This window comes from Kribbella sp. NPDC004875 (genome assembly GCF_042873375.1).
Classification (GTDB): Bacteria; Actinomycetota; Actinomycetes; order Propionibacteriales; family Kribbellaceae; genus Kribbella.
The window spans coordinates 1-57,671 of the sequence record NZ_JBIALI010000002.1 but is presented as its reverse complement, the minus strand read 5'-3'; the positions used below and the strand labels follow the sequence as shown (position 1 = coordinate 57,671).

Here is a 57,671-nt window from a genome sequence, read left to right as displayed (position 1 = left end):
AGCCGTGGTTGGAGGTGACGACCTCCTGGTCCGGGATCGGCAGGTTCACGCCGCCACGGGCCAGCTCGCGCTGCTCACGAAGCTTGCCGACCTCACGCAGGAGCTGCAGGGACTCCGACGCCCTCCCCGCGTCCAGGTCCTGCTGTACGCCGGCGTAGTTGAGCTTGGCCCGCGACTTCACCAGCGCACGCTCGCAGGTGACGTCCGTTCCTTCGCCGGTCGAGTCGACGGTGATTGTCCACAGCAACGCGGGACTGACCTGGTCGGGCAACAACGAGGCCGCGCCCTCGGAGAGCTCCGGCGGGTGCAGCGGGGTCCGCTTGTCCGGCGCGTACAGGGTCTCGCCGCGGCGCCGGGCCTCGGCGTCGATCGGGTCGCCGGGCTGCACGAACGCGGCGACGTCGGCGATCGCGTAGTACACCGTGAAGCCGGCGCCGGACCGCTCGATGTGCAGCGCCTGGTCGAGGTCCATCGAGTCCGGCGGGTCGATCGTGACGAACTCGATGTCGGTCCGGTCCAGCTCCGGCAGCCGGGCATTCGCCGCCGCGGCCACCGCCGCGGCGGTCACCTCGGGCGGGAACTCCGCCGGTACCTCCTGCTCCCGGCGAATGTCCTGCAACGACGCCCGGAACACCTCCGGCACAGCTTCGGCGAAGTAGACCCTCTGCAGCGGCATGGGGTCAGAATAGTGTCCCGGCTCAGGACACCAGGTCAGGCTGCACGTTGAACGACCGCAAGGACGCGAGACCGTCGGCGTACCAGTGGATGTCGGTCAGGGTGGCGGGGCGCAGTTCCATCCGGAAGATCGACGACATCGGGGCCTGCAGCACCGATCGGACCATCAGCTTGATCGGTGTCACGTGGGTGACCACGACAACGGTTTTGCCCGGATGCCGGGTCAACAGACCGTCGCGTGCCGAGCGGGCCCGCCGCGCGCAGGCGTCGAACGATTCGCCGCCGGGCGGCGCGACCGTCGTCGACTCCAGCCAGGCGTTCAGGGCGTCCGGCCACTTCTCCTGGATCTCGGCGAACGTGTGCCCGTCCCAGTCGCCGAACGAGCACTCCACCCAGCCGTTGTCGACCGCGACGTCCAGGCCGAGCCGCGCAGCCACCACGTCCGCGGTCTCGCGCGCCCGCCGCATCGGCGACGTCACCACCGCGTCGATCCCGCCGAGCCGAGCCAGGTACGCCGCCGCGGCCGCCGCCTGGGCCCGACCGTTCTCGCTGAGCGCGGGGTCGTCACCACCGGAACCGGAGAACCGCTTCTCCGCCGTGTGCGGGGTCTCGCCGTGGCGCAGGAAGATCAGGTGCGTCGGCGGCTCACCCGGCGTACCCCAACCACGCATCGCCTTCTGCTGATCGGACGGCTCGGTCGCGACCGGAGCCGCCGCAGGTGCGGCCGACGGCTGCAGCGGGATCGGCACGCCGTCCAGCGCGTTGTTCGCCAGGGCATCCGCGGCGGCGTTCTGCGCTCGCGGCACCCACGTCCACTCGGTCCCGAACGGCGCCAGTCCCTGCGCCTTGATCGCCAGCGGCTGCAGGTCCGGGTGCTTGATCTTCCACCGGCCGGCCATCTGCTCGATGACCAGCTTCGAGTCCATCCGTACTTCGATCGACGCGTCCGGCGCGTACTCCCTGGCGAGCTCGAGGCCCGCGATCAGACCGGAGTACTCGGCCACGTTGTTGGTCGCGATCCCCAGCGTCTTGCCCTGCTGCGCGATCACCTTCCCGCTGACCGGGTCACGGACCAGCGCGCCGTACGCCGCCGGTCCCGGGTTACCGCGCGATCCACCGTCAGCCTCGACGATGACGTGCGAATAGGTCATGCCATGCTCTCCGACGTCCGCACGAGAATGCGGCCACACTCCTCACACCGCAGTACGGCGTCCGCCGGGGCGGCCTTGATCGCGGTGAGGTCGGACGGGGCGAGCTCCATCCGGCACCCCATGCAGCGCTTGCCGACCAGCGCCGCGGCGCCGATCCCGCCGTTGTGCTCACGGAGCCGCTGGTACTGCGCGATCAGCGCTTCCGGCAGCTCGGCGGCCACCGCGGCGCGCTTCGCCCTGATCTCGGCGCGCTGCTCGTCGAGCTCCTTGAGCGCGGCGTCCCGTGAGGTCTCGAGCTCGGTCTGCCGGCCGGCGAAGGTCTCGGCGCGACCACGCAGATCGGCCTGCACCACCTCGGCGGCCTCGAGCTTCTCCATCACCTCGAGCTCGGCGTCCTCCAGGTCCGAGATCCGCCGGTCCAGCGAACCGATCTCGTGCTGCAGGTTCTCCAGGTCGCGCGGCGAGGTGACCTGGCCCGAGTCGAGTCGCTGCTGATTGCGGGCCCGGCGCTGCCGGACCTGCTCGACGTCACTGTCGGCCTTCTTCTGCTCACGCTGCAGGTCGCTGACCTCGGTGTCGGCGGTGACCAGCTCCCGGTCGACCACGGACTTCTCGGCGGCCAGGTCCTTGAGGGCCTGGTGCTCGGGCAGCGCCGCGCGCTTGTGCGCGACCACATCGAGCTGCAGGTCGAGATCCTGCAGGTCCAGCAACCGGCGTTGGACGGCGGGCTCGGCGTTCAGAGTCGGCTCCTTAGATTCCTTGGATCGTGGTCGGCGCGCTCAGATCCGCAGGGTCCATGCGTCCGTGCAGAGCGTTGAGATGTGAGTGTCCACGGTACTGCCTCGCTGCGCCAGTCCGTTGCGCAGGAGGCGGTCCGCGTCCGCGAGCCAGGGCCACTCACTGGCCCAGTGCGCGACGTCGACCAGCGCGGGATCGCCGTACGCGCGGGCCTCGGTGGCGGGGTGGTGCCGCAGGTCCGCGGTCAGGTACGCGTCGACGCCGGCCGCACGGACGCGGTCGAACTCCGAGTCACCCGCTCCCCCGACGACGGCGACCCTCTCGATCGTCCGCTCCAGGTCACCCGAGACCCGGACACCGTGCTCGGTCCGCGGCAGGCTCTCCGCGACCAACCGGGCGAAGTCGGCCAACGGCAACGGCTCCGCGAGTACGCCGACCCGCCCGCCACCACGCTCACTCGGGAGCTGCGCCAGCTCGTAGACGTCGTACGCGGGCTCCTCGTAGGAGTGCGCGGCCGTCAGCGCCTCGATGACCGCGCGGCGTTTGCGGCGCGGCAGGATCATCTCGATCCGGTTCTCGGGGACGACCTCGATGTCGCCGACCGTCCCGATCGTCGGGTTCGCGCCGTCGAGCGGGCGGAAGGTGCCCTCGCCGGCGCCACTCCACGCGGCACGCTCGTAGCCGCCGATCCGGCCGGCGCCGGCCTTCGCCAGCGCGTCGAGCATCGCCTGCGTCTCCGCGACCGGGACGAACACGACGACCTTGTCCATCGGCTCGTCCGGCATCGCCTTCAACGGGCGGGTGTCCCGCAGTCCGATGGCGGCGGCGAGTGCGTCACTCACGCCGGGATTGGCGTTGTCGGCGTTCGTGTGACAGACGTGCAGCGCGACGTTGTGACGGATCAGGTCGTGGACGACCCGGCCCTTCGGTGTGGTCGCGGCGACGCTGTTCACGCCACGCAGCAACAACGGGTGATGCGTGACGAGCAGATCGAAACCGCCGTCGATCGCTTCGTCGATCACTTCGCGCATCGGGTCCACCGCGAACAGCACGCGCCGTACCTCCTGCTCCGGGTCGCCGGTCACCAGACCGACCGCGTCCCAGGACTCCGCCCACGCAGGGTCGTAGAGCCGATCGAGTACTGCGAGCACGTCCGCGAGCGTCGTCACGGAACCATCCTGGCATTGCCGGGAACGAATCGCTCATCACCGATCATGACGAGGCAGCGCCTGTCATGTCAGAGCCGACGCTCCAGCAGCGGCAGCCAGTCGTCACCCGCATGTCGGCCCGCCTTCCACACGATTGGCAGAGTGTTGTTCGGGCAGTTGTGGTCGGTCGCAACCAGCAGGCCGAGATCGCCGAATCCTCTAGGGCTCTTCGGCGACAGCGATCGTCCAATCGCGTCGAACACATCAACTGCGGTCTCTCGATCCTCGTCGGACTCGAAGATTTCAGAACCCTCGTCAAACGCCTTCAGACGGCTGTCGATGTCGACGGCTATCACGTTTTCCACCTGCAGATCATCCGAATCCCAAAGCTGCCGAGTGGCGGAGAGTCCCGCAGCGACAATGACATGCAGATTCTCGCGCCACGGACCGGTTAGCGAGGTAAACTTCGCGGCCGCCTCAGTCGCGACATTCCGCAATTGAGTTCCGGTGCCAGCAAGATCATCAGCAATCAGCAATATGCTCGGAGCCGAGATGCTCTTTGTAGCGCTGAGAAACCCATCCACGGTGACCACATTTGTCTTCTTGATCCGCAGCAGCTTCGTCAACGTGGTTGCGATAGCATGGCTGCTCGCACCACCGATACCGTGCTGTAGTAAGTACGCGTTCTTGGCGTAGCCACCCGAGTCGCTCTGTCGATTTGACCAGGCGGCCGTGTCCATGATTCCGGCTTTCAACGCCGGCAGTACCTCCTGGGTCATTCGGGTAGCCGAGAAGTAGCCCTCAGTCAGCAACCGTTCAGCGACTCGAAAAGCTAGGTAGCGCGCCTCGACCGGGAACTGGTCGAGCCAGGCCCCGAGCCGAACCTCTGACACAGGCTCGGCGCAGAAGATCAAATTCTGCGTCAAGCGGATCAACTCGATATTGGAGAAGGTTCGGGCGTGGGCGCCGACCTCGTTCTCAACCGCGAGTTGCCGATCCAACTCTCGTGCCCCTGCTGATCGCAGCCAGGCCGAAGCCAATGGAATCGAAAGCCGGAGATCCTGGTCCTCGGCGAGCACCACTCCCCGATCGGCCAACGACTTCGCACAGGCCAACAGATCAGCCTTCGAAGCCCCCGCGAAAAGTCCCCCCGCGATCGCGATGGCATCATCTGCTGCGACGAACGCGAACGCTTGTCCACTGGCCTGCGCAATCCCACGTAGCACAGCGCCCATCATGAGTGTTGCGCGTGCCCTGCTGTCCATACCGACGGTGGAGTCCGCCCAAAGGTGCATGAAATGCGGCGCAGACGCCGAGTCCGCGACCCGTTGCATTGCATCGTCGACCTCGCCCGACCCAACGTACGTTCGATCCAACTCTCTCATGCGTTGCCAGATCTCCTGGCCGAGCAAGGTCAGGTAGTACGGGTTGCCGCCAGCTAGGAAATGTGCTCGACTGAATGCCGACTCCTGCCATTCCAGACGCGACTCGGTCGGTCGCTCGAGCAGCTCCCGCGTCGCCTCCACCGTCTGGAAGTTCGACACCACGTACGGTGTCACCTGATTGAGCTTATGCGCTTGTGCCCCGATGATCGCCGGTAATACCTCGCTACCGATGAACATGAGACTGAGCCAGGGTTCGTCGATAATCGAACGCAGGAAGAGGAACAGTGCATCGGCCTCGGTGCCTTCATACAGACTACGTGGTAACTCGTCGAAGTCATCGAGCGCAACAAGAACCTGCTGGTCACTGGATGTGAGCACATTTGCGACTTGGCGAATCCACCGGCCTGACTTTCGAGTGAAGTTGGAATCCTCCGAGGTGACCGGAGGCTCTGGTATCAAGAGGTGCTTCCCAACGTCGAGCACAGCGTCGTAGATGGATTCGATCAAAGCAGTGACGAGCTCCGCGGCCTCTGGCCTGCCGGTCAGTACCTGGCCGAGCGGCAGATACTGGACTGCCCAGCCATCAGCTCGCATGCGGGACATTAGCGTTTTCGCCAATGACGTCTTCCCGACCCGCTTCAACCCCGTTACGGCAGCGCTGCCGCCACCCGCCACAAGCCGCTCTAAAGCGTCCAGGTCGTCAGCCCTACCAACCAGGCGGTCCGGCGCAGAGATTGTCCCTAGCTTGAACGCGTTTACGTCGTCGATCTGCCAGCTGGCGGCACGCTGGTCCTCGGCTCTCAGCATCACAGTCGCGGAGAAGACCTGCTCAAGTGGATCGCGCCAGGCGACCTCGCAGGAGAACTCGATGATCGAGGAGGACTCGGACCCGTTCGTCGCCACGTATTGCAGGACGCGCTCTGCCCCGGGCTCGATACGCTCTACCAACTGCACGGCGGTATCCATTGCGAGCACGGCCGAACTCAGAGTTACCTCGATCAATTCAGCGGTGGCGTTGCCATCATTCCGAAGGGCCACGTCGATGGTAAATGGCGCCCGGACCCCACTGCTCAGCGGGAGGCGACTGCTGAGCAGCTCAACTGTGATGTTGGGCCGAGATCCAGAGCTGAGCTCTTCATGGCGCTCGACACACTGCTCCAGCATCGCCTGAAATGCTGGCCCTAGAGTGTCCTGGAGCAGCAGACTCTCACTCTTTGCAACCTGCTCGATCAGGTTGGACAGGTCAGTGAAGAGAACTTTTGAATCACTAGCCAGCGTTGACTCCTTAGCCAAGAAGGCGCCAACCCGAGCCGATCCCTCAATGGCGGACTCAATGATCTTCTGCTCATCTTCGTCGAGAAAAATCTCGATCTTCCGCAACGGTCGATGCAACCGACGGTGGACAAGCGAGTCAGGTTTTGCCGCATCCGTCAGGTCCTGCATTCGGTATCGGAATTCCGACGCGAGGGCTTCGACCATCTGATGCGTTTGCCTCATCTGTTCGACGACGGATCCGAAATGCGTCGACCACGCATCACGCAGCCGCACCTTGGTGTCGTTGTCGTAGACAGACAGGGCTTCGCCACCTGCGACGATGGCCAACCGCGCCGCGTGCACCGCCCAGTTCGCCTGCATCTGTGGGGTCGCGGCGACGTAGTCACGCAGTACGTTGTCAGTCAGCCAATCGGCGAGGGCTTCATCGCTCGGCACACTCCTACTCGCAGCCTCGGCTGCAGAGAGGAGCGCACGACGTCGGTTGAGGAGCAGGCCGCCGTCGTTCTCTGCTAGCAGCCAGATCAGGCGCAGCCAGTTCCATGTCCGATCGCCATCGGGCGAGGTCGTTGGGCGCCAACTGCGCCCCGCCGATGCATACACATCCCATACTTCGTCGCGCGCTTCGGCGTACTTCCCGTCCTCGAAGAGAGCCCAGGCGATCCCAAGATCGCACTCCGAGTCATCGGGCTCACCAAGGTCCGGCCAGTTCCGACTGCCACTCGCATAGCCTGCCTGTTCTTGCGCAGGCAAAGCTAACCAAGGCGGACCAGGAGCCACGGCAGTCCGCCGGCGTGGTTCAGCTGTCGGCCGCGATGCAGGTACCTCCGGAGCCCGATGAATCGCTTCGGGTCGCGTGAGGCTGGCAGAGAGGATTCCTATGCGTAGGTTGAAGTCCTCGTACTCCATGCCAAACTGTCGCCGCCAACCACCTGCCTCTCCAGGGATATCAGGCAGACGATCGAGGATCGACTCGACCTCCTCGCGTTGCCGCCGATGCGTCGGCGCAACACTTAACGCCTCGATTGCCCCGGATGCGAGTACAACCCGGTCGCTGGCGGACAGCCCCTGCAGACCAAGGCTCGCACGCAAGTGAGAACCGAATCGAAACATAAAGTCGGTGAGCGCTGCGCGCGATCCCGTGACAAAAGCGCGCTGCAGCACCCGCTCGGTAAGCAGGAAACCGATCAGCGGTCGCTCGTTCCGACTCGCCGCGCCGACCGCGCGAACCAATTCACTTTCGCCAACCGATTCATACCGGCCGGAAACAGATCCGAGAACTGATCTGAGGACTCTCGCGCGGCCATCCAAAAGGTCCCGCGCAGCATCATGTGCAGGCTGCGTCACCGCGGAAGCTTAGCAATTCAAGGCGCGATATATCCGACACCCGGAATATCCGGAAATCGCGCTCACGGATTGCGACGGGGGCAACCGCCCGGTGCCCCCGTCACAACCGTGTCCGCCGGCTCAGGTGTCACGGCATGGTGGTGCGACCGCCCCGCCGCATCCACCACAACACCCGCTCCGGCGGAATCGCCCCGGCCACAGGGGGAGGGCCGTCTCGGGACGGCTTGACCGGAGCGAGTCTGGAGGGCCTAGATCACTAGATCAGCCAGGCCGTCGTGTCGCTCGGGAGCTTGTCGCCCTCGAGCGGGCCGCTGGACAGCACGACCGCGGCGTCGGGCAGCTCCACCGGAGCCGCGCCGAAGTTCGTCACGCACTGCCAGCCGCCGGAGCGGACGAAGTGCAGAACCTCGTCGTTGGTGTCGATCCACGTCAACGCGCTGCCGGTACGCAGCCCCCGCCGTACGGCGAGCGCCTTGCGGTACAGGCTCAGCGTCGACTCCGCGTCGTCCTGCTGCGCCTCGACCGAGTACGCGCCGAACCACTTCGGCTGCAGCAGGTGCGAACCGCCCGTACCGAAGCCGAAGGACAGCCCGCCGACGGTCCACGGCAGCGGCACCCGGCAGCCGTCGCGACCCTTCTCGGCACCCTTCGACCGGAAGTACGCCGGGTCCTGCAGGTTGGCGGCCGGCAGCTCGCCGACCTCCTGCAGACCGAGCTCCTCCCCCTGGTAGAGGTACGCCGAACCGGGCAGCGCGAGCATCAGCAGCGTCGCGGCGCGGGCCCGGCGCAGACCGAGCGCGACGTCGACGGTCGGCTCGGTGCCGTTGCTGAGCAACCAGTCCTTGCCGTCCTGCCAGCCGCCCTTCGGGTTCTTCGGCAGCCCGTACCGCGTCGCGTGCCGGACCACGTCGTGGTTCGAGAACACCCACGTCGACGACGAGCCGTTCTCCGCCGCGAGCGCGAGATTCTCCTCGATCACCTTGCGGAACTTCTCGTACTCGAAGTCGGCCTGCAGCAGGTCGAAGTTGAACGCCTGCCCGAGCCCATCGGCACTCGCGTACCGGGCGCGGCGCGCGGCCGGCACGAACGCCTCGGCGACCGCCGACCGCGGCGGGTCGTAGGTGTTCAGCAGCTTGCGCCAGTCCTGGTAGATCTCGTGCACGCCGTCCTGGTCCCAGAGCGGGTGCTTGCCGTTCGACTCGGACTGCCGCGGCAGCGTGGTCTTCGACGGGAACGGCTCGGTCAGGTCCTTCACGAGCGCGTGCGCGACGTCGACGCGGAAGCCGTCGACACCCCGGTCGGACCAGAACTTCAGCGTCTCCAGGAAGTCCTCACGGACCTCCGGGTGCTGCCAGTTCAGGTCGGGCTGCTCGGCCGCGAACAGGTGCAGGTACCACTGGCCGTCGTCGGTCTGCGCCCAGGCGGACCCACCGAACACCGAGTCCCAGTCCGACGGCGGCTGGTCGGGAGCGCCGTCCGGGCCGTCGCGGAAGATGTACCGGTCCCGGGCCGGGTGCCCCTTCGCGGCCTCCAGTGCCTCGACGAACCACTCGTGCCGGTTCGAGGTGTGGTTCGGGACGATGTCGACGATCAGCTTGATGCCCTCGGTGTGCAACGCGTCGACCAGCTGGTCGAAGTCCTCGAGGGTGCCGAGCCGGGGATCGACGTTCCGGTAGTCGTCGACGTCGTACCCGCCGTCGGCCAGCGCGGACGGGTAGAACGGGCTCAGCCAGACCGCGTCGATGCCCAGCGCCACCAGGTACGGGACTCGACTGATGATGCCGGCCAGGTCGCCGACACCGTCGCCGTTGGCATCGGCGAAGCTGCGCGGATAGATCTGGTAGACGACGGCCTGCCGCCACCAGTCGGGATCGGTCGTCTGCGGGGTCGTCACGATCGCCTCACTGTGAGTCTGTTGGTACCCGAAGTTTATATATAGGCTCTAAATTTAGAATCTGCATGTATTCTGCGGTGGGTACGACGACGAGGTCAAGGGGCTTTCATGGCGAAACCACCGACTACCCCGCCCACGGCCACGCCGACGATGCTGCGCCGGGTGAACGCGGGCAAGGTACTCGGCGTGCTCAACCGCGCACGGGTGATGACAGGAACCGGCCTGATCGAGGCCACCGGCCTCACCCGGGCGACCGTGCACGCGGTCTGCAACGACCTGATCTCGATGGGCTGGGTGATCGAGCTCGACCCCGGCCGGACGTCGGTCGGCCGGCCGTCGCGGCGGTTCGAGTTCAACGGCCGTGCGGGGTACGTGCTCGGCATCGACATCGGCGCGGCGAAGACGACGGTGCTGGTCTCCGACCTGCGCGGCGAGACGGTCGCCAAGGCCGGCCGGCCGGCGGTGGACGTGAAGACACCCGGCGACCGGACCCGGATCGTGCACGAGACGGTGGTCGAGGCCTTGGCGTCCGCGGGGGTGTCGGACGCCCAGATCCTCGCCGCCGGTGCCGGAGTCGCCGCCCCGGTCGACCGGGAGGGGAACATCCTGGTCGACGACGAGTTCTGGCGGCGCTTCGACCCGGGCCTCTCGCAGCGGCTCACCGACCTGCACGGCTGGCCGGTGCTGCTGGAGAACGACGCCAACCTGGCCGCTCTCGGCGAACACTGGCGGGGCGAGGCGCGCAACGTCGACGACCTCGTCGTACTGCTGGCCGGTGAGCGGTTCGGGTCGGGCCTGATGGACTCCGGCCGGCTGCTGCACGGCAGTCGCGGCGGTGCAGGCGAGATGGTGTTCCTGAAACTCGTCGAGGGCGTCGGCGACACCCACGGCATCGCCCGGATCGCGCGCGAGAACGGTACGGCGGCGGTCGCGGACCCGGCCGTGCAGACGTCGTTGCGGAAGGTCGCGACCAACGGTGCGGTGACCGCCGAGCAGGTGTTCAGCGCGGCCGCCGCGGGAGACGAAGTCGCCCACGACATCCTTCAGGACATCGCCGGCCGGACCGCCCGGGTGGTCGCGACGCTCGGCATCCTGTTCAACCCCGAACTGGTGGTGCTCGGCGGCGCCGTCGCCGAGGGTGCCCGGGCGCTCCTCCCCGACCTCGAGAAGGAGCTGGCCGGCTACACCACGACTCCGCCACGCGTCGCCGTCTCGTCACTCGGCGACGCGATCGTCTCGGTCGGGGCGGTGCGGCACGCGCTCAACTACGTCGAACAACACGCCCTCGACCTCGAACTCGGCTGCCGCCCCGACTGAGGCGCGGATCCGCCACTACCTCTCGCGAGTCAGCTCTCTGGCGATCGTCTCCAGCACAATCATGTTGCGGCCCGAGGTTGTGGCGGACGGGACGCCTTCAGGGACGAGCGCCCGGTCCTCGGGGATCCCGGTGCAGAGCACGAACACGTCGCCGGGATGACCCTGCACGAGGTGGGCGAGAGCGTCCCGCATCCATGGCGTCCGGATCGCATCCTGGATCGCGATGACGAGGGCGCGCCCCTGGGCAGCCTGCGCGGCCTCGGCGATCGCGTCGTCGCGTGATTCATCGGACTTGGCGAGATGGTGCTCGCCCCGCAGAACCACACCGTCCGCCCCGGGCGCGACGCGGGTGAAGATCTCCGGGAGGCCGGAGAAATACGGGTTCCAGGCCGGGTGCAGCCCCTGCGTCAGGTCGATCACGTACGGCGTGGCGCCGAGCGCGGGGAACGACTGCCGCGCCACCACGCGGGCGGCAACCTCACGGATCGGGGCGCCGTCGAGACCCGGCTGACGGCTGCGCGTCCTGAGACTCGCCGCGAGGGCACGGACCCGGGTGGCTGCGTCGGCGACGCGTTCAGCGGGAAGCGTCCCGGTACGGACCGCATCGGCCACGCGGGCGGTCAGCGCCTGCGGGTCCGCCGTACCGACCGCGATCATCGCGAGGTCAGCGCCGGCGCCGATCGACGCGACGGCGGCGTCCTCGATCGAGCGGTGCCTGGTGATCGCCTGCATCTCGAGCGCGTCGGTGGTGATCACCCCACCGAAGCCGAGCTCCTCGCGGAGCAGTCCGGTCAGCACCCGATGCGACAGGGTGGCCGGTTGGTCGTCGTACGCCGAGAACACGATGTGCGCGCTCATCACGACGTCCGCGCCGGCCGCGATAGTCGCCCGGAACGGGGCCAGTTCGACGTCGCTGACCTCCTCGACCGAGCGGTCCACCCGCGGCAGGTCGGTGTGTGAATCGACCGCGACGTCGCCGTGGCCCGGGAAGTGCTTCGGGCAGGCCGCGATCCCGGCGTCGTGGACGCCCTGCACGAACGCGACGCCGTGGCGCGAGACGACGTCCGCCGTCCGGCCGAAGGACCGGGTGGAGATGATCGGGTTACCGGGGTTGCTGTTCACGTCGACCGACGGGGCGAGCATCAGGTCGATGCCGAGCGCACCCAGCGTGGCGGCCGCGTCGCGGGCCGCGGCCCGGGTCAACTCGGGGTCGTCCAGGTCGCCGAGCAGCCGCGGCGAGGCGAGCGGCCACGGGTTGGCCGGCGCCAGGTGGCTGAACTCACCGCCCTCGTGGTCGATCGCGACGATCAGGTCCGGCCGCTCGGCCCGCAGGGTCGCGGTCAGTGCCTCGACCTGGTCGGCGTCCGCGACGTTCCGGGTGAACAGGATGACAGCCCCGAGGCCGCCGGCGACGGCCCGCCGCAGCTCGTCCGGTGCGGTCGTCCCGGTGAAGCCGACCACCAAGGAGCCGGCCGCGTCACGATCCAGTTGATCACTCATCCCCCAACCCTCTCGCGACCCCGGGTTCGTGCGCCAGCCGTGACGGCCATCACGGACAGCTAATAATTAGCCGCCTCGAGAGGCCCTGAGGGGCATCGTTGTCAAGGGCTGTCATGGCAGTTAACTGCCGTCTTCCTGCGGGTTTGCCCGGATTACTTTGGATGACCCCTGTCTGTTCTGGCCGACTACGGATAACGTTGTCTCCCAACCTTGACCGCCCTGACGGGGGGACGATGAGCGACGACACAACGCCGGCGCGGGAAACCGTGCTCGGAATCGACATCGGCGGCACGAAGATGGCCGCCGCTCTGGTGTCTGCCGACGGCACGATTCTCACCGGTGACCGGATCCGCACCCCACCCGGCGGCGCCGACCAGGTGTTCGCCGCGCTCGGTGAGCTGATCACCCGCGTCCGTGGCGACGCCACTCCGCTCGCCGTCGGCATCGGCTCCGCCGGGCCGCTCGACCAGCAGCACGGTCTGGTCTCCCCGGTGAACATCGTCGGCTGGCGCAACTTCCCGCTGGTCGACCGGGTCCGGGAACACACTGGCGGCGTACCGGTGGCGCTCGGGCTCGACGGACACTGTTTCGCGCTCGGCGAGTTCTGGAGCGGCGCCGGGCGGGACGCGAAGACCCTCCTCGGGATCGTGGTCTCGACCGGTGTCGGTGGCGGCCTGGTGGTCGACGGCAAGCCGCTGATCGGGCAGTCCGGCAACGCCGCGCACATCGGCCACGTCGTGATCGACCAGGACGGCGAAGCGTGCGCCTGCGGGTCGTACGGCTGCGTCGAGGCGTACGCGAGCGGCCCGCGGATGGTCGCCCGCGCGCAGCGCAACGGCTGGCGGACGGACGAGGCCGTGGACGCCGAAGTACTGGCGGCCGATGCCACGGCTGGGGACGAGCTCGCGCTGGCGGCGTTCGACGACGGCGCACAGGCGCTGGCCGCCGGGATCGTGGCCACCGCGGTCACCGTCGACCTGACCACCGTCGTGATCGGCGGCGGTGTCGCGAAGGCCGGGCCGGTGCTGTTCGACCCGGTGCAGGCGTGGGTCAAGCGGCTGGCGCAGCTGCCGTTCGTGACCGAACTGACCGTGGAACCGGCGCAGCTGGACAACGCCGGACTGCTCGGCGCCGCGCACCAGGCCTGGGCCGCGCTCGGCTGATCCGCCAGAACCTTCTCGCCGGCCCGCTCAGATTTCTGGGCGGGCCTTCCAGATGTTGTGGCAGGGAAAGGGTTCTCTCGCGCATCTTTGCGCAATTTTTACGAATCTTGGCGATCTGTGTAACGACGGTCCCGTTCTGCGCGATGCAACGGATGGATGGGGTGGGGGCACCGTCATCCCCGACCGGTCGAGGGGGGCTCGGAGCGGTCGGCAGCGGTTGATCGGTGGGGGCTCCGGATCAACCAGCACACGTGAGCGGCGGGCGAGGGCACTCTCCCGCCGCAACCGTGTGGCCAACAGGTCCACACCAAGCAGGGACACCAGGCAGGGACACCAAGCACGGAACCAGAACACACCCGGCGCCGTCCGATCGACCTGACATCGTTCGATCCCATGGAGGGATGGGATCGAGCGGGTTCCGCATCGTGGACGGCGGACGGTGGTCGCGGGGGCTGTTACCGGTCGATCCCGCCCACGGTGCAGATCGGATCATCTGGGCCCAGACCTTGCCCAGAGCTTGCCCAGCCGGTCACGGCCTGAGCCACTCCGGCTCAGGCAGCCGGGCACGGTCGAGCCGGCCGTTGTCGTCCAGCGGCAGTTCCTCGATCGGGATCAGGTCCGCCGGCACCAGGTAGATCGGCAGCTCCTTGCCCAGGTCGAGCATCAGCCGCGCCAGTACGGCGGGATCGCTGTCCTCCAGAACGACGTACCCGATCAGGCAGGTGTCACCGGCCGGGTCCGAGCAGGCCACCACGACCGCGTCGACGACGCCGGGCTGATCCGCGAGCACATGCTCGGTCTCGCCGGGCTCGACCCGGTGACCGCGAATCTTCACCTGGTCGTCCGCGCGGCCGAGGTACTCCAAGGTGCCGTCGGTGCGCCAGCGACCGAGGTCCCGGCTGCGGTACAGCCGCGCGCCCGGGTGGCCCGGGTCCGCGACGAACGCGTGCTCGGTCTCGTCCGGCCGACCGAGGTACCCCTGCGCGACTGCGGCACCGCCGAGATGGATCTCGCCGACCGCACCGACCGGAACCGGCCGCAGCGCGGCGTCCAGCAGCCGTACGACGACGCCCTCGATCGGCCGCCCGATCGACGGCCGGTCCTCGGCCGGGTCGACCTCGTGGATCGTGGTCACGATCGACGCCTCGGCCGGCCCGTACTCGTTGAACAGCCGGCACTGCGGGTGCGCGTCCAGGAACTCCCGCACCTTGTGCGTCAGCACCATCGCCTCGCCACCCGCGACGATCTCCCGCAGCGCCGGCAGCTCGGGCAGCCGCCGCATCGTGGCCAGCAGCGCGGTCAGCGGACTGAACGCCATGAACAACCGCTGGACATCGTGATCGCGCAGCGCCGCGACGACCGCATCCGGGTCGTACCGGTCGTCCTCGCCGATCAGCACCAGCGCGGCACCGGACGCCAGCGTCGTGAACATCTCCTGGACATGGACGTCGAAACCGAACGAGGTCCACTGCAGCGTCCGCAGCGACGACCGGGTCCGCAGGTAGTGCCGGACCAGGTTCACCGGGCCGCGGTGCGGGACCACGACGCCCTTCGGGTTGCCGGTCGAACCGGAGGTGTAGATGCAGTACGCGATGTCGTCCGCCGCGGCCCGCACCGGCGGCGCCTGCCGCGCCCGCGCGTCACCGTCGACTGCCGCCACCGGCACCAGCCGCAGACCGAGCCGATCCGCGAGCGCCGCGTCGTCACCGACCAGCGCCACCGCCGCCGCGTCCTGCACCATGAACGCCCAGCGCGACTCCGGTACGCCGGGATCCAGCGGAAGGTACGCCGCACCGGACTTCAGCACCGCGAGTACGGCGACGACCATCTCGGTGCCCCGGGCGACACGTACGGCGACCAGCTGGCCCGGCCGCACGCCCAGATCGACCAGCTGCCAGGCGACAGCGTTCGAGCGGCGGTCCAGCTCGGCGTACGTCAGCTCGCGCTCACCCTGGATCAGCGCGACCGCGTCCGGCGTACGGGCGACCTGCTGCTCGAACAGGGTGTGCAGTCCGCTGAGTTCACCGGCGACGACCGCGTCCCGGCGTACCCGGCCGACCGGCCCCGTCGACGCGGCATCGGCTTCGAGGTCGCGGAGTGCTTCCAGGTCGGACTCGATCGGGAGGACGAGCTCGGGCAGCCGGAGGTTCGGACGAGTGGTTGCTCTGCGCAACACTTCGGCCAGGTAGTCGAGCAGGCGCTCGATCGTGCGCTGCTCGAACAGGGCGGGGCGGTAGTCCGCCGTACAGGTGATGCCGGCGCCGTGGTGGGTCAGCCGGAAGCGCAGGTCGACCGTCGCGGGCAGCTCGTCGTCGCCGTCCTCGAAGTCCACCAGGATCTGGAACAGCGGGTCCCGCTGGAGGACCGCCAGATCGGTACCGGCGTGCTCGAACGCGGCGGTCGTCAGATCGCGGATCCGCTGCGTGAGCTCGCCGAGGTCGGGCTCACCCGAGAGGTCGATCCGCAACGGGAGTGGGCGACGCGGGTCGGTCGAGGTGTCACCCTTCGGCCGGGTCAGCGCCGAACCGATCGTCACGTCGTCCTGCGCCGCGAACCGGCCCAGCACGGTCGCCACCGCGGCCAGCATCGTCATCACGGGGCTGAGCTTCCGCTCCCGGCTGTACGCGAACACCGCGTCCCCGAGCTCTTCGTCCAGCTCCCGCTTCACCGACGCAACGTCGTCATCCCCCGCCCCCCGAACCCGATCCATGGGAAGCACCAACGGCTCACCCCCAGCCAGCACCCCCTCCCAGTACGCCAACCCTCGCCGCCGAGCCGCATCCCCCAGCCCAGCCTCACCACCAGCCGAGTCCACGTCGCCACCGACGACGTCCGCCTCACCACCCACCGGCTCCACGTCATCACCCGCGCGCGAACCGGCCGGATCCACGTCACCCGAGCCCGCGTCAGCCCCCTTCGCGTCGCCACCAGCCAGGTCGACCTCGCCATCTACTGGCTCCACATCCTCGCCAGCGACGTCCGCACCGTCCGCCTGCGCAGCCTCCACCCCGGCCGGATCCGCACCCGAGCTCAAGTCGGCCGCGTTCGCGCCGCCCACGCCATCGTCGAGAGCGTCCGCATTGGCTACATCCGTGCGCGGCGAGCCTGCGGCGTCGTCCGCTAAGTCTGCTTCGTCGCCGGCAGGGTTCGCGTCGTCTCCGGTGGGGGCGTCGAGCGGTTGCTCGGTGGGCTCGGTGAGCAGGGCGAGTTGTTCGCGCATGAGCTTGGTGACGCCGTCGACCAGTTGGCCGGCGACCCGGAGCTGCTGCGACATCAGCGCCGCCATCCCACTCCCCGGCAGCTCAGCCTCGCTGGTCGCCGCAGCAGCCTCGTCAACCTTCGCGGCGAGCTCGGCAAGCCCGGTGCCCAGAACAGCCAGCGCAGCCCGCGCATCCGGCTCCCGCGGCTCCTCAGCCGCCAGGTCCCCAGCCACAAGCTCGTCGGCCGCTTGTCCCGCGGACGCCGGCCCCGCGGATCCCCGCTCCTCGGACGCCCGCTCCTCAGACGCCTGCTCCTCAGACGCGGGCTCCTTGGACGCCTGCTCCGCGGACGCCTGCTCCTCAGACGCGCGCTCCTTGGACGCCTGCGTCTTGGACACCTGCTCGACCGGCACCTGCTTGACGGGCACCTGCTCGACGGCGGCCTCGGCCTCGGCGACCCCGTCCGCTGCGGCGTCTGTCCGCTGCTCGGGTTCGGCTGTTTGGACGGCGAGGGCCGTCGCGAGCTTGTGGGGTGTCGTGAAGCTGAGGAACAGGTCGTCCGGGGTCAGCTCCACCTCGAAGCGGCTGTTCAGTTCGTCGATGACCGGCGCCATCGACGCCGGCGTCGCCCCCAACTCGGCAAATGTGTGATCCACCGTCAGGTCGTACGGGTCGAGGTTGTGCACCTCGCACGTCATATCCAGTACGACGTCCAGCGACTCCCGATACCGCTCCGCCGACATCGCGTCACCCGACAACGACCCAGCCTGCGCCAGATAGTCAGCGTCGATCTGATGCGTCTCCGCCGGCAGCGCGAACGGCGACCGCTCGCCCTCCTCCACGGCATCGTCAACCGGCTCGGCCGCGACCGTATCCGGCGGATCCAGCGGAATCCGTTTCACCGCCGCGTTCGACGGTGGCTCGAACACCAGACTCTGCGCCCGCGCCGCCCGCTCGAACGGGTTCGGCTGCGACCGCTGCGCCGGCTCCGCGAGCATCGCCGTACCCGGCCCCGTGTGCACCGTCACGGACGGATCCACCGGGTGGTGCACCCGACGGAACGGGTACGTCGGCAACGGGACCCGGCCGCCGTCCGCATAGACCTTCGCCCACGCGATCTCGGTACCCTGCTCGTACAGCTCGGCGAGACCGTTCATCGTCGCGAGCACCGGGTCCTGGCCGAGGCGCTGCGCCGGGATCCACGTGCTGTTCGGCGCGATCCGGCGACCGGCGGGGCTCAGTACGGCGTCCGGCCCGAGCTCGAGGAACCGCCTGCACCCAGCAGCGGTGACTGCCTCGACAGCATCACCGAACAGCACCGGCTGCCGCAGCTGTCCAACGAGGTAGTCGCTGTCCAGGACCGTCCCGGACTCGAGCAGATCACCCGACCAGCTCGACACCATCGGGGTCCGCAGCGGCTTCAGCGTGATCTCGCGAACGATCTCCGCGAAGTCCGACAGTATTGGGTCGACCAACGAACTGTGGAACGCGCGGTCGACGTCCAGCCGTTGCCACGCGACCTCCAGCTGGTCCAGTTGCGCGGCGAGCTGGCCCACGATCACTTCGGACCCGGTCAGCACGAACGACTGCGGACCGTTGCCAGCAGCAACCTCCACGCCGGCTGTCCGGGCGATCTCGCGAACGCGGTCGGCATCGGCACGGACGGCAACCATCGCGCCCGGTACCGTCCCGCGCTGCATCAGCTCCCCGCGCTTCGCGGTCAGCCGTACGCCGTCCGCGAGCGAGAGCGCACCGGCGACACACAAAGCGGCGTACTCGCCGACGCTGTGACCGACAACCAGCGCGGGCTGCACGCCGAAGGACTGCCACAGCCGGGCAAGCGCGAGCTCGAACGCGAACAGCGCCGGTTGCGCCGTCTCGGTCGGCCAAACGCCTTCCGTCCCACCGGCCGGGGTGAGCAGGAGCTCGAGCAGGCTACCGCCCGTCTCCTCGTGGTACACGCGGTCGCACTCGTCGAGCACCGAGCGGAACACGGGGAAGCGAGCAGCGAGTCCAGCGGCCATCCCACGGCGCGCGGCGCCCTGCCCGGTGAACGCGTACCCGAGCGGCCCCGGCCCGCCACGCGGTACTTCGGTCGCCTGGGCGGTGCCGAGCGCGTCGACGAGTTCGGACTCCGTCGCACCGGCGACCGCGATCCGGTGCCGATGCGCGGGCCGCCCGAGGGCCGCCGTACCGGCGAGGTCGATGAGACGGTGGCCGGTGCCGTGGCCGAGGTCGGTGCGGTACAGCTCGACCAGGTCCGCGAGCGCGTCCGGGTCGGGCGCCGACAGCGGGAGTACGACGGGCCCGTCGTCACCGCGACGGATCTGCCGCGGCGCCTCCTCGAGGATCACGTGCGCGATGGTGCCGCCCGCGTCGAGGGCGCTGACGCCGGCGCGGAGCGACGTACCCGCCTCCCAGTCGCGTACCTCGGTGTTGATGACGAACGGGCTGCCGTCGAGGGCGAGCGCCGGATTCGGCTCGGTGTAGTTGATCGTGGGGACCAGCATCCGGTGCTGCAGCATCAGGATCGTCTTGATCAGGCCGGCCATCCCGGCGGCGCTGTCCAGGTGGCCGATGTTCGACTTCACCGAGCCGAGCGCGCAGAAACCGACCTTGTCGGTGTGCTTGCGAAGCGCGGCCGTCAGCGCCTTCACCTCGGCGGCGTCGGCGGCCGCGCTGCCGATCCCGTTCGCCTCGATGTAGCTGAGCGAGTCCGCGTCGAAGCCGGCCCGCTCGAGCGCGCGCCCGATCAGGTCGGCCTGGTGGGCGGCGGGGGCGTCGGCGTTGCTGACCGCGGTACCGCGGATCACGGCGTACACCGTGTCGCCGTCGGCCATGGCCTGGTCGAGGCGCTTCAGCAGCACCGCGGCGACGCCGTTCCCGCCCACGGTGCCGTCGGCGTCCGCGGCGAACGCCCGGACGTGCCCGGTCGGCGACAGGATCGAACCCGGCGACGGGTGATAACTCGTTGCCTGCGGCACCTGTACGGCGGCGGCGCCGGCCAGCGCGAGATCCGCATCACCCGATCGCAACGCCTGACACGCCAGGTGCACCGCGACCAGCGACGACGACCACGCCGACTGCACGCCGATCGCCGGGCCGGTCAGTCCCAGCCGGTACGCGACCCGGGTCGCGAGCGAGTCCCGCGACTGGTGCTGGCGGTTGTAGAGATTCATGCCCGAGCCCGCGAAGACGCCGACCCGGCTCGTCGTACCGGCGTAGCCGCCGTGCTCCAACGCCTGGTGACACACCTCGAGGAACAACCGCTGCGCCGGCTCCATCAGCTCGGCCTCGCGGTCACTCAACCCGAAGAACTTCGCATCGAACGACTCGACGTGGTCCAGCACCCCACTGACGGACACGACCCCGTCACCCGCCTCCGGCACCCCACGCCGGACGCTCTCCACTCCCCCGACCAGGTTGTCCCAGAACGCCTCCAGCGTCTCCGCCCCAGGGAACCGCCCAGCCACCCCCACGACAGCCACCGGCTCCACCACAACCCCAGCCCGCCGCGCAGCCCCCTTCTCCCCACGCCCAGGCCCAACCACCCGCCCCCCGCTGGCGACCCGGCCCGGATTAGCAACCTGCCCAGCCTTCACCCCGTGCCCAGCAGCCCGGCCAACCCCGGCAACCTGCTCCGCGCCCGCAGACTCCCCGCCCTGCCCGCCGGCCGCCGCATCCTCGGCCGCAGCGACCACAGCCGCGCCACCGACAACCGCCAACCCACCGGCAGCCGTCTCCGCGACAGACTCCTCGCCGGACTCATCAGCGCTGCCCTCGACGAGCGCCGACCCATCGCCGTCCCCAAACACATCGACAACCGAGGCGGCCAGAACAACCTCAGCCCGAGCCCGCCGCTCCACCACCGAGCCGGCCGCGTCCCCACCCGCACCAGCACCCGCCGCGCCCACAACCTCCGCAGACGCCGCGTTCTCATCCTCCGCAGACTCCGCGTCGTCAGCCTCCGCGTCGTCAGCCTCCGTGCCGTCAGCCGGTACGACACTCTCCTCAACGTGCTGGGTCTCAGCCAGCTCAGCTACGTCGTCCACGCCACCCGCAGACCCCGCGCCATCCTCGACGACCTGTGCCGACTCGACTTCAGCGGTCTCCGACGAGTCGCCATCCGACAGCACGGGTACGTCGCCCACGCCGGCAGACCCTGCGCCATCCCGCACGCCCAGCGCCGACTCAGCTTCAGCAGTCCCCGCCAGCTCGACCTCGTCCCCCGGTAGGTCGTCCTGTCCAGACGCCGACGACTTCACCGGTATCGAGATCGCCGGAAGCTCAGCCGTCTCGAAGTCGCTCCCGGCACCGTCCCCGCACGCATCCTCAGCACCGTCCGTGCCCGCGTCCCCGGCACCGTCCGCGCCCGCGTCCTCAGCACCGTCCGTGCCCGCGTCCCCGGCACTGTCCGCGCCCACGTCCTCCGCACCGCCCGCGCTCAGGGCCTTAATGCCTGCGCCCTCGTCGCCAGATGCGACCTCATCGGACGTGACATCACCTGAGGCTGCATCGCCGGCGGCCTTCTCAACGGCCGCCGCGTCCTCGGCGGACTCGCCCGCCGTCTCGGCGTCCCTGCCGTCGGGCGTCTCTTCGTCGATGTCGTCGGTCGACCCGGGAGACCCAGCGTCTCCGGGTACGTCGTCAGCGGAGACCGCGTCATCGCCGGTCTCAGTCTCGCTGTCAGTCTCCTCTGAGCCCGACGTCTGCGCAGACGCCGAGTCCTCGGCGGCAGCGTCAGATGCCGCGGCGTCACGGTCGTCGGCTTGCCCAGACGAGCCTTCGGCGCAAGCCGCGTCGTCCGAGCCCTCGGAGCCGTCCGCGACGGGCTCATCGGACGCTGCGGACTTCGAAGCGATGTCCTCGGCAACGATCGACGCCGCAGCGGTGCCATCCCCAGCTGCCTCTGCAGCGGCATCGGCATCCGTGTCACTGACACCGATGGCCGTGTCAGCTTCCGCCTCGTCCGTCGCGTCTGCAGGTACGTCGGCGGTTGTGTCGGCGGTGGCATCGTCGGCGGTGTCTGCCGCCGCATCAGCCCGCGTGCCCGTCGTGGCATCAGTCCCAGCAGCACGCACGTCGGTGCCGTCGGCGGCCGTGTCCGCGCTGGCGTCCTCGGTCGCGTCTGCAGCGACATCAGCCTGCGTATCCGCGGTGTCGGCGCCCCCAGTGGCATGCGCGTCGGTGACGTCAGCGCTCGTCTCGGCAACTGCCTCAGCCGCAGCATCGGGCGGCGTACCCGCGGTCGCGTCCGCGGTCTCATCAGCAGGTACGTCGGTGCTCGCCGCTGCGACCGCGCCGGCTGCCACATCCGAATCCGTGTCCGCGGTCGCGCCTACGGTCCCATCGGCGCGTCCGTCCGTGCTTGCCTCGGCAACTGCCTCAGCCGAGGCATCGGCCGGCGTACCGGCGGTCGCGTCGGCGGTCCCCTCAGCAGGTACCTCGGTGGCGTCGGCGCTCGCCGCTACCACCGCGCCGACTGCCATATCCGAATCCGTGTCCGCGGTCGCGTCGGCGATCCCCTCAGCACGTACCTCGGTGGCGTCGGCGCTCGCCGCTGCCACCGCGCCGGCTGCCACATCCGAATCCGTGTCCGCGGACGCGTGGGTGGGCCCATCGGCGCCTTCGTCGGTGGCAGCGGTGCGTGCCTCGTCGGTCTTTGCGTCTGGCTTCGCGTCTGCGGTGGCGTTGGTTGCGTCCGCAGTTGTGTTCGCGCTGGCGTCGGCGGTCGTGTCCGTGGTCGCGTCGGCTGTTGGCTCGGCGGCCGTGGCGGCTGCAGTTGCGGTGGTGGGATCGGCGGTCAGGTCCGCTGTGGGGTCGGCGGGTGCGGCGGGGGTTGCTTTGGCGGTGGTTGAGGCCTGGTCGTTCTCAAGCTCCGCGTTGGTTGACGGAGCGGAGTACTGCTCGTCTGGCTGGGTGGTGGCGGTTGGCTGGGGCGACTCGGGGTGTGCCGGTACGCGTCGCAGTTCGACGGTGTCTGCATCGTCGACTCGCTGCGCAGACTGGTCGGGAGTTTGCGGGGACGGCTTGGGTACGTCGGCTGTTGCTGTCGGCGCTGCGTCGTTCTCCGCCTCCGCTGATTGGTTGGAGGTATCCGTCGTGGGCGCCGGTTGGTGGGCGGGCGCCAACGTGATGGGGGTTGCGGAGGCGGGAGGCCTTGAGGTCAGTTCGTGGCCCGGAGACGGGGTCGCGGCGGTTGGAGCCGTTGGCGTCTCAGGTGCTGTGTAGTCAGGCGCCACCGCAGAGTCAGGGTCGATCGCGGAGTCAGGCGCGGCCGTTGCGGCCACGGGTGCAGGCGCTGAGGGCGGCGTCGGGGCGGACGGCCGCGTGAGCTCAGGCCGCGACGTGGGCTCGGACGGCGGTGCGAGTTGGGGAGGGGGTGTGAGGTCGGAAAGCGCCGCCGACTCGGCGCTCTGTGCGAGCTCGGAGCGTTCTGTTGGCTCGGATGACGGAGCGGGCTCAGACACCGCCGATGCAGACTCCGGGGCAACCGCCGGGGCGGACTCGGAAGCAGCCGAGGCGGACTCGGGAGCAGGTGGTGCGGGGTCCGACGTAGCTGGTGTCGGCTCGGCGTGGGACGGCGCAAGCTCCGGGGCGGACGGCGTGGACTCGGAAGCAGCCGAGGCGGGCTCGGAGGCGGCCGGGGCGGACGGCGTGGACTCGGAAGCAGCCGAGGCGGGCTCGGAGGTGGCCGGGGTGGGGGCCACCGGGTCTGAGGCGTCCTCGGTGACAGCCGAGGTGAGCTTGGCTGCTGCCGGGGTGGGCTTCGGCGAGGTCGAGGCGGGGTCCGAGGTGGCCGGGGTCGGGTCCGGAGAGGCGGGGGTGGTGCGGAGGGTCGGGCGTTGGGGAGGTGTGGGGATGGATTGCTGGAGTTCGCGTTTCCAGGCGAGGCGGACTACCGGGAGTTCGGTGGTGCGTTCGGAGGCGTCCTCGTCGGCGTACGGAGTGGTTTCGGGGGTGGTGGACGGGCCCTGGCCGGTGGGGCCGGAGCTGGAGGTGGCGCCGGCGGGTTCCACGTGGGGGGCGGTCTGGGGTTGCAGGGTGCCGTCGATCCAGCGCTGTTTCAGGAGCGGGCGCAGGATCTTGCCGCCGGGCGTGGTCGGGAAGTCGCGGCGCGGTACGCCGATGACCTCGGCGGGCAGGCCGAGGCGGGTCTGGATCAGGCTGCGGATGGCCTGGTCCATGCCGGGGACGGAGTCCGGGGTGAGGGCGTAGAAGACGACCAGGCGGTCGGTGCCGGTGGCCTCGTCGGCGACGCCGCAGGCGGCGACCAGGCCGTGTTCGGCGCCGACCACGGTGACGGCGACGGACTCGATGTCGTGGGCGTAGTGAAGCTTGCCGGACAGGATGATGCGTTCGCTGTCCCGGCCGGTGATGACGACCTGGCCGCCGGTGATGAAACCCTGGTCGCCGGTCGCGAGCCACTTGCGGGCCGGCCAGTTCCCGACCGGGAACGCGGCGCGGTCGGCGTCGAGATTGCCTAGGTACCCGGGTGTGACGCGCGCGGACGCGACCTGCAGCTGACCGATCCGGCCCTCGGGCAGTACTGCGCCATTCGGTGCCACGATGCGCACCGTCGTACCCGGAGCTGGTGCACCGACCGACACCAGGCTGAGCACGCCAGGCACCTCGGTACGCGGCTTGCCGGGGCGCGCGACCGCGACCTTGCCGGAGGACGGGCGCTGGTCGACCCACTCGACGACCCCGGTCGGTGGGATCCGGACGCGGTGCACGTTCGGCGTCAGGCCGGGCCGGGCGAACGTGATCCCGGTGACCGTCTCGGTCATCCCCCACGCGGCGACGAACGTCTCCGGCACCACGCCGAACCGGTTCGTGACCCGCAGGAACTCGGACATCACCGGGACCGTGATCTGCTCGCCGCCGCTGACCAGGCTGCGCAGCGCGGACAGGTCCCAGTGCCGGTCCGGCTCGCCCGCGATCGCCTGGGTGGTGAGCCGGTACCCGAAGTTCGGCGACCACGAGTGGTTGACGCGGTGCTGGTCCATCAGGTCCAGCCAGCGCAGCGGGTTCGCCAGCACCCAGTCGGTGTTCACGTGGATGTTCGTGCACCCCGTGAACACGGGCAGCAGGTGGTACAGCAGGAACGCGCCGCTGCGATCCAGCGGCAACCAGTTCAACGTCGTCTGACCGGGCCGCACCGGCAGCATCGCCGGCGTACCGGCGGCGAACTCGACCAGCCCGCGGTGCGTCAGCTGCACCATCTTCGGCGCGCCCGTGGTCCCGGACGACAGCATGAGTACGGCGACATCGTCCGCGGCCGGTCGATGGAAGTCGGACGTCGGCTCGTGACCCGCCATCGCGTCCGGGTCGAGCACCGGCAGGCCGAGGTCGTTCGGCAGGTCGGACGGCCGCCCGATCAGCACCGTCCAGCCGAGCAGGTCGGTGATCTTGCGGAGCCGCTCGCGGCCCTCCTCGGTCCGGTCGCCGGCTGGGTGCGGCGCGACGAGCAGCGGGCGGATGCCACCGAGCGTGCAGGCCCAGAACGCCGCGAAGAATCCGACCGGCTCCGTGCAGTGCACGACCGCGGGATCGCCGGCCCGTACGCCGTTCGCCCGCAACCCGGCGAGGATCCGCGCGGCGAGTTCGAGCAGCGTCGGGAAGTCGAGCTTGGTCTCGCGCCCGTCGGCCCCGATCTCGACGACGCCCGCGCTGCCGTAGTCACGCGCCGCCCGCAGCAGCGCGCTCGGCAGATCGCGGGGGTAACCGGCGGGAATCATCAACGCCGGCCCGGTCGAGATCGCCGGCCGGTCCGCACCACTTCTCACGCCGATGCCACCACCAGCAGGGACTCAGGCAGTAGGGACTCAGGTGTGGGTACGACGGGACGCGGGAAGACGCCGGCCGGTTGGCGACCCACGGACACGTGCCTCCCCAACTGGACGGAGCGGGTTCTGGGCAGACCCGCCTCACTTCACACCGACAGCAGCCCCGTTTTCCACCTGCCGGAACCATGCCGCGACCGGGAGCTCCCGGAGCGTCATCGCGCCGACCGACAGCCGTGAACCCTACCAGCCGCGACCCGCCCTGGAGGAGTCCGTTCTCACCAGCCGAAGGTTAAGAATTCCGGCAGGAACCCTGGCACCACCGACATGCTTCCAACGAGTGACGGCCGGTTCCGATACGCGCCGTACGAAAGCCGTGCACCGCCGCCCGATCAGGGGCCGAGAGGCGGCGTACGAGCGGACCACCGTCACGCCGCGTCAGCGCCGTGGCGGTCCCGTGTCAGGACTCCCGACGAGAGTTGCCGACGTCAGCAAGACCACCCGAACGAGGAGTACGCAAGATGTCGGACCAGTCGATCGAGTCCCCCGGCCGCCGCACCGTCGAGCAGGACCGGCCCGAGCTGCAGAAGGCCGTGCAGGAGTTCGTCGACGCCGGTTTCGGCGGTCTCGAACTGCGGTTGCACGACGAGCACGGCGAGTGGGTCGGTACCGCCGGGATCCGCGAGATCGGGCAGACCGAGCAGCCGCCGGTCGACGGCCGGTTCCGGGTCGGCAGCGTGACCAAGACGTTCGTCTCGACGATCGCCCTGCAACTGGTGGCCGAAGGCAAGCTCGAGCTGGACGGCCCGGTGGCCGGCCACCTGCCCCGGTTCGACCTGGACCCGCGGATCACGCTGCGGATGCTGCTGAACCACACCAGCGGCCTGTTCAACTACACCGGTGAGTACTACCCGGACGGCACCGTCGTCATGGGTCTCCCGGCGACCGGCAAGGACTGGGCGGACAACCGCCTGAAGGGGTACGCGCCGGACGAGCTGGTCGAGTTCGCGCTCGGCAAGCCGGCCAGGTTCGAGCCGGGTGCGGAGTGGAGCTACTCGAACACCAACTACACCGTCGCCGCGCTGGTGGTCGAGGCCGTCACCGACCACTCGCTGTCCGAGGAGCTGCGGAACCGGATCGTCGAGCCGCTCGGCCTGACGGGCACCATCGAGCCCGGTGACCGGACCGACATCCCCGGCCCGCACTCGCACGGCTACTTCCGCTACCAGGACGGCGAGGAGTGGAAGGTCGTCGACGTCACCGAGCAGAACCCGTCGCTGCTGTTCGCGGCCGGCAGCATGATCTCCACCACCCGCGACCTGCACCTGTTCGCGTCGGCACTCCAGGGCGGCAAGCTGATCCCCGCCGACCTCCTGGCCGAGATGCGTAAGCCGGAGCCGATGAGCGGCCCGCTCAACTACGGCCTGGGCCTGTTCACGCAGGACGTCGGCGGCCAGACCCTGTACCACCACAACGGCAGCGCCCCCGGCGGGTACGGCGCCCTGATGTACAGCACCCCCGACGGCTCGAAAACCCTGACCGCCGCCATCACCATGGCCGACGCCGACGTCAACCTCCTGGAAATCTTCCCACCGGCCCTGGACCGCCTGGTCCACACGGTCTTCAACGCGTAAGCGACGAGGGGATCGAACCGTTCCTGGACATCAGTCGGGATCGTCCCGATCGATGGGCGGCCCCGAACGGTGTTGGGTCGCCTGGGTGCCCACTTTCGTGCCCACGGCCGGCGGTAGGAATCGTGTTCCTGGTCCGGGTCCGGGACGGCGGGTCTCCTCGTGCCCCGAGGTACCTGATCCGGCCTGGACGGTCCGATGCCGAACAGCATCCATCTGGTGCTGTCCGGGCGGTGCCGCCCGTCGCCGGAGCTGGTATCCGAGGGCGCGTCTCCCGATCGCGATGGCGGCTGCCTCGTGCCGGGTCGTCTTGCGGGTTGTGGTGCTGGTGGGTCTTTGCCAGTGCTGCGCACCCCACCGGCTGGTGTAGGCGGGATCGACGGCGATGACGGCGATACCGGCCTCGGTCGTCATGGCGAGCAGCCGCGCTCGGAGTTTGCTGGTGGGCAGCCCCGATATCAACTGCCGGAACCGCCGGCGGCGGCCGTGCTGTTCGCGGGTCTTCGAGTCGGTGAAGTCGAGATCCTCCACGGCGATGACGTGCACCCCGGACGACACCGCCCAGCGCAGCAGGCGGGCGAGTGCGTGGCGTACCTGAGCGTCTCGCCGACTGGCAGCGCCCGCGAGGTCGTACGCAAACGTCCGTGGGCGCCCGACGGGGTTGCCGGAGTTGTCGAGCCTCCAGGCCGCGAGGTGATCGGCATTCATGTCCACCCCGATCACCTCACCGGACCGAAGTACGTCGAGTGAGGCCACGGCCGGGACCGTGCGCTTCCAGGAAGCATCGAGGTACCAGCGGTTCTTGCCGGGGTGATGGTGGATTCGGTAGGCGATGGGCCGATGCGCCACGACGCGACCTCGCCACTCGTCGCCGCGGTGTGGAAATGTCACCCGCCCGGTGAGGATGTACCTGCCGTACGGCGCGTTCGCCAGGTGTGTCAACGGTCCCGGGAGCCGAAGGCTGATCTGTCCGTCGGCGGTGACCCGAATGGTTTCGTTCCCGCCACGCTTCCCCGACTCGCCGTCCGCGGAGAGGAACCACCGGTTGGCGGCCCATTCCGCTCGCCACCGCGCCTCGGTCCATCCGGCGGCAGGGAGGTTTGTGCCGCTTCTTCAACAGGCTCTTGCCGCCGCGCACGACGGAGACATGCCCGGTCACCCGGTCGGCATCCACGGCTGCGAGGCGAACTTCCAGTGCAGCGAGCCGACGGGACTTCGCGTGCCATTCCTTGCGGGACCGGTATCCGCCCGGCCGACCCTTGCCGCCAGGCTCTGCGATCGGCTGGGCGAGCCGGTGCCGGATCATCCCAATACCGGCGGCGAGAGACTGGGCATTGCTCTGCTGCGCACGTCTGGCGAGGCTCCATTGAGCGTTCGTCGCCTTCGTGATCGATCCCGCCCACCGCGACGACGACGATGCGGTCAGGTCGCGTTTCCGATCGGACCATCGGGCGCTGTCGTGGTCGAACCCGTCCTGAACCCGGCGCGCCAGATCTCCCGCGGCAAGTCTTCCCAGGTGCTCACCCACAGCGCGAACCACCAACTCGTCGCCGTCGGTCAGCCCTTTGATCCGGTCGCGGATGCTGATCCCGGTCGCCGGGGCGACGGCAAATGGGCGCTGGATGGCTCGGGGCATGCTCCCGATCGTTCCGGGCGGCACCGACATTCCTGAATTGACGTTCTGGGTGCCGGCGAGGACGTCGTACGGCGGGTGCTCGGGAACGAGGCGCGGCGGTGGCGCGAGGCCCGGAGGTGATACGGTCGTGCCTCGCACGAACGTCTAACCCCGACCCGGCGGTCGGGGTTCGTCGGCTGTCGATCGGGGCTGTTAGCTCAGTTGGTTAGAGCACCTCGTTTACACCGAGGGGGTCGGGGGTTCGAGTCCCTCACAGCCCACCGTAAGGAAGAAAGCCGGATCCCTGTGGATCCGGCTTTCTTCGTGACGGCTCAGCCCAAACTCGCCAAGGCGGCTGCGTAGTCGTCGGGGTTGCGGGCCTCGGCGACGGGGTTGACCACCGACCAGCGGATGGTGCTGGTGTGGTCGATGACGAAGGTGCCGCGGAGGGCGCAGCCGCGGTCGGGGTCGAAGACGCCGTACGACGACGCGATCTCACCATGTGGCCAGAAATCGGTCAGCAGGGGGAAATCGAGTCGCTGCGCGTCGGCGTACGCCCTGAGCGTGAACATCGGGTCGCACGAGATCGCCAGGAACTCGGCCCGCGCCAGCAGGTCGGGCCGGTCCCGGAGCGCGGCCAGTTCACTCGTGCAGACCTGGCTGAACGCATACGGATAGAAAACCAGTACGACGTCCCGGTGGCCGGCGTAGTCGCTCAACCGGACCTGTTCGCCGTACTGGTTCCGTGTGCTGAAGTCGGGTGCCCGGCTGCCCGCAGCCGGGACCGTCACCCGCGGCGACCGGACTTCGGAACCACCAACTTGGTGGCCGACCAGTCGTCGGTGACGCTCAGTGTGCTGGTGGTGGCCAGCCCCGCGACCGGAGCGGCCTCGGTGATGTCGCTGGTCTCCACATAGCCGTCGCGGCCGACCTTCGGGGTCAGCAGCCACACCACGCCCCCGGCCTTCAGGTCGGTCAGGATGTCGAAGAACGCGTCGACCAGGTCGCCGTCGTCCTCACGGAACCAGAGCAGGACTGCGTCCACGACCTCGTCGGTGTCCTCACCGGCGAAGTCCTCTCCGGTGATGGCCCGGATCGCATCACGCAGGTCGTCGTCGCAGTCGTCGTCGTACCCGATCTCCTGCACGACCCAGCCGGCCTCCAGGCCCATCCGGGACGCCATGTTCGGCACTCCGCTCTTGCCGTCCGCGTGATCCGCGGTCGCGCTCACGTGTCCTCCTCCGTGGTCCCCGCTTGCCCGGGGGTAGGTGTCAAAGCCACTCAACTAGCGATAGTCCATCGTGACGTACCGCGTCGCGCAAGTATGCACCAGGGTTCCGTGACGTGTCCGGTATGCGCGTGCCGGGTACCGGGCGTGTCCGCTGGCATCACGCCTGGCGAGCCGGAATGGGGCCTTCGGGGAAGGCGAAGTAGAACGCATTCCGAACAGGTGACAGGATTGCGGTGAAGAGAATCCAGAGAGAACGGCAGGACACCGTGGCTTCCGGACACGAACCACCAGCCATCATCACCGAGGGGATGCCCACCCAGCTCCCCGACATCGACCCTGACGAGACGCGTGAATGGGTCGAATCGCTCGACGCCGTCCTGGACGAACGGGGCAAGGCGCGAGCGCGCTACCTGATGCTCAAGCTGATCGAGCGAGCCCGGGAGCGACAGGTCGGAGTGCCCGCACTGCGGAGCACCGACTACATCAACTCGATCCCACCCGAGCGGGAGCCCTGGTTCCCCGGCGACGAGCACATCGAGCGCCGGATCCGGGCCTTCATCCGGTGGAACGCCGCGGTGATGGTGAGCAAGGCGAACCGCAAGGGCCTGGAGGTCGGCGGCCACATCGCCACCTACCAGTCGGCCGCCAGCCTGTACGAGGTCGGTTTCAACCACTTCTTCCGGGGCAAGGACCACCCGGGCGGCGGTGACCAGATCTTCATCCAGGGCCATGCCTCCCCCGGTATGTACGCGCGCGCCTTCCTCGAGGGCCGGCTGAGCGCGGACGCGCTGGACGGGTTCCGCCAGGAGGTGTCGCGCGGGCCGCACAACGGCCTGTCGTCGTACCCGCACCCGCGGCTGATGCCGGACTTCTGGGAGTTCCCGACGGTCTCGATGGGGCTCGCCGCGCTGAACTCGATCTACCAGGCGCGCTTCAACCGGTACCTGCACAACCGCGGCATCAAGGACACCAGCCAGCAGCACGTCTGGGCGTTCCTCGGTGACGGCGAGATGGGCGAGCCGGAGTCGCTCGGCGCGATCGGCCTGGCCGCGCGCGAGGAGCTCGACAACCTCACCTTTGTGATCAACTGCAACCTGCAGCAGCTGGACGGACCGGTCCGCGGCAACGGCAAGGTCATCCAGGAACTGGAGGCCTACTTCCGCGGCGCCGGCTGGAACGTCATCAAGGTGATCTGGGGCCGTGAGTGGGACAGCCTGCTGGCCCAGGACCACGACGGCGCGCTGGTGAACAAGATGAACACCACCCCGGACGGCCAGTTCCAGACGTACTCCGTGGAGTCCGGTGAGTACATCCGGAACAACTTCTTCGGCGGCGACGCGCGCCTGCGCCAGATGGTCAGCGGCCTGTCCGACGAGGACCTGCGCAAGCTGCCGCGCGGCGGTCACGACTACCGCAAGGTGTACGCCGCGTTCAAGAGCGCGACCGAGCACGTCGGGCAGCCGACCGTGATCCTCGCCCAGACCATCAAGGGCTGGACGATCGAGGCGCTGGAGGGCCGGAACGCGACCCACCAGATGAAGAAGCTGACCTCGGACGACCTGAAGGCGTTCCGCGACCGGCTGTACCTGCCGATCGAGGACAAGGATCTCGAGGACGCGTACAACCCGCCGTACTTCCACCCCGGCACCGACTCGCCGGAGTACCAGTACATGATGGAGCGGCGTAAGCAGCTCGGCGGTTCGCTGCCGCAGCGCCGGGTCGCGCCGAAGACCTCGCTGAAGCTGCCGGGCGACGCCGTCTACCAGCCGCTGAGCAAGGGCAGCCACCAGCCGGTGGCGACCACGATGGCGCTGGTCCGGCTGTTCCGGGACCTGATGAAGGACCCGGAGATCGGCGACCGGATCGTCCCGATCGCCCCCGACGAGTACCGCACGTTCGGTATGGACTCGATGTTCCCGACGGCGAAGATCTACTCGCCGCACGGGCAGCAGTACGAGGCCGTCGACCGCAACCTGCTGCTCTCCTACAAGGAGTCCGAGCAGGGTCAGCTGCTGCACGAGGGCATCAGCGAAGCCGGCGCGATGGGCTCGATGATCGCCGCCGGTACGTCGTACGCGACGCACGGCGAGCCGATGATCCCGTTCTACATCTTCTACTCGATGTTCGGCTTCCAGCGGACCGGTGACTCGCTCTGGGCGTTCGGCGACCAGCTCGGCCGCGGCTTCCTGGTCGGCGCGACCGCCGGGCGTACGACGCTGACGGGTGAGGGACTGCAGCACGCGGACGGTCACTCGCCGCTGCTCGCCTCCACGAACCCGGCGGCGGTGCACTACGACCCGGGCTTCGCCTACGAGGTCGCGTACATCGTCAAGGACGGCCTGCGCCGGATGTACGGCTACGGTCTGGACGACGCCAAGCCGTTCGGCGAGGACGTCTTCTACTACCTGACGGTCTACAACGAGCCGGTGGCGCAGCCTGCCGAGCCGGAGAACCTCGACGTCGCGGGTCTGCTGAAGGGCATGTACCGCTTCAACGAGGGGCAGACCGCGGACGGCGACGAGGCGCCGCGGGTGCAGCTGCTCGGCTCCGGTGTCGCACTGCCGTGGGTGCTGAAGGCCCAGCAGATCCTCGCCGAGGAGTACTCCGTGGCCGCGGACATCTGGTCCGTGACCTCGTGGAACGAGCTGCGCCGGGACGCCGTCGCGGCCGAGGAGCACAACCTGCTGCGCCCGGAGGAGCCGGAGCAGGTGCCGTTCGTCACCGAGCAACTGAAGGACACCAAGGGTCCGGTCGTTGCCGTCAGCGACTTCATGCGCGCGGTGCAGGACCAGATCTCCCGCTGGGTGCCGAACGACTACACCTCGCTCGGGACCGACGGCTGGGGCCTGGCCGACACCCGGGCGGCGGCACGGCGGCACTTCCACGTCGACGCCGAGTCGATCGTGGTCGCGACGCTGGAGATCCTCGCCAAGCGCGGTGACGTGAAGCCGGAGGTCGCCGCCGAGGCGGCCCGCAAGTACCGCATCGACGACCCGACCGCGGTCGCCGGCGTGAAGCAGGAGGGCGCCGGCGCCTGACCCCGCCACGCCTGCCCGACGGGCCGCTCACCACCCCGGTGAGCGGCCCGTCGCCGTTCTACGCTCGAACTCATCGGGCCCCGTCGGCTGGTGGTCAGGGTGGCGACGTGGGTCTTGGGGGGCGCGCCCGTAGGTACTGGATCGAGCTCTGAATCAGCCGCCGCCGAACCATTGCAGGAGGCACGCCAACCTTTTAAGCTTCGGATACCAGAAACTAATTCCGGTATTCTGAAGGAGCGAAGATGCGGGTGGCGCTCGCCGGACTCGGGGACATCGGCCTCGGCGCGCATCTGCCGGCCCTGCTCCGGCATCCGGACGTCGAGGTCGTGCAGCTGTGCGATCCCGATCCACGCCGCCGGGCAGCCGCCGCCGAACAGCTGAAGGCGAGACCGGTCGAGATCGGTGCGGAAGTCGACATCGATGCTGTCGACGGTGTCGTCCTCGCCACCCCACCCTGGGTCACTCCCGAGCTGACCGTTCGCTACGCCCGCGCCGGTCTCTTCGTCCTCGCCGAGAAGCCGGTGGCCACCTCGACCGAGGCAGCCCGGATCTACGAGCAGCTGACCGACGACCAGCGCCACCGCGTGCAGGTCGGCCTGACCTACCGCCACGACCCCGCGATCCAGCAACTCAAGACCTGGATCGACAACGGCACCCTCGGTACGCCGGTCCTCGCCCGCGCACACATCTACGACGAACCGCGCGACGCCACGAACCCCGAACACACCGCCCGAATCACCGCGACGCTCGCCCACGGCACCCCCGTAGTCCACGAAGGCGCCCACGTCTTCGACTGGCTCAGCCACCTCCTCGGCGGTCAACCCGCCAGTTGTGACGACGCGTGGTCGCACCAGACCCGCCCAGATCTCCCGGCCCCCAACGTGACCGGCGCCCGTCTCAGCTACCCCGGCGGTCACCAAGCCCTCGTCGAGTTCGGCTGGCTCACCACCGCACTCTCCCGCTGCGAGCTGACGTTCCTGGGCGACCGAGGGCTCGCGACGCTGGACGGCTTCACGTTCGACCTCCAGCTGACGACCGCCGACGGCCGCCGCGACATCACCTTCCCGGGCGATCGCACGACCCGCTGCTTCGACCGCCAGCTGCAACGCTTCACCGACCTGTACGACGGCACGCGCAAAGCCGGCGAACCCTCGCTCGACGACGGGATCGCCGCCCTGCGCACCGCCGAACTCGTCGCCGGGAGGGCCCGATGACCTTCGTCCGCTGGCCGCACGCGACCCGCACCCAGCTCGCCGAACTGTTGCCCGAAGCAATCGTCATCGTCCCGGTCGGCGCCACCGAACAACACGGCCCGCACCTGGCCACCGGCACCGACTGGATGCTCGCGCAATCCGTCACCGAACAGGCCGTCGCGCTGGTCCACGACCGGTCGCCTCGTCCGCTCGTCCTCGCGCCCACCGTCCCGTACGGCGCCTCGGATCACCACCTCCCGTTCGGCGGCACGCTGTCGCTCTCCCCCGAGACCTTGCTCGCCGTACTGCTCGACCTAGCTCGCTCACTGCACGCCGGCGGCGGACGCAGGCTGCTCTTCGTCAACGGCCACGGCGGCAACATCGGCGTCTGTCACGCAGCGGCCGCCGCTGCGTCGACGCGATACGACGTGAACGTCGCGCATCTCGATTACTGGCGGCTCGCGCGCGAGTGCGACGTACCCGTGCCTGGCCATGCGGGGGCGTTCGAGACCGCGTTGATGCTGGCGCTGGACGCGGCGTTCGTTGCCGAGCGCAAGAACCCCAGGCCCGATCCGCCGAGCGGGCCCGAGGTCGACGACGTCGCGCTGCACACGGCGGCGAGCTGGCAGCGGATCGACGGGTACACGGACCGCCCGGAGCTGGCCGATGCGGCGACCGGCCGGAAGTGGTTCGACCAGGTGGCGGCCGCGCTCGGCGACCGTCTTCTCGAACTGGCGGAGGTGCTGTGATCGACTTCCATACCCACACCCCGGCGTGGGAGACCGCGACCTGGCTGGGAGGGACGCCCTTCGGTGCGGACGAGTTCGTCGGGTTCATGGACTCGGCCGGGATCGAGCACGCGGTCGTGCTGAGTCACGACGGGCTGTTCGATCCGACGCCGGAGTCGAACGACCGGCTGGCCGAGTTCGTCCGCGCGTACCCCGACCGGATGACCGGCTTCGGCACGGTCGCCGTACGGCGGAAGACCGCGGTGGACGAGGCCGAGCGGATGGTCGGTGAGCTCGGACTGCGCGGGCTGAAGCTGCACCCGTGGCTGCAGGGCTTCAGCATGCACGAGCTGTCACTGGACCCGATCTGCGAGGTCATCACGTCGGTCGGTGGCGTCCTGCTCAGCCACGACGGTACGCCGCCGTACTCGACGGCCGGCCAGATCGCGGCCCTCGCCCGCCGGCATCCGAAGCTGCGCGTGGTGCTCGGTCACGGCGGCCTGCACGACCTGTGGCGTGAGGCGCTGGTGATGACGCAGGAGACCCCGAACCTCTACCTGTGCATCTGCGGTACGCCGCCGTACGCCGCGCGCCGGATCCTGCAGGAAGCGCCGCCGGACAAGGTGATCTTCGGGACCGACGCCGGCCTGTCGGACAAGGCCAGCCAGGACTACGCGGTCGCCCGGGTCAAGGAGATCGACGGCTGGGGCATCACCGACGCACAGCGGCACGCGATGCTCGTCGACAATCCGCGCCGCCTCCTGGAGCCCGCGTGACGGCCACCATCGCAACGATCCAGACCGCGCGGGTCAGCCTGCGTGCCGCCCCGGATCTCCTGGTCAGAGGCGCCCGCGGCCCGCACGACCGCTCCGACTTCCTGCTCGTCCGCATTGTCACCAGCGATGGCGTCGAAGGGTACGGCGAGGTCAGCGCGACCCCGATCTGGTCCGGCGAGGACGGAACGTCCGCCGAACACTTCATCCGCACCGCCATCGCGCCGGCGCTGCTCGACCGGCCGTTGACTCCGGTGGGTGCCGCGGAAGACCTGATGGACAAGGTGCTGCGCGGCAACCCGTTCACGAAAGCCGGCGTCTCGATCGCGCTCTGGGACGCGTTCGCCCGCACCCTGGACGTCCCACTCGCCGTCGCGTTGGGCGGCCCGTATCGCACCGAGATCCCGATCAAACTCTCGCTCTCCGGCGATGACGACGAACTGGAACGCGCCTACGCCGCGGCGACCAGCGCCGGCTTCGGCGCGTTCAAGGTGAAGGTCGGCCTCGGCCTGGACGGCGACCTCCATCGGGTACGGCGAGCTCGCGATCTCGCCGGCGCCGCGTTCCTGGGCACCGACGCGAACGGTGGGTGGTCCCGCGCTGACGCACACCGGGCGATCCCGGAGCTGAAGGCGCTCGGCGTGCAGTTCGTGGAGCAACCGCTCGAGCCCCGTGACCTCCGCGGTGCCCGTGAGCTCAGAGGCTTGGGACTACCGGTGATCGCGGACGAATCGGTCTTCGACGCCCGCGACCTGCTCGACGTCGTCGAGGCACAAGCAGCCGATGTCGTGAGTGTCTATGTGGGCAAGAGCGCCGGGCCGGGACGTGCGGTGCGGATGGGACAGCTCGCGGCAGCGCACGGGATCGACGTACTGCTCGGGTCGAACGGGGAGTTGGGCCTGGGCGCCGCGGCACAGTTGCACGTCGCGGCGGCGCTGCCCCGACTGTCGACGTACCCGAGCGACATCATCGGCGCGCATTACTACACCGAGGACGTGCTCGCGAAGCCGCTCGACAGTGACGGACGGCGGGTACGGCTGACCGACGAGCCCGGTCTGGGAGTGACCTTGCGAGACGACCTGTTGCGGGAGTTCCGATGATCGTCGATGTTCACGCGCACACCCCGACGCACCGCGACGCGGTGCCCGCGGACGAGCGGCGGGTGTACCCGAACTGGCGCAACGACCGGCCGGTCGTGACCACGAACTCGTGGGCCGACTACGACGAGGCGATGGCCGCGGCCGACGTCACCATCGTGTTCAACATCGCCGTCGACGACCCGCTGACGCTGACAGGCCTGCCGTATCCGCCGGAGCGCTGCAACGACGCAACCGCCGAGTTCGTGCGTGGCAACCCGGCCAAGCGGATCGGGTTCATGTCGGTCAACCCGACGCTCCCGGGCGCCTTGGAGGAGGCCGACCGTTGCCGCGAGCTCGGTCTGGTCGGCGTGAAGCTCGGTCCCAACTACCAGAACTTCGACCCGCTCGGTGAGCCCGCGCTGGCGTTCTACGACTACTGCCAGCGCCACAGCCTGCCGATCCTGTTCCACTCCGGCGCTTCCCCGATGCGGCACGCGCCCCTGCGATACACGTATCCGCTGGTCACCGACGAGATCGCCCTGCGGTACCCCGAACTCCGGATCGTCATGGCGCACATGGGCCACCCGTGGAGCCGCGAGACCGTCGTGACGGTGCGCAAACACCCCCACGTGTACGCCGACGTGTCGTCGATCTACCTGCGGCCGTGGGTGCTGTACCAGTCGCTGATCAACGCGGTCGAGTGGGGCGCGACCGGCAAGCTGCTGCTCGGTTCGGACTTTCCGATCGCCAACACCGGCGAAGCGATCGCCGGCCTGTACACCGTCAACGACATGCTCGAGGGCACGAAGTTCCCGCGCGTCCCCGACGAGGTCGTCGACGGTATCGTGCACGCCGACGCGCTCGGCGCCCTCGGGCTGGAGGTGCCCGCATGATCATCGACGCCCACGTCCGGATCGGCGACGGCCGCGAGGTCAGCCTGAAACCGGCCGATCTGCTCACCACGATGGATGCCCTCGGCATCGATCAGGCGATGGTCGCGCCGTCCGAACGCTGCATCGCCTACGACAACCGCGAGGGCAACGCGGCCACCACCGCGGCCGCCAGGGAGTCGAACGGCCGCCTGCTCGCGTACGCCGTCGCCAACCCGTGGCCCGGCCGTGCCGCGCTCGACGAACTCGACCGCGCGCGCGACGACGGCGCGGTGGCGCTGGCCGTCGACTCGGTCCTGCAAGGGTTCGACCTGCTCGACGGCCTGCTCGACCCACTACTCGACTTCGCCGCAGGCGCCGGCTGGTTCGTCTACGTCCGCACCGGTACGCCGGCCAACGCGCTCCCGCTGCCACTGGCCAGCCTCGCACGACGCCGCCCCGAGCTGCCGGTCGTGATGGGCAAGAGCGGCGCCACCGACTTCTGGATCGACGCGATTCCGGCGCTGCTGCACGCCACCAACCTGTACGGCGACACGTCGTACGCACCGTGGGACACGGTGCTCAGCGGGTTCCTCGCCGAGCCCGGCATCGGGGCCGAACGCCTGGTGTTCGCGACCGACTCGCCGTACACCGTGCCGATCGCGGAGGTGGACCGGATCCGGGACTGGCCGGTCGATCCGGAGCAGCAGGCAGCGGTGTTCGGCGGCAATCTCGCCCGGCTCCTGGGCCGAGGGTGACCACAGTGCTCAGAGAAGGGGAGGAACGCATGGCCACCACCGAGGTCAGGGCCGAGCTGAGGTCTACGGATGCGTCGCAGCTGGTGCGCGGCGTGTCACCGGTACTGGAGGTTCCGTTCACCGCCGAGGGCGAGGTGGACTACGACGGCTTCGACCGGGTGGTGCGGTACGTGCTGGGCACCGGCGTCACCAGCACGATGTTCCCGGGTTTCGCCTCGGAGTTCCACAAGCTCTCCGAGGACGAGCGCCGGCGGCTGACCGAGATCCTGCTCTCCCACACGCGAGACCGCACCGACGTCGCCGCGGTGGTCGCCGTACAGGATCACGCGACGCAGCTGGCGGCGCGGCGGGCACGCGAGTCCGTGGCGGCCGGGGCGGACCTGATCAACCTGCTGCCCCCACACTTCCTGTCACCGTCACGCGGTTCGCTCGAGCAGCATGTGCGGGCGGTCCTGACGGCGATCGACCCGGTGCCGATGGTGCTGCAGTACGCGCCCACCGAGACCGGCACGAGCCTGGACGCCGACCTGCTGCGAACGATCGCCACCGACCACCCGAACCTGCGCCTGGTGAAGGTCGAGTCCAGCCCACCCGGTCCGCTGATCGCCGAACTCGCCGAAGGCACCCCGCCGCTCGCGGCCGTCGAGGGGTACGCCGGCGTGCAGCTTCCCGACGCCGTCCGCCGCGGCGCGGTCGGAACCCAGCCCGGCTGTTCCCTGACCGAGGTGTACGTCGAGATCTGGCACCGCCTCACCACCGGCGACGGTGAGGCCGGAGTCGACCTGCACCGCCGCCTGCTCCCGTACATCTCCTACTGGATGCTCGACACCGAACGCATCATCGCCGCCGAGAAACTGATCTCGGTCCGCCGAGGCCTCTTCGCCAGCCCGTACTGCCGCGAGCCCGCTCACCGCCTCGACCCGGAGGAGATCCGCATGGTCGACCGGCTGCTCGCGGAGTTCGCCGACCTCCTCCCACCCCTCGGCGAACCCACCGCACCGAAGAACGGGTAATACCCCCGCGCAACGCCGTCCGCGCGGGCGGGACTGTGGTGACCTCAGGGGTTGCGGAGGCGGGCGGTCAGGGCGTGGCCGTGCATTAGTTCGGCGTCGGCGATGGCGGCTGTTGAGGGTGCGATCGTGCGGGCGCCCTCGGGGGTCAGGCGTTGGTAGGTGACGGTCTTGAGGAACTTCCCGACCCAGAGGCCGCCGGTGTAGCGGGCGGCCCGGCCGGTGGGGAGGACGTGGTTGGTGCCGATCGACTTGTCGGAGAACGCCACGGTCGCCTCCGGGCCGATGAAGAGCGAGCCGTAGTTGCGGAGGTTCGCGGCGTACCAGTCGTCGTCGCTGGTCTGGATCTCGAGGTGCTCGGGCGCGTAGCTGTCCGAGACCTGTACGGCCTCCTCGCGCGACTCACAGACGACGACCGTGCCGTGGTCGCGCCATGCGGCTCCCGCGACCTCCACCGTCGGCCAATCGCCCGCGAGCCAACGGTCGGCCTCCGCGATGACCGACGTACCGAAGTCGCGGGAGGTGGTGACCAGGAGGGCCGGGCTGTTGGGACCGTGTTCGGCCTGACCGAGCAGATCGGCGGCGACGAGGCGCGGGTCGGCGGACTCGTCCGCGATCACCGCGACTTCGGTGGGACCGGCCAGCAAGTCGATCCCGACGGTGCCGAAGAGCTGGCGTTTGGCCTCCGCGACGTACGCGTTGCCGGCGCCGACGACCAGGTCGACCGGCGGCACGTCCTCGATGCCGAAGGCAAGGGCCGCGAACGCCTGGACGCCGCCCAGGCACACGATCACGTCCGCGCCCGCGAGGTTCATGGTGTACAACTGCGGACCGTAGATACCTTGCGCGTCCCGAGGCGGCGCGACTGCCACGACGGTGTCCACCCCCGCGACCTTCGGCACGGTCACGGTCATGATCGACGACGCGATCAGGGGGTAGCGACCGCCCGGCGCATAGGAACCTACCTTGGCCACGGGAACGTGCCGATGGCCAAGGACGACACCTGGCAGCGTCTCCGTCTCCAGGTCGGTCATGGTGGCGCGTTGAGCCCGCGCGAACCCTTCCACCTGGGAGCGCGCGAACTCGAGGTACGCCGCCAGCTCCTCGTCGACCGTCTCCGCGGCGGCCTTGATCCGGTCGGCGGAGACCACGAACGACTCCGGCTCCCACCGATCGAGCTGGGCCGACCAGCGGCGGATCGCGGTCGCACCCTCGCGCTCGACCTCGGACAGGATCCGGCTGACGGTGTCGATCACCTCCTGCTGCCGCTCGACCCGCTGCGGCCACCCCGTCTTCAGGTGTTCGGCCATGAGAGATCGCCTCCTAATGTCCTGCGTAACAGCGCGAGATGGCCGCGAAGATACGCGCCGGACGGTCCCGGAGGTAATGGTCGTAGACCGACAGGAGTGGACCACTCCCCCGCAGGATCCAGCCGGTGTCCTCCTCGAACCCGCCGTTGCGCAGCGACAGCCCGACCGTCTCGACGTGGTCCACACCGACGTCGATGTACCGCCCGGAAACATCTTTCAGGACATGCAGCCGGAACGTCAGGTCCACGACGTCGCGCCCGGCAACGTACTGCGTGACGTCGACCGGACCCTCCATACCGTCACCATTGGTCCACACGGGCCAGCGCTGCTCGTACATGTCCATGGTCCAGACCACGGTGTCGTCGATCAGCATCTCCAGCTGGTAGCAGCCCGGTTCGATGCCGGGTGCGAGGAACCAGCGGTGGTACCAGAACGACACTTCGTACCGCGCCATCCGTGGGTCGACAGTGACCTGCTGACTGGCCGACGCGGTCGTCCCAGCCGTGGCTCGCGACCGCGAGTTGATCAGCGCGAGCCGCCCGTCGCCGTACAGCGCCTTGTTGTCGGCCGTCGGCGCCGGGCCGTCGTCGATCTGGGTGCCGTACGAGATCACGCCGGGGATGCGACCCGCGGCGACGTACTGCGCCGCCGTGGTGAGCGTGGCGGTGCAGTACTCCGGGGTCGCGTGCAACGGGGCGTCGAGAAAGCGACCGGTGTAGATCAGCGGGATGAGTTCCAATCCGCGCGGATCGGTGAGCGCGAGGATCTCGTCCAGACAGGAGCCGAGCGATTCGGCGACGGTGGTGTTCTCATGGGGACCGTCGAGAAACGGGTAGATGATCCCGTCCACGAACTCGGCGTACTTGTCCAGGAACTCCGGGCTGGTCGCCATCCCGAAGTACGCGCAGGTGTAGAACCGCAGTTCCGGGGCGATGGCGGACGCCGCGGCGAGGAACTCACGCATGTACTCCGGTGTGAACAGCTTCGCGTTGTCGCCGCATTCGAAGTCGTCGATCGCCCAGGCCCGGAAGTTCGGGTACTTCACGGCGAGCTCGGCGAACGCGGTCGCCCAGCCGACGTAGTCGAGCCGGTACGGGCGGGAGGCGCGGCCGTACTCCGAGGTCTCGGTCGGCGGCACGATGTACGGGATCACGTCGATGCCGGCGGCCGCGGCGGCGGGCAGGAACTCGTCGCGCAGGTCGTCGAAGTCGGTGGCCGAGTCCCAGATGCAGTACAGGTAGGTGTTCGCGTTCAGGTCGAGCAGCCGCCGGATCAGCGCCGGGGTGTCGAGGTGCCGGTAACCGTCCGCGCGCGGCGCGCGTTCGCGGAGCGCGGCGCCGACGGTGTTGCCACCGGTGAGCGTGGCCTTGAGACCGCCGGCGGGCTGGGGATACGGACCGTGCGTGGCCATCGGAACCACTCCTCAGGATTTTCGAGATTTCGAAAACAGTTCCGCTATCTCAGAAAAGCCTAAGTCGGCTCGCCAGGCCGGGCAAGCCTCAGAGCTCGGTGGCCCCGAGTCGCTCGGAGATCGTGCCGGCCAGCTGCACCAGTCCGGTCTGCGCCTGCTTGCGCTTGTCCCGGGTGAGGTCGCGGGCGAACGAGGTCACCCCGACGGCGCCCGCGACGTGACCACCGGCGGCGAAGAACGGCGCCGCCACGCAGGCGATGTCGGCCTGCTCCTCCTGGTCCTCGACCGCGAACCCCTGCTTCGCGACCCGGGCCAGCTCGGCCCGGAAGCTCTCCTCGTCGACGTCCTTCGCCTTCGGCCCGTAGCCGCGCTCCAGCCGGTCGAGCAGCGGCTTCAGTTCGTCCTCCGGCAGGTACGCCGCGATCGCTCGCCCGAGCGCGGTGAGGTTGAACTGCGACACTTTGCCGGGAAACGTGTCGAACTGGATGAACCCGGGCATCGCCGCTTTCGCGACGTACACGACCGAGGAGCCGGTGAGGACGCCGATGTGCACCGGCATACCGAGCCGGTCGGCCAGCTCGCGCATCTCGCGGGAGGCGACCGAGGACAGGTCGACCTTGCGGATCAGCTGGGTCGCCAGCCCGTACAGCCGCAGCGTCGGCCGCCAGAAATGGCTGCGGCCGACCACACGCCGGGTGGCGTAGTCGCGCTGCTCGAGCGTGTAGACGATCGAGGCGCAGGTGGCCAGCGGGATCTTCGCCTTCTTCGCGAGCGCGGTGAGCGTGAGCTCCTCGTCGGACTCGACCAGGGTCTCCAGCACGGTCAGCGCCCGCGCCACGGCGGGCGACGGCGACCGGTCACCGGCTGTCTCACTGCTGACCATGCCTGGAGTGTAGCGCCAGCGACGGAAGCTGTCTTCGAACAACCGTATATACGACATCACGAAGATTGATCTCAGATCTTGAAGTATGCGCGGATTCGTGTCACTGTCCCGGAGAGGGAGGTAGCCGCCATGTCCGATCCCCTGAGCCGCCGGACGTTCCTCCGGGTCACCGGCCTTTCGCTGTCCGCCAGCGCCATCTCGGCCACTACCGCGGGTTGCTCGTTCTTCTCCACCGACGCCAAGAAGACCACCGGTTCGGCGGCCGCCGACACCGGCGCCAAGGAGTCACCGGTCCTGACCCAACTGGTCAAGAACGGCAAGCTCCCGCCGCTCGAGCAGCGGCTGCCGAGGAACCCGATGGTGATCAAGCCGATCCAGAGCCCCGGCAAGTACGGCGGCGTCCTGCAACGCGGCTCGATCGACCGGAACGCCGCCCAGAACCAGTACGTCGAGTTCGCCGGGCTGCTGGAGTGGACGCCCACCACCCCCGCCAAGGTCGGACCCGGACTGGCCGAGAAGTGGGAGATCGAGGACGGCGGCAAGGTCTACGTCTTCCACCTGCGCGAGGGCCTGAAGTGGTCGGACGGCCAGCCGTTCACCACCGACGACCTGATGTTCGCCTACGAGAAGGAGTTCCTGAACAAGGAGCTCAACCCGATCTTCCCCGGCTGGCTCAGCCCCGGCGGGAAACCGGGCAAGTTCGTCAAGGTCGACGACACCACGTTGCGGATGGAGTTCGACGTACCGCACGGTCTGTTGCTGAAGTACCTGTGTTTCATCGGGCTGACCGGCTTCGGCTCGTCGTCGGCGTTGTTGCTGCCGGCGCACTACCTGAAGCAGTTCCACAAGGACTTCGCGACGCCGGCGCAGATCCAGGCGGCGATGAAGAAGGAGCCGGCGCCGTCGTGGGCCGAGTTCTTCTCCAACAAACGGAACATCTGGAAGAACGCCGACATCCCGGTCCTCGGCCCGTGGAAGCTGGTCGCGCCGTTGCGGGGCTCCGGTGTCACGGCCCGCCTGGAGCGGAACCCGTACTACTGGAAGGTCGACGAACAGGGCCGCCAGCTCCCGTACATCGACAGCCAGCAGTACACCGTGATGCCGGCCGAGACGCTCGGCCTGCGCGCGGCGAACGGTCAGCTCGACCTGCAGGTCACCGACATCCAGGCCGAGCAACTGCCGCTGCTGATCCGCAACCAGGAGTCCAAGGGCTACAAGGTCAACCGCTGGGTCGCCGAGCCGAACACCTCGCTGCAACTGAACCAGAGCCACCCCGATCCGGTCCTGCGGGAGCTCTTCCAGAAACTCGACTTCCGGGCCGGTCTGTCGCACGCCATCAATCGCAAGGAGATGAACGACGCGCTGCTGGCGGGTCAAGGTTTCATCCGGCACCCCTGCGCCCAGCCCGAGGACGAGTACTGGGAGAAGGGCATGGGCCAGACCTTCATCGAGTACGACGTCGACGAGGCGAACAAACGTCTCGACGCGGCGGGGCTCACCAAGCGCGGCCCGGACGGTATGCGGTTGCGGCCGGACGGCAAGAAGATGCAACTGGTCGGCCGCTGCTTCGAGGTCGGTGTCGGCATCGACGCGATCACCGTGCTCGAGTACGCGCAGCGGTACTGGAAGGCGGTCGGGATCGACCTGGTCGCGAAGCCGATGACGCTGGACCTCTGGTACGAGGAGATCCCGCACGGCGACTACGACCTGGTCGCGTATCCCCCGGCGACGATCCTCTGGGACATCGACTCGCTCTGGTACATCCCGACCAACGGCCTGACGTACTGGGCACCGAAGTACGGCAACTGGTACGGCAACCACAAGGACAAGTTCGCGCTCGAACCGACCGGCGACTTCCGCAAGCTGCAGACGCTGTACGACGAGCTGCTGATCACCGCGGACGACGCGAAGCGGCTCGACCTGGGTCACCAGATCCTCCAGCTGCACAACAAGAACGTATGGATCATCGGCACCGTCGCGAACCCGTTCCAGCCGCTGGTCGCCGCGGGCGACCTGAAGAACGTGCGGCCGGACGCGATCGCCAGCTTCCGCACCCACTACGAGAACGCATCGTCACCGGAGCAGATGTACTTCGACAACCCGGAGAAGCACTCCTGAAGGGATCCCATGGCCGGCTACCTGCTTCGTCGCCTGCTGGCGATGCTGCCTACCGTCCTGCTGATCTCGCTGGTGTCGTTCCTGATCATCCAGCTGCCGCCCGGCGACTTCCTCACCACGGTCGTCGCCAAGCTGCAGCAGCAAGGTCAGACGGTCGGCGCCGACCAGCTCGCGGCACTCCGTCAGCAGTACGCGCTCGACAAGTCACCGTTCGAGCAGTACCTGCGGTGGATGTCGAACATCGTGCTGCACGGTGATTTCGGGCAGTCGTTCGAGTACAACAAACCGGTCTCCACGCTGCTGGCCGAGCGGCTGCCGCTGACGCTGGCGCTCGGCCTGCTGACGTGGTTGATCGGGTGGAGCGTGGCTCTCGTCGCGGGCATCTACTCGGCGGCGCGGCGCTACTCGAAGCTGGACTACGTCATCACCGCGCTGACGTTCCTCGGTCTCGCCGTACCCGGGTTCCTGATCGCGTTGACCGCGGTGTACCTGCAGTTCAAGTTCTTCGGGCGGACCGTCTCGGGGATCCTGTCGCCCGAGTTCGAGGGCGCGGCGTGGAACCTCGGGAAGTTGCTCGACCTGCTCGGCCACGTGTGGCTGCCGGTGCTCGTGCTGGCGTCCGGCGGTGTGGCCGGGACGATCCGGGTACTGCGGGCCAACCTGCTCGACGAGCTGCACAAGCCGTACGTCACTGCCGCCCGGGCTCGCGGGCTCGACGAGCGGAAACTGCTGCTGCGGTACCCGACGCGGGTCGCGCTGAACCCGTTCATCGCGACGATCGGCTGGACGATCCCCGCGCTGTTCGACGGTGAGGTCCTGGTCGCGAGCGTCCTCGGCCTGGAGACGACCGGCCCGCTGCTGCTCAACGCCTTGAAGAGTCAGGACATGTACCTCGCCGGCGGCATCATCCTGATCGCCTGCGTGCTCACGGTGATCGGCACGCTGATCTCCGACCTGCTCCTCGCGGCCGTCGACGCCCGGGTCCGGATCGGGTACCTCGGCGGCCGCGGATGACGACCGCCACGGTGAGCTCGCCCGAAGAGCCGGCCCTCGCGCTGGCGTCGCAGCGAACGCTGATCTGGCGACGCTTCAAGCGCAACAAGCTCGCGGTCGTCTCGCTCTGGATCGTCGCGCTGATCTACTTCACCGCGGCGTTCTGCGAGTTCCTCGCGCCACAAACCCAGGACACCTACGCCGCCGACCGTGCTTACGCCCCACCGCAGATCCTGAAGGTCTCGCTCACTTCGAGCCCACACCTGTTCGTCAACGGGTACAACGGCACACCGAACCCCGAGACCCTGCTGCGCGACTACACCGTCGACACATCCCGCCGGTACGCCGTCCGGCTGTTCCCCCGCGGTGATCACTACAAGCTGTGGGGACTCGTCCCGTCCGACCGGCACCTGATCGGACCGAGTCAGCACGGTGCACCGTTCCACCTGCTCGGCACCGACTCCCAGGGCCGCGACAACCTGTCCCGGATCATCTACGGCGCACGCATCTCGATGTCGGTCGGCCTGATCGGCGTCGCGGCCGCCCTCGTCCTCGGCCTCCTCCTCGGCGGGATCTCCGGGTACTTCGGTGGGCTGACCGACGGCATCGTGCAACGCGTGATCGAGTTCTTCATGTCGATCCCGACACTGCCGCTCTGGCTCGGTCTCGCGGCCGCCGTACCGCCGGGTTGGAGCCCGTTGAAGACGTACTTCGCGATCACGCTGATCCTGTCGCTGATCGGGTGGACCGGGCTGGCGCGGGTGATCCGGAGCCGGTTCCTGCAGATCCGCAACGAGGACTTCGTCCTGGCGGCGGAGCTGGACGGGGCGCGCTGGCACCGGGTCGTCGGGCGGCACATGTTGCCGGCGTTCACCAGTCACATCATCGCCTCGCTGACGCTGGCCGTACCGGGGATGATTCTCGGCGAGACGGCGCTGTCGTTCCTCGGGCTCGGGCTGCAGGCGCCGGTGGTGAGCTGGGGTGTGCTGCTCGGAGACGCGCAGAGCATCCGCGTGCTGACCGCGGCGCCGTGGCTACTGGCGGCCGGTGCCGCGGTGGTGGTCGCGGTGATGGCACTCAACTTCGTCGGCGACGGCCTCCGCGACGCCGCCGACCCGTACGAGTCATGAGGAGGCCAGTCATGAGGGCGCAGGCCATCCAACCGCTGCTGGAGATCGAGAAGCTCAGTACGCACTTCGACACCGCCGACGGCGTGGTGAAGGCGGTCGACGACGTCAGCCTCCGGATCGAGCCGGGCAGCACGGTGTGCATCGTCGGTGAATCGGGCTGCGGCAAGAGCGTCACCGCGCGCTCGATCCTGCAGCTGGTCGACCCGCCCGGGAAGATCGTTGCCGGCAGCATCAAGTACCACTCGGCCGGCGGGATCCTCGACCTGGCCGCCTTGGACCCCCGCGATCCGGAGCTGCGCCGGATCCGCGGGCAGGAGATCGGGATGGTCTTCCAGGAGCCGATGGTCGCACTCAGCCCGGTGCACACGATCGGGCAGCAGCTCGTCGAGGCGCTGCGGCTGCACGAGCGACTGAGCAAACAGGAGGCCCGCGAGCGCGCGATCGCCGAGCTGCGCGGCGTTGGTATACCGCAGCCGGAGCAACGGATCGACGCGTACTCGTTCCAGCTGTCCGGTGGGATGCGGCAGCGTGCCATGATCGCGATGGCACTCGCTTGCCGCCCGCAGCTACTGATCGCCGACGAGCCGACCACGGCCCTGGACGTCACCACGCAGGCGCAGATCCTGCGACTGCTGCGCCGGCTGCAGGAGGAGCGCGGGATGGCGATCCTGTTCATCACTCACGATCTGGGTGTGGTCGCCGAGCTCGCCGACCGGGTCGCGGTGATGTACCTCGGCAACGTGGTCGAGGAGTGCGACGTGGACTCGCTGTTCCACGACCCGCGACACCCGTACACACGGGCCCTGCTCCGCTCGGTTCCGCGGATCGAGCGGCGAGCACGGCGTCGATTGCCGACGATCCGCGGACAGGTCCCGCATCCGCAGCAGCGGCCGAGCGGTTGCCCGTACCGGACCCGCTGCGATCACGTCGTACCCGGTCAGTGTGAGGTGGCGAATCCGGACTTGGTGAGTGACGGGCTGCGCGAGGTGCGGTGCGTGCACTACCCGACGCCGGAGAGCCTGCGGGAGGTGGTGGCCGATGCCGGATGAGGAGATCCTCCGGATCGAAGGGCTCTCGATGCGGTTCACCGGTGGAGCCGGCCTGTTCGGGCGCCGGAACCGTACGACGGTCCGCGCGGTCGACGATGTCGATCTCGTGGTCCGCAGCGGTGAGACGCTCGGGCTGGTCGGCGAGTCGGGCTGTGGGAAGACGACGCTCGGGCGGTGCATCCTGCGCGCGCACAAGCCGACGGCCGGCCGGATGGTCTACCGCCGGGCTGACGGCACTGAGGTGGATCTGGCCGGGCTGTCCCGCGCACAGCTCCGGCCGCTGCGGACCGAGATCCGCACGGTCTTCCAGGATCCCAACTCGTCGCTGAACCCGCGGATGACCGTGCAGCAGATCGTCGCCGAACCGCTGACCGTCAACAATCTGGCCGGCGGCAGTGAGCTGACCGACCGGGTCGCCGACACCCTGAGCCGCTGCGGCCTGCGCCCCGAACTGATGCGGCGCTACCCGCACGCGTTCTCAGGCGGTGAACGGCAGCGGATCGGCATCGCCCGGGCCCTCGTCACGCAGCCACGGCTGGTGGTCGCGGACGAGGCGGTGAGCGCGCTCGACGTGTCGGTCCGCAGCCAGATCCTCAATCTCCTCGAGGACCTCCAGGACGAGCTCGGTCTGACGTACGTGTTCATCTCCCACGACCTCTCGGTGGTCCAGCACCTCTGCGACCGGGTGGCCGTGATGTATCTAGGCCGGATCGTCGAGGAGGCCGAGACCGAGGACTTGTTCGAGCGTCCGCGGCACCCGTACACCGAGGCGCTGCTGCGATCGGTCCCGCGCCCGGATCCACGGTTGCGCCGGCGGGACGACGTACTGCCGGCCGGGGAGGTACCGACGCCGGACGAGGACTTCGCCGGGTGCCGCTTCCAGCCGCGCTGCCGGTACGCCGTGGAGCGGTGTGCCGAGGTCGAGCCGGCCACCGTCCCGCGGTGCCACCTGGCCGGCGAGCTCGACCTGGACGGGGTCTACACGTCGACGTGACTTCCGGTTGCTACGGTCGGATCCGGCAGTCCGATCTCACGGGGAGTAGTCGAGCGTGTCCGTATCGCAACAGACCAGCGGGGAGAAGACCTTCTTCGGTCACCCGCGCGGCTTGATGACGCTGTTCACCACCGAACTGTGGGAACGGTTCAGCTACTACGGGATGCGCGCGATCCTGCTGCTGTACCTGACCGACAAGGCGCACGGTCTCGGCCTCGGCGAGTCCCTCGGCCAGGCCGTGGTCTCGATCTACGGCGCCTCGGTGTACCTGCTCTCGGTGCTCGGCGGCTGGTTCGCCGACCGCGTCTTCGGGGCCCGGCGCACGGTGCTGTACGGCGGGAGCGTGATCGTCGCCGGGCACGTGTGTCTCGCGCTGCCCGCCACCGGTCCGGCGTACGCCGGCATCGCGTTGGTTGCCCTCGGCACGGGTCTGCTGAAGCCGAACGTGTCGACGATGGTCGGCACGCTCTACGAAGCGGGCGACGAGCGGCGCGACTCGGCGTTCTCGATCTTCTACATGGGGATCAACATCGGGTCGTTCACGGCGCCGTTCGTGGTCGGGTTCCTGCGCCGCGAGTTCGGGTTCCACGTCGCGTTCGCGGCCGCCGCGGTCGGGATGACGCTGGCGCTGATCGCCTACCTGCTCGGCCGCCGGACGCTGCACGGTCGCGGCGACACCGCGCCGAACCCGCTGACCCCCGAGGACCGGCCGACGATGGTGCGGGTCTCGGTCGCGGTGCTGGCGCTGCTCGCGGTGGTGTTCGCGTGGTCCGCCTGGCGTTCTGGGGGGATCGGCCCGAAGCCGGTCGTCGACGCGATCTCCTACCTGTGTTTCCTGGCCCCGATCGCGTACTTCGTGATGCTGCTCCGGAGCCCGTTGGTGACGCCGGTGGAGAAGCGACGGGTGCGCGCGTACATCCCGCTGTTCGTCGCCGCGATGCTGTTCTTCATGCTGTTCGAGCAGGCCGCCACCACGCTGACCTCGTTCGCGGCCGACCGTACGAACCTGAACCTGTTCGGCGCCGAGATCTCGCCGGAGTTCTTCCAGTCGGTCAACCCGTTCTCGATCATCGTGCTGGCGCCGGTGTTCGCGGTGATCTGGATCAAACTCGGCGACCGCGGCCCGTCGATCGGGCAGAAGTTCGCGACCGGTCTGCTGCTCGCCGGGGTCTCGTTCGCGGTGATGGCGATCGCGTCGTCGGTTGCCGGGGACAACCTCGCGTCGCCGCTCTGGCTGGTCGGCGTGTACGTGATCCAGACCCTCGGCGAGCTGTTCCTGTCCCCCGTCGGGCTGTCGGCGACCACGGTCCTGGCGCCACGAGCGTTCCGCAGCCAGATGATGGCGCTCTGGTTCCTCGCCCCGGCCGCCGGCCAGGCGATCACCGCCCAGCTCGTCCAGGCCACCGAGGACGCCTCCGACACGGTGTACTTCGGCGGTCTGGCGATCGTCACGATCGTGGTCGCGGTCGTCGTGTACGCGCTCGCGCCGTGGATCCGCCGGCATACCGACGTACGACAAACCTCGTAGTCACGGCCGGGGCGAGTTGCGCATTCCGTCCGACGCGGCGGGTGCCCCGGGATTCCTAGCGTCGTCGGTATGAACACCATCATCATCGGCGCAGGACAGGCCGGGCTCGCCACCGGTTACCAGCTACAGCGGCTCGGTGAGCCGTTCGTCATCCTCGACGGCAACGCGCGGGCGGGCGACCAGTGGCGGTCGCACTGGGACAGCCTGCGGTTGTACTCGCCGGCGAAGTACGACGGCCTGCCCGGGCTCCCGTTCCCGGGCGAGCCGTGGCACTACCCGACCAAGGACGAGGTCGCCGACTACCTGGCGTCGTACGCCGCGCACTTCGCGCTGCCGATCCGGCACGACGCCCGGGTCGACCGGCTCGAGCGGCGCGGCGACCGATGGGTCGCGACGGTCGGCGCGGAGGAGCTCGGCGCCGACAACGTGGTCGTCGCGACGGGTACCTTCGGGCGGACGCCGTACCTGCCGGACTTCGCAGTCGATCTGGATCCGGCGATCCGGCAGCTGCATTCGTCGGAGTACCGCCGCCCGGAGCAGCTCAAGGACGGCCCGGTCCTGGTCGTCGGCGGCTCGCACTCCGGCACCGACATCGCGTACGAGGTCGCGGAGACGCACGAGACCGTGCTGGCCGGCCGTGATCGCGGACAGATTCCGTTCACGCCCGGGCGGCCGGGACAGAAGCTGTTCTGGCCGATGTTCCTGTTCGTCGGGCGGCACCTGATCACCCGGCGGTCGCCGATCGCGAAGGCCGCGATGGAGGACCTCCGGTACCACGGCGGACCGATGATCCGGGTGAAGCGGGCCGATCTGCTCGCCCGCGGGGTCGAGCGCGTGCACGACCGCGTCACCGGCACCCAGGACGGCCGGCCGATGCTCGCCGACGGCCGGGCCCTGGACGTCGCGAACGTCGTCTGGGCCACCGGGTTCCGCCAGGTCTTCGACTGGATCAAGGCCCCGGTGATCGGTGCGGACGGCTGGCCGCACGAGTACCGCGGGGTCGTCGCCGACGCGCCCGGTCTGTTCTTCTGCGGGCTGTGCTTCCAGTACGCCTTCAGTTCGATGGTCCTGCCCGGAGTCGGCCGGGACGCGGCGTACGTCGCCCGGCGGATCGCGGCCCGTACTACCGCGGACCGGAGTCTTGCCGCCGCCTGAGCGCGAGGCGCATGCTCGCGGGTAGGGGCATGTGATGGGGATTGTCGACGATCTGCAACGCGCTCGGAGCGCCTTCGAACAGCGGGACTGGGCCACCGCTTACGACCGGCTCACCGAACTCGACGGTGAGCCGGGCCTCGGGCCGGACGAGCTGCAGACGCTGGCGACCGCCGCGTTCCTGCTCGGCGACACCGATGCGTGCATCCGTGCGCTGCAACGTGGTTACCGATCGCGGATCGACGCCGCCGACGTGCTCGGCGCTGTGCGGTTCGCGTTCTGGCTGGCGCTGGTGCTGAACATGCGCGGCGAGGCGGCGATCGGCAACGGCTGGTCGGCCCGCGCCCAACGGCTGCTGGCGGATCAGCCCGGGGACGTCGTGGAACGCGGGTACCTGCGGATCCACGACTTCTTCCGGCACGTGGACGACGGGGACTTCCCCGGCGCAGTGGCCGTCGGCGACGAGATCGTCACGATCGCCCGCCGGCATGCCGATCCCGATCTGCTCGCGCAGGGCCTGGTGTGCAAGGGCCGGTTGCTGATCTACTCCGGCCGGGTACCCGAAGGGCTCGCGCTGCTGGACGAGGCGATGGTCGGCGTCGCGGCGGGCGAACTGTCGCCGATCTTCGCGGGCACCGTGTACTGCGCGATGATCGAGGGCTGCCAGGAGGTCCTCGACTTCGCCCGTGCTTCCGCCTGGACGGTGGCACTCACGCGCTGGTGTGACACCCAGCCCGATCTCGTCCCGTTCACCGGACAATGCGCAGTACACCGGGGCCAGATCCTTCGGCTGCACGCGGCGTACCCAGAGGCCTTGGCGGAGTTCGAGGACGCGTGCCGGCGTTACGCGGCCGCTGGCGCGGACACCGCGGCCGGACTGGCGTTGGGCGAGCGCGGCGACGTACTGCGGATTCGCGGTGACTACGCGGTGGCGGAGGCGTCGTACGACCGCGCGACCGAATACGGGTATGAGGCGCAGCCCGGGCGGGCGTTGCTGATGGTCGCGCGCGGCCGGACCGCAGGCGCCGTCGCCGCGATACGCCGGTTGCTCGTGGAGACAGCCGGTCCGGTGCATCGGTCGCGGATGCTGGCCGGCGCGGTCGAGGTCCTGCTGGCCGGCGATGAGCAGTCGGAGGCGCAGGCCGCGGCGGACGAGTTGTCGGCAATCGCCGGCGAGTTCGGGTGTGCGGGGTTGCGCGCGTCGGCGGCGTACTGCTCGGCGCTCGTGGCGCTCGCCGCTGACGATCCGGATCAGGCACTGCGCCAGGGACGGACGGCTGCTCAGCTGTGGGGCGAACTGCGGGCGCCGTACGAGGTCGCGCGGGCGAAGGTGGTGGTGGGGCGTGCGGTCCGGCTGCTCGGGGACGAGGAGTCGGCCACCGCTGAACTGACGGCCGCGGGCCGGATGTTCGACGAGCTCGGAGCCGTCCCGGCCCGGCGGGACGTCGAGCGGCTGGCGGGCCGTGCCGTGACCGGCGGGCTCACCGGCCGGGAGCTCGACGTACTGCGCTTGGTTGCTGGCGGCAACAGCAACGCCGAGATCGCGGAGCGGCTGGTGCTGAGCGACAAGACGGTTGCCCGGCATCTCACCAACATCTTCGCCAAACTCGGCGTAGCGTCGCGAACGGCCGCGGTCGCCTACGCGCACGAGCACGATCTGCTGTGACCGCTCCGGAGAGGGAGCGCGATCACTCCTGCGGGTGAGGTGCGGCGGGCGGGCGTGACTGGATCCTCGAAGGGTGACTACAACTGAGCGTCCTGTGCCCCGCTGGGCGTACCGCCTGGCCCATGTGATCCCGTTCCTGACCCTGCCGTCCGGATTGTGGAGACTCGGGCTGGTCTTCGGTTCGTCGATGGGCATGCTCGACGACAACGGCAACCCGGCCCACCTCGTCGGCGCCGGTGGCAAGGTGTACGTCGTCTCGCTGACGATCTTCTCCGAACTCGTCGCCCTGACCGCACTGGGCCTGGTCAGCCGCTGGGGCGAGATCGCACCGCGGTGGATCCCGTTCATCGGCGGCCGCCGCGTCCATCCCTACGCGGCGATCGTCCCCGCCACCCTCGGCGCGCTGTCGCTGATCGCGATCTGGACGTACGGCTTCCGGGACGCCTGGACCGACCACTTCATCCCGTTCGCCGGCACGGGATGGAAGGTGCTGATGCTCACCTGCTACGCGCCGCTGTACCTCTGGGGTCCGGCGCTTCTGGTGCTCACCTGGGCGTACTACCGCCGGCGCGGCGGATCACTGCGACCGGTCACCGAGAGCGTGGGCGGGGTTTGAGCGTCGTGGCCGGCAGCGGCGGCGCCGGGAGCGGGTCGCCGTCGTAGCCCGGAACCATCGGGAAGCGCTCGTTGCCCGCCGCGGCGATCGCGGCCTGCCAGGCGTCCCGCGCGGCGGCGATCTCCTCGTGGCTGCGGCCGATGAAGTTCCACCACATCACGAGCTCCTCCTCGAACGGTTCACCACCGAGCAACAGGAACCGTACGCCGTTGTCCGAGGCAACCAAGTCGATCGCGTCCCGGCCGGCGCCGAGGTACGTCATCTCACCGAACCCCGGCGTCAGGTCCCCGACGCGCAACGATCCGTCGACGACGAGGACGGCGTACTCGTTGGACGGGGTCAACGGGAGCCTCAGGGTCCGTCCGGCTCCGACGGTGACATCGGCGCCGACCAGCGGGGTGTACGCCGGTGCGGGCGAGGTGACCCCGGCGACGGTGCCGATCATCACCGTCACCTTCGCGCCGTCCAGGTCGAGCTGCGGCAGCTCGGCGTACGCGTTGAAGGCGGGCGGGGTCGTCGTACGGACGCTGTCCGGGAGGGCCACCCACAGTTGCGCGCCGTGCAGCATCGGCGGCGCGTCCGGCGTGGAGACCTCGGAATGCGCGATCCCGTGACCCGCCGTCATGATGTTCAGCTCACCCGGCCGGACCAGCGCATGCGATCCGACGCTGTCCCGGTGCTCGATCTCGCCTTCGAACAACCAGCTCACGGTCTGCAGACTCGTGTGCGGGTGCGGCGGGACGTGCATCCCGCTCTCCCCCGGTACGCCGTACGAGTCGACTCGCCGGGCGAGGTCGTCGGGGCCGTAGTGGTCCACGAAGCACCACGCGCCGACCATCCGGCGGTTCTTGTTCGGCATCAGCCGCCGCACCGTGGTCGACCGCCCCAGCACAACCTCCCGCCCCTCGAGCATCTCGAGCGCAGGCCCTTCACAATCTCCACTCCCGACAACCTCGGCAGGATGCTTGTCCAGATCGCTCATAGCCCGATTATGAACGCCGCATCCACGCACGTGACCGCGGTTGGGTGATGCTGTGGGTGTGGAGTACGTGTCCAGAGTGCCGCGACCGCCGTTGGACGGGCTGATCGACGACGTCTACTACCTCGAGGGCGCGCCGCGGTACGAGCAGCGTCATCGCGGCAGCCGCCGCGAGTTCACCGGGCTCACGCCGACGCGGTACGTCGAGGTTCGGCGGCGGTTCCTGTGGGAGCATCCGGGCCACGCGATGGATGGCTGGCCGCTGCCGGCCGATTGATTTCTTCCAAGAACGACAGCTGACGAGACGCTACTTTGGGGCCCAATCGCTTCGCAGAGGAGGGCGCTGTGGGCAAGGTGGTCATGTACGCCTCGGTGTCGGTGGACGGGTTCGTCGCGGACGAGAACGACCAGCCCGGGCCGCTGTTCGACTGGCTGACCGGTGGTGACGTCGCGTTGGACGAAAGCGGCGTGCTGAGGGTGTCGCAGACGTCGTACGACTACATCCGGCCGTACTGGGACCAGATCGGGGTGACGGTCGCCGGCCGCCACGTCTTCGACCTGACCGGCGGCTGGGACGGGACGCCACCGGGCGGGATGGACCACGTGGTCGTCGTAACCCACCGACCGGCCCCGGAGGGCTGGGATCCCGAGGCGCCGTTCTACTTCGTCGACGGCGTCGAGGCGGCGGTGGCCAAGGCACAGGAGCTCGCGGGCGACCGCCTCGTCGAGATCGCGGCCGGCGACGTCGGCGGCCAGATGTTAGCCGCCGGTCTGGTCGACGAGGTCCGCATGGACGTCGTCCCCGTAGTCCTCGGCACCGGTAAACGCTACTTCGGCTCGGTCGACGCCCAACACCTCTTGGAGGACCCCGACACGGTCGTCCAAGGCACCCGAGTCCTCCACCTCCGCTACCAGGTCCGCCGCTGACCGAGCCGGCCCGGAGAACTAGTTCACCCAGTTCAGCAGTTCTTCCTGGTCCCAGGTGTTGATCACCCGGTCCGGCGTGACGCCGCGGTCTTCGGCGCGTTCGCAGCCGTAGACCTGCCAGTCGAGTTGGCCGGGGGCGTGTGCGTCGGTGTCGATGGAGAACAGGCACTCCATCTCGACCGCCATTTCGAGCAGCCGCTTCGGTGGGTCCAGGCGTTCGGGGCGGGAGTTGATCTCGACCGCCGTACCGAACTGCCGGCAGGCCTCGAAGACCACCTCGGGGTCGAACTCGGACTCGGGCCGGGTACCGCGGCCGCCGGTGATCAGGCGGCCGGTGCAGTGGCCGAGGATGTCCACGTGCGGGTTCGCGATCGCGCGGACCATCCGCTCGGTCATCGGCTCGGAGGCCATCCGCAGCTTGGAGTGCACGCTCGCGACGACCACGTCGAGCCGGGCCAGGATCTCGGTGTCGCAGTCCAGCGTGCCGTCCTCGTTGATGTCGACCTCGATCCCGTTCAGGATCGTGAACCCGTCCAGCTCGTCACCCAGCTTCTTGTTGAGCTCGGCAACGACCTCGATCTGCTGCAGGCGCCGCTCGCGAGACAGCCCGTTGGCGACGGTGAGCCGCGGCGAGTGGTCGGTGAGCGCGATGTACGAGTGCCCCAGGCGGTGCGCCGTACGGGCCATCTCCTCGATCGGGCTGCCACCGTCGGACCACTCCGAGTGCAGATGCAGGTCGGCCCGCAACGCGTCCCGCAGCTCCTGGCCGGCGGTCGTCAGCGCGCCCGCCGCCTCCTCCAGCTTCACCAGGTACGACGGTGTGGCGCCGTCCATCGCCTCGATGATGACGGCCTCGGTCTTCGGCCCGATCCCGGGAAGCTCGGTCAGCGTCCCGGCCCGGCGGCGGGCGCGCACCTCGGTCGCCGGCAGGGCAGCGATCGTGTCGGCCGCGCGCCGGTACGCCTTCACCCGGTGCGTCGGCTGCCGGTCGCGCTCGAGGTAGTACCCGATCGCCCGCAACGCCGCGATCGCGTCGTCCACACCCGCCTTGTCCGTCATCCCCTCATCATCGCAGGAGCTCGCCCCCTCAACCGGTGGCTCGCCCCCCGAGATTCCCAGGGGGCAACCCACCACCTCGCGCGGCGCCCCCTCAGGTGCAAGGTTGCCCGTCCCGAATCTCAAGGGGCAACCCGCCACCTCGCGCGGCGCCCCCTCAGGTGCAAGGTTGCCCGTCCCGAATCTCAAGGGGCAACCCGCCACCTCGCGCGGCGCCCCCTCAGGTGCAAGGTTGCCCATCCCGAACCTCAAGGGGCAACCCGCCACCTCGCGGGGCGCCCCCTCAGGTGCAAGGTTGCCCGTCCCGAATCTCAAGGGGCAACCCTCCACCTCGCGGGGCGCCCCCTCAGGTGCAAGG

The 57,671-nt window shown here is 69.2% G+C and carries 39 protein-coding genes and 1 tRNA gene (1 of these 40 running past the window's edge); 24 read left to right on the top strand and 16 right to left on the bottom strand.

All coding sequences use genetic code 11. The annotated features are described in order from the left end of the window. The 6 genes from ACFYRH_RS11400 to ACFYRH_RS11375 all read right to left on the bottom strand — a co-directional run. On the bottom strand, positions 1-676 hold the 5' end (the start) of the coding sequence (locus tag ACFYRH_RS11400) for an RNB domain-containing ribonuclease (protein ID WP_387771912.1). It extends 758 nt beyond the left edge of the window; only the first 676 of its 1,434 coding nucleotides appear in the window; its start codon is at positions 674-676; its stop codon lies beyond the left edge, outside the window. 22 nt (positions 677-698) lie between these two features. Continuing rightward, positions 699-1,826: a bifunctional RNase H/acid phosphatase gene (locus ACFYRH_RS11395; RefSeq protein ID WP_387771909.1), complete on the bottom strand. Its 1,128-nt coding sequence runs from the start codon at positions 1,824-1,826 to the stop codon at positions 699-701. Next, positions 1,823-2,536 (bottom strand): zinc ribbon domain-containing protein, encoded by a 714-nt coding sequence (locus tag ACFYRH_RS11390; protein WP_387771906.1) that lies wholly within the window; start codon positions 2,534-2,536, stop codon positions 1,823-1,825. The genes ACFYRH_RS11395 and ACFYRH_RS11390 overlap by 4 nt, the downstream gene beginning before the upstream one ends. 69 nt (positions 2,537-2,605) lie before the next feature. After that, positions 2,606-3,733, bottom strand: a complete 1,128-nt coding sequence (locus ACFYRH_RS11385) for a Nif3-like dinuclear metal center hexameric protein (RefSeq protein WP_387771903.1) — start codon at positions 3,731-3,733, stop codon at positions 2,606-2,608. Between the two features lie 68 nt (positions 3,734-3,801). After that, positions 3,802-7,716, bottom strand: coding sequence for a hypothetical protein (locus tag ACFYRH_RS11380; RefSeq protein WP_387771900.1), 3,915 nt, complete (start codon positions 7,714-7,716; stop codon positions 3,802-3,804). Positions 7,717-7,972: 256 nt separating this feature from the next. After that, on the bottom strand, positions 7,973-9,610 hold the full coding sequence (locus ACFYRH_RS11375) for a glycoside hydrolase family 13 protein (protein WP_387771897.1): 1,638 nt from the start codon (positions 9,608-9,610) through the stop codon (positions 7,973-7,975). 108 nt (positions 9,611-9,718) lie between these two features. Here ACFYRH_RS11375 and ACFYRH_RS11370 point away from each other — a divergent pair, with 108 nt between their 5' ends. Then, positions 9,719-10,927 carry an ROK family transcriptional regulator gene (locus tag ACFYRH_RS11370; RefSeq protein ID WP_387771893.1) on the top strand — a complete coding sequence of 403 codons (1,209 nt, stop codon included), beginning with the start codon at positions 9,719-9,721 and terminating at the stop codon, positions 10,925-10,927. 15 nt (positions 10,928-10,942) lie between these two features. Here ACFYRH_RS11370 and nagZ read toward each other — a convergent pair whose 3' ends face one another. After that, positions 10,943-12,427, bottom strand: coding sequence for a beta-N-acetylhexosaminidase (gene nagZ, locus ACFYRH_RS11365; protein WP_387771890.1), 1,485 nt, complete (start codon positions 12,425-12,427; stop codon positions 10,943-10,945). 233 nt (positions 12,428-12,660) lie between these two features. Here nagZ and ACFYRH_RS11360 point away from each other — a divergent pair, with 233 nt between their 5' ends. After that, positions 12,661-13,590 carry an ROK family protein gene (locus tag ACFYRH_RS11360; RefSeq protein WP_387771887.1) on the top strand — a complete coding sequence of 310 codons (930 nt, stop codon included), beginning with the start codon at positions 12,661-12,663 and terminating at the stop codon, positions 13,588-13,590. A gap of 529 nt (positions 13,591-14,119) precedes the next feature. Here ACFYRH_RS11360 and ACFYRH_RS11355 read toward each other — a convergent pair. Next, the gene (locus tag ACFYRH_RS11355) at positions 14,120-25,579 is read right to left on the bottom strand and encodes an amino acid adenylation domain-containing protein (RefSeq protein WP_387771884.1); all 11,460 of its coding nucleotides are present in this window, start codon (positions 25,577-25,579) and stop codon (positions 14,120-14,122) included. A gap of 518 nt (positions 25,580-26,097) precedes the next feature. Between ACFYRH_RS11355 and ACFYRH_RS11350 the strand changes: the two genes are divergently transcribed. Next, positions 26,098-27,210 carry a serine hydrolase domain-containing protein gene (locus ACFYRH_RS11350; RefSeq protein WP_387771881.1) on the top strand — a complete coding sequence of 371 codons (1,113 nt, stop codon included), beginning with the start codon at positions 26,098-26,100 and terminating at the stop codon, positions 27,208-27,210. Positions 27,211-27,240: 30 nt separating this feature from the next. On the opposite strand, the gene ACFYRH_RS11345 is transcribed toward ACFYRH_RS11350, so the two are convergent. Then, a complete protein-coding gene (locus ACFYRH_RS11345; protein WP_387771878.1) occupies positions 27,241-28,056 on the bottom strand; it encodes a hypothetical protein in 816 nt (271 codons plus the stop codon). A 253-nt stretch (positions 28,057-28,309) separates the two neighbouring features. On the opposite strand from ACFYRH_RS11345, the gene ACFYRH_RS11340 reads away from it, so the two are divergent. Together ACFYRH_RS11340 and ACFYRH_RS11335 are read left to right on the top strand one after the other, a co-directional pair. Continuing rightward, complete coding sequence (locus tag ACFYRH_RS11340) at positions 28,310-28,879, top strand: hypothetical protein (RefSeq protein WP_387771875.1); 570 nt, start codon at positions 28,310-28,312, stop codon at positions 28,877-28,879. A gap of 150 nt (positions 28,880-29,029) precedes the next feature. After that, a tRNA-Val gene (locus ACFYRH_RS11335) sits at positions 29,030-29,103 on the top strand. 51 nt (positions 29,104-29,154) lie between these two features. Here the strand turns inward: ACFYRH_RS11335 and ACFYRH_RS11330 are convergent. Then, the gene (locus tag ACFYRH_RS11330) at positions 29,155-29,613 is read right to left on the bottom strand and encodes a peroxiredoxin (protein WP_387771872.1); all 459 of its coding nucleotides are present in this window, start codon (positions 29,611-29,613) and stop codon (positions 29,155-29,157) included. Beyond that, positions 29,610-30,053, bottom strand: coding sequence for a DUF3052 domain-containing protein (locus tag ACFYRH_RS11325; protein WP_387771869.1), 444 nt, complete (start codon positions 30,051-30,053; stop codon positions 29,610-29,612). Before ACFYRH_RS11325 ends, ACFYRH_RS11330 begins: the two co-directional genes overlap by 4 nt. Positions 30,054-30,361: 308 nt before the next feature. Here ACFYRH_RS11325 and aceE point away from each other — a divergent pair, with 308 nt between their 5' ends. The 8 genes from aceE to ACFYRH_RS11285 all read left to right on the top strand — a co-directional run bounded on the left by aceE (position 30,362) and on the right by ACFYRH_RS11285 (position 39,504). Then, a complete protein-coding gene (gene aceE / locus ACFYRH_RS11320; RefSeq protein WP_387775236.1) occupies positions 30,362-33,091 on the top strand; it encodes a pyruvate dehydrogenase (acetyl-transferring), homodimeric type in 2,730 nt (909 codons plus the stop codon). A 242-nt stretch (positions 33,092-33,333) separates the two neighbouring features. Next, positions 33,334-34,305: a Gfo/Idh/MocA family protein gene (locus ACFYRH_RS11315; RefSeq protein WP_387771866.1), complete on the top strand. Its 972-nt coding sequence runs from the start codon at positions 33,334-33,336 to the stop codon at positions 34,303-34,305. Then, positions 34,302-35,033, top strand: coding sequence for a creatininase family protein (locus ACFYRH_RS11310; protein ID WP_387771863.1), 732 nt, complete (start codon positions 34,302-34,304; stop codon positions 35,031-35,033). Before ACFYRH_RS11315 ends, ACFYRH_RS11310 begins: the two co-directional genes overlap by 4 nt. Further along, a complete protein-coding gene (locus tag ACFYRH_RS11305) occupies positions 35,030-35,788 on the top strand; it encodes an amidohydrolase family protein (protein ID WP_387771860.1) in 759 nt (252 codons plus the stop codon). The genes ACFYRH_RS11310 and ACFYRH_RS11305 overlap by 4 nt, the downstream gene beginning before the upstream one ends. Continuing rightward, positions 35,785-36,885 carry a mandelate racemase/muconate lactonizing enzyme family protein gene (locus ACFYRH_RS11300; RefSeq protein ID WP_387771857.1) on the top strand — a complete coding sequence of 367 codons (1,101 nt, stop codon included), beginning with the start codon at positions 35,785-35,787 and terminating at the stop codon, positions 36,883-36,885. Before ACFYRH_RS11305 ends, ACFYRH_RS11300 begins: the two co-directional genes overlap by 4 nt. Continuing rightward, positions 36,882-37,757, top strand: a complete 876-nt coding sequence (locus tag ACFYRH_RS11295; protein ID WP_387771854.1) for an amidohydrolase family protein — start codon at positions 36,882-36,884, stop codon at positions 37,755-37,757. The genes ACFYRH_RS11300 and ACFYRH_RS11295 overlap by 4 nt, the downstream gene beginning before the upstream one ends. Then, entirely contained in the window at positions 37,754-38,491 is a 738-nt protein-coding gene (locus ACFYRH_RS11290) for an amidohydrolase family protein (protein ID WP_387771851.1), read from the top strand. Before ACFYRH_RS11295 ends, ACFYRH_RS11290 begins: the two co-directional genes overlap by 4 nt. Positions 38,492-38,520: 29 nt before the next feature. After that, a complete protein-coding gene (locus tag ACFYRH_RS11285; protein ID WP_387771848.1) occupies positions 38,521-39,504 on the top strand; it encodes a dihydrodipicolinate synthase family protein in 984 nt (327 codons plus the stop codon). Positions 39,505-39,548: 44 nt separating this feature from the next. On the opposite strand, the gene hisD is transcribed toward ACFYRH_RS11285, so the two are convergent. The 3 genes from hisD to ACFYRH_RS11270 form a co-directional block, all read right to left on the bottom strand. Then, a complete protein-coding gene (gene hisD / locus ACFYRH_RS11280; protein WP_387771845.1) occupies positions 39,549-40,811 on the bottom strand; it encodes a histidinol dehydrogenase in 1,263 nt (420 codons plus the stop codon). Between the two features lie 13 nt (positions 40,812-40,824). Then, positions 40,825-42,222: a hypothetical protein gene (locus ACFYRH_RS11275; RefSeq protein WP_387771842.1), complete on the bottom strand. Its 1,398-nt coding sequence runs from the start codon at positions 42,220-42,222 to the stop codon at positions 40,825-40,827. Between the two features lie 88 nt (positions 42,223-42,310). Then, positions 42,311-43,105: an IclR family transcriptional regulator gene (locus tag ACFYRH_RS11270; protein WP_387771839.1), complete on the bottom strand. Its 795-nt coding sequence runs from the start codon at positions 43,103-43,105 to the stop codon at positions 42,311-42,313. Between the two features lie 129 nt (positions 43,106-43,234). Here ACFYRH_RS11270 and ACFYRH_RS11265 point away from each other — a divergent pair, with 129 nt between their 5' ends. From ACFYRH_RS11265 to ACFYRH_RS11225, 9 genes are all read left to right on the top strand, one after another. After that, positions 43,235-45,223 carry an ABC transporter substrate-binding protein gene (locus tag ACFYRH_RS11265; protein ID WP_387771836.1) on the top strand — a complete coding sequence of 663 codons (1,989 nt, stop codon included), beginning with the start codon at positions 43,235-43,237 and terminating at the stop codon, positions 45,221-45,223. A 9-nt stretch (positions 45,224-45,232) separates the two neighbouring features. Beyond that, positions 45,233-46,237 carry an ABC transporter permease gene (locus tag ACFYRH_RS11260; protein WP_387771833.1) on the top strand — a complete coding sequence of 335 codons (1,005 nt, stop codon included), beginning with the start codon at positions 45,233-45,235 and terminating at the stop codon, positions 46,235-46,237. A gap of 11 nt (positions 46,238-46,248) precedes the next feature. Continuing rightward, complete coding sequence (locus tag ACFYRH_RS11255; RefSeq protein WP_387771830.1) at positions 46,249-47,346, top strand: ABC transporter permease; 1,098 nt, start codon at positions 46,249-46,251, stop codon at positions 47,344-47,346. Positions 47,347-47,357: 11 nt separating this feature from the next. Continuing rightward, complete coding sequence (locus ACFYRH_RS11250) at positions 47,358-48,395, top strand: ABC transporter ATP-binding protein (RefSeq protein ID WP_387771827.1); 1,038 nt, start codon at positions 47,358-47,360, stop codon at positions 48,393-48,395. Continuing rightward, a complete protein-coding gene (locus ACFYRH_RS11245) occupies positions 48,385-49,389 on the top strand; it encodes an ABC transporter ATP-binding protein (protein ID WP_387771824.1) in 1,005 nt (334 codons plus the stop codon). Before ACFYRH_RS11250 ends, ACFYRH_RS11245 begins: the two co-directional genes overlap by 11 nt. A 55-nt stretch (positions 49,390-49,444) precedes the next feature. Next, positions 49,445-50,917: a peptide MFS transporter gene (locus ACFYRH_RS11240; protein WP_387771821.1), complete on the top strand. Its 1,473-nt coding sequence runs from the start codon at positions 49,445-49,447 to the stop codon at positions 50,915-50,917. 69 nt (positions 50,918-50,986) lie between these two features. Further along, a complete protein-coding gene (locus tag ACFYRH_RS11235) occupies positions 50,987-52,072 on the top strand; it encodes a flavin-containing monooxygenase (RefSeq protein ID WP_387771818.1) in 1,086 nt (361 codons plus the stop codon). Positions 52,073-52,106: 34 nt separating this feature from the next. Continuing rightward, positions 52,107-53,735 carry a LuxR C-terminal-related transcriptional regulator gene (locus tag ACFYRH_RS11230; RefSeq protein WP_387771815.1) on the top strand — a complete coding sequence of 543 codons (1,629 nt, stop codon included), beginning with the start codon at positions 52,107-52,109 and terminating at the stop codon, positions 53,733-53,735. A gap of 73 nt (positions 53,736-53,808) precedes the next feature. Further along, positions 53,809-54,351, top strand: coding sequence for a hypothetical protein (locus ACFYRH_RS11225; protein WP_387771812.1), 543 nt, complete (start codon positions 53,809-53,811; stop codon positions 54,349-54,351). Here the strand turns inward: ACFYRH_RS11225 and ACFYRH_RS11220 are convergent. Beyond that, positions 54,326-55,333: a pirin family protein gene (locus ACFYRH_RS11220; RefSeq protein WP_387771809.1), complete on the bottom strand. Its 1,008-nt coding sequence runs from the start codon at positions 55,331-55,333 to the stop codon at positions 54,326-54,328. The genes ACFYRH_RS11225 and ACFYRH_RS11220 overlap by 26 nt on opposite strands. Positions 55,334-55,391: 58 nt before the next feature. Between ACFYRH_RS11220 and ACFYRH_RS11215 the strand changes: the two genes are divergently transcribed. Beyond that, positions 55,392-55,607 carry a hypothetical protein gene (locus tag ACFYRH_RS11215; protein WP_387771807.1) on the top strand — a complete coding sequence of 72 codons (216 nt, stop codon included), beginning with the start codon at positions 55,392-55,394 and terminating at the stop codon, positions 55,605-55,607. A gap of 68 nt (positions 55,608-55,675) precedes the next feature. After that, complete coding sequence (locus tag ACFYRH_RS11210) at positions 55,676-56,257, top strand: dihydrofolate reductase family protein (RefSeq protein WP_387771804.1); 582 nt, start codon at positions 55,676-55,678, stop codon at positions 56,255-56,257. Between the two features lie 18 nt (positions 56,258-56,275). Here ACFYRH_RS11210 and ACFYRH_RS11205 read toward each other — a convergent pair whose 3' ends face one another. Further along, positions 56,276-57,316: a PHP domain-containing protein gene (locus tag ACFYRH_RS11205; RefSeq protein ID WP_387771801.1), complete on the bottom strand. Its 1,041-nt coding sequence runs from the start codon at positions 57,314-57,316 to the stop codon at positions 56,276-56,278. Positions 57,317-57,671 lie beyond the last annotated feature (355 nt).

Bases quoted from the DNA above. Each gene is read 5' to 3' on its own strand.
- hisD (WP_387771845.1), bottom strand. From the start codon at position 40,811: ATGGCCGAACACCTGAAGACGGGGTGGCCGCAGCGGGTCGAGCGGCAG.
- ACFYRH_RS11290 (WP_387771851.1), top strand. From the start codon at position 37,754: ATGATCATCGACGCCCACGTCCGGATCGGCGACGGCCGCGAGGTCAGC.
- ACFYRH_RS11285 (WP_387771848.1), top strand. From the start codon at position 38,521: ATGGCCACCACCGAGGTCAGGGCCGAGCTGAGGTCTACGGATGCGTCG.
- ACFYRH_RS11315 (WP_387771866.1), top strand. From the start codon at position 33,334: ATGCGGGTGGCGCTCGCCGGACTCGGGGACATCGGCCTCGGCGCGCAT.
- ACFYRH_RS11265 (WP_387771836.1), top strand. From the start codon at position 43,235: ATGTCCGATCCCCTGAGCCGCCGGACGTTCCTCCGGGTCACCGGCCTT.
- ACFYRH_RS11295 (WP_387771854.1), top strand. From the start codon at position 36,882: ATGATCGTCGATGTTCACGCGCACACCCCGACGCACCGCGACGCGGTG.
- ACFYRH_RS11350 (WP_387771881.1), top strand. From the start codon at position 26,098: ATGTCGGACCAGTCGATCGAGTCCCCCGGCCGCCGCACCGTCGAGCAG.
- ACFYRH_RS11395 (WP_387771909.1), bottom strand. From the start codon at position 1,826: ATGACCTATTCGCACGTCATCGTCGAGGCTGACGGTGGATCGCGCGGT.
- ACFYRH_RS11270 (WP_387771839.1), bottom strand. From the start codon at position 43,105: ATGGTCAGCAGTGAGACAGCCGGTGACCGGTCGCCGTCGCCCGCCGTG.
- ACFYRH_RS11220 (WP_387771809.1), bottom strand. From the start codon at position 55,333: ATGAGCGATCTGGACAAGCATCCTGCCGAGGTTGTCGGGAGTGGAGAT.
- ACFYRH_RS11250 (WP_387771827.1), top strand. From the start codon at position 47,358: ATGAGGGCGCAGGCCATCCAACCGCTGCTGGAGATCGAGAAGCTCAGT.
- ACFYRH_RS11205 (WP_387771801.1), bottom strand. From the start codon at position 57,316: ATGACGGACAAGGCGGGTGTGGACGACGCGATCGCGGCGTTGCGGGCG.
- ACFYRH_RS11310 (WP_387771863.1), top strand. From the start codon at position 34,302: ATGACCTTCGTCCGCTGGCCGCACGCGACCCGCACCCAGCTCGCCGAA.
- ACFYRH_RS11370 (WP_387771893.1), top strand. From the start codon at position 9,719: ATGGCGAAACCACCGACTACCCCGCCCACGGCCACGCCGACGATGCTG.
- ACFYRH_RS11235 (WP_387771818.1), top strand. From the start codon at position 50,987: ATGAACACCATCATCATCGGCGCAGGACAGGCCGGGCTCGCCACCGGT.
- ACFYRH_RS11275 (WP_387771842.1), bottom strand. From the start codon at position 42,222: ATGGCCACGCACGGTCCGTATCCCCAGCCCGCCGGCGGTCTCAAGGCC.
- ACFYRH_RS11260 (WP_387771833.1), top strand. From the start codon at position 45,233: ATGGCCGGCTACCTGCTTCGTCGCCTGCTGGCGATGCTGCCTACCGTC.
- ACFYRH_RS11245 (WP_387771824.1), top strand. From the start codon at position 48,385: ATGCCGGATGAGGAGATCCTCCGGATCGAAGGGCTCTCGATGCGGTTC.
- ACFYRH_RS11230 (WP_387771815.1), top strand. From the start codon at position 52,107: ATGGGGATTGTCGACGATCTGCAACGCGCTCGGAGCGCCTTCGAACAG.
- ACFYRH_RS11360 (WP_387771887.1), top strand. From the start codon at position 12,661: ATGAGCGACGACACAACGCCGGCGCGGGAAACCGTGCTCGGAATCGAC.
- nagZ (WP_387771890.1), bottom strand. From the start codon at position 12,427: ATGAGTGATCAACTGGATCGTGACGCGGCCGGCTCCTTGGTGGTCGGC.
- aceE (WP_387775236.1), top strand. From the start codon at position 30,362: ATGCCCACCCAGCTCCCCGACATCGACCCTGACGAGACGCGTGAATGG.